The 57671-nt window shown below is 29.9% G+C and carries 51 protein-coding genes, 1 pseudogene and 2 riboswitches (2 of these 54 cut by a window edge); of the genes and pseudogenes, 23 read left to right on the forward strand and 29 right to left on the reverse strand.

Annotated features, from left to right (window positions below; translation table 11 throughout):
* The 6 genes from C4N20_RS00360 to C4N20_RS00385 form a co-directional block, all read left to right on the forward strand.
* A protein-coding gene (locus C4N20_RS00360) for a hypothetical protein (RefSeq protein WP_051006478.1) crosses the window boundary here: on the forward strand, nucleotides 1-124 show its 3' portion. 59 nt of this gene lie to the left of the window's left edge; 124 of the gene's 183 nt are visible here — the last part of the coding sequence; its start codon lies beyond the left edge, outside the window; it ends in the stop codon at nucleotides 122-124.
* Between the two features lie 141 nt (nucleotides 125-265).
* Nucleotides 266-1291, forward strand: coding sequence for a tyrosine-type recombinase/integrase (locus tag C4N20_RS00365; protein WP_005982066.1), 1026 nt, complete (start codon nucleotides 266-268; stop codon nucleotides 1289-1291).
* Between the two features lie 210 nt (nucleotides 1292-1501).
* Nucleotides 1502-2788: a hypothetical protein gene (locus C4N20_RS00370; protein WP_005982065.1), complete on the forward strand. Its 1287-nt coding sequence runs from the start codon at nucleotides 1502-1504 to the stop codon at nucleotides 2786-2788.
* Between the two features lie 220 nt (nucleotides 2789-3008).
* Entirely contained in the window at nucleotides 3009-3821 is an 813-nt protein-coding gene (locus C4N20_RS00375) for a DUF3100 domain-containing protein (protein ID WP_005982063.1), read from the forward strand.
* A 2-nt stretch (nucleotides 3822-3823) separates the two neighbouring features.
* Nucleotides 3824-4288, forward strand: coding sequence for a hypothetical protein (locus C4N20_RS00380; protein WP_005982061.1), 465 nt, complete (start codon nucleotides 3824-3826; stop codon nucleotides 4286-4288).
* An 83-nt stretch (nucleotides 4289-4371) separates the two neighbouring features.
* Complete coding sequence (locus C4N20_RS00385; RefSeq protein WP_005982059.1) at nucleotides 4372-5691, forward strand: M20 family metallopeptidase; 1320 nt, start codon at nucleotides 4372-4374, stop codon at nucleotides 5689-5691.
* A gap of 46 nt (nucleotides 5692-5737) precedes the next feature.
* On the opposite strand, the gene C4N20_RS00390 is transcribed toward C4N20_RS00385, so the two are convergent.
* Nucleotides 5738-6616 carry a LysR family transcriptional regulator gene (locus C4N20_RS00390; protein WP_005982057.1) on the reverse strand — a complete coding sequence of 293 codons (879 nt, stop codon included), beginning with the start codon at nucleotides 6614-6616 and terminating at the stop codon, nucleotides 5738-5740.
* Nucleotides 6617-6799: 183 nt separating this feature from the next.
* Between C4N20_RS00390 and C4N20_RS00395 the strand changes: the two genes are divergently transcribed.
* Both C4N20_RS00395 and C4N20_RS00400 read left to right on the forward strand, forming a co-directional pair.
* Nucleotides 6800-7324, forward strand: a complete 525-nt coding sequence (locus tag C4N20_RS00395) for a chromate transporter (protein WP_231940473.1) — start codon at nucleotides 6800-6802, stop codon at nucleotides 7322-7324.
* Between the two features lie 16 nt (nucleotides 7325-7340).
* A complete protein-coding gene (locus tag C4N20_RS00400; protein ID WP_005982053.1) occupies nucleotides 7341-7904 on the forward strand; it encodes a chromate transporter in 564 nt (187 codons plus the stop codon).
* Nucleotides 7905-7928: 24 nt separating this feature from the next.
* On the opposite strand, the gene C4N20_RS00405 is transcribed toward C4N20_RS00400, so the two are convergent.
* The 23 genes from C4N20_RS00405 to C4N20_RS00510 form a co-directional block, all read right to left on the reverse strand.
* A complete protein-coding gene (locus C4N20_RS00405) occupies nucleotides 7929-8810 on the reverse strand; it encodes a LysR family transcriptional regulator (protein WP_005982052.1) in 882 nt (293 codons plus the stop codon).
* Nucleotides 8811-8864: 54 nt separating this feature from the next.
* Nucleotides 8865-9326 carry a hypothetical protein gene (locus tag C4N20_RS00410; protein WP_005982051.1) on the reverse strand — a complete coding sequence of 154 codons (462 nt, stop codon included), beginning with the start codon at nucleotides 9324-9326 and terminating at the stop codon, nucleotides 8865-8867.
* Nucleotides 9327-9363: 37 nt separating this feature from the next.
* Nucleotides 9364-10938, reverse strand: coding sequence for a ClC family H(+)/Cl(-) exchange transporter (locus C4N20_RS00415; protein ID WP_005982050.1), 1575 nt, complete (start codon nucleotides 10936-10938; stop codon nucleotides 9364-9366).
* Nucleotides 10939-11123: 185 nt separating this feature from the next.
* Nucleotides 11124-12527 (reverse strand): tyrosine phenol-lyase, encoded by a 1404-nt coding sequence (locus tag C4N20_RS00420; protein WP_005982049.1) that lies wholly within the window; start codon nucleotides 12525-12527, stop codon nucleotides 11124-11126.
* Nucleotides 12528-12577: 50 nt separating this feature from the next.
* Entirely contained in the window at nucleotides 12578-14116 is a 1539-nt protein-coding gene (locus tag C4N20_RS00425) for an alanine/glycine:cation symporter family protein (protein WP_106878532.1), read from the reverse strand.
* Nucleotides 14117-14514: 398 nt separating this feature from the next.
* Complete coding sequence (locus C4N20_RS00430; protein WP_005982042.1) at nucleotides 14515-15756, reverse strand: dicarboxylate/amino acid:cation symporter; 1242 nt, start codon at nucleotides 15754-15756, stop codon at nucleotides 14515-14517.
* Between the two features lie 22 nt (nucleotides 15757-15778).
* Complete coding sequence (locus tag C4N20_RS00435; protein WP_005982040.1) at nucleotides 15779-16765, reverse strand: D-cysteine desulfhydrase family protein; 987 nt, start codon at nucleotides 16763-16765, stop codon at nucleotides 15779-15781.
* A 22-nt stretch (nucleotides 16766-16787) separates the two neighbouring features.
* A complete protein-coding gene (gene dapF / locus C4N20_RS00440; RefSeq protein ID WP_005982038.1) occupies nucleotides 16788-17624 on the reverse strand; it encodes a diaminopimelate epimerase in 837 nt (278 codons plus the stop codon).
* Nucleotides 17625-17755: 131 nt separating this feature from the next.
* Entirely contained in the window at nucleotides 17756-19186 is a 1431-nt protein-coding gene (locus C4N20_RS00445; RefSeq protein WP_005982031.1) for a YfcC family protein, read from the reverse strand.
* Nucleotides 19187-19205: 19 nt separating this feature from the next.
* Complete coding sequence (locus C4N20_RS00450; protein WP_005982030.1) at nucleotides 19206-20387, reverse strand: M20 metallopeptidase family protein; 1182 nt, start codon at nucleotides 20385-20387, stop codon at nucleotides 19206-19208.
* 191 nt (nucleotides 20388-20578) lie between these two features.
* Entirely contained in the window at nucleotides 20579-21883 is a 1305-nt protein-coding gene (gene lysA, locus C4N20_RS00455; RefSeq protein WP_005982029.1) for a diaminopimelate decarboxylase, read from the reverse strand.
* A 46-nt stretch (nucleotides 21884-21929) separates the two neighbouring features.
* The gene (locus tag C4N20_RS00460) at nucleotides 21930-22364 is read right to left on the reverse strand and encodes a threonine/serine exporter family protein (RefSeq protein WP_005982028.1); all 435 of its coding nucleotides are present in this window, start codon (nucleotides 22362-22364) and stop codon (nucleotides 21930-21932) included.
* Nucleotides 22365-22379: 15 nt separating this feature from the next.
* On the reverse strand, nucleotides 22380-23153 hold the full coding sequence (locus tag C4N20_RS00465) for a threonine/serine exporter family protein (RefSeq protein ID WP_005982026.1): 774 nt from the start codon (nucleotides 23151-23153) through the stop codon (nucleotides 22380-22382).
* A 3-nt stretch (nucleotides 23154-23156) separates the two neighbouring features.
* The gene (locus tag C4N20_RS00470) at nucleotides 23157-24077 is read right to left on the reverse strand and encodes a S66 peptidase family protein (protein ID WP_005982024.1); all 921 of its coding nucleotides are present in this window, start codon (nucleotides 24075-24077) and stop codon (nucleotides 23157-23159) included.
* Between the two features lie 17 nt (nucleotides 24078-24094).
* Complete coding sequence (locus C4N20_RS16590) at nucleotides 24095-24634, reverse strand: spore maturation protein (protein ID WP_008695720.1); 540 nt, start codon at nucleotides 24632-24634, stop codon at nucleotides 24095-24097.
* Between the two features lie 30 nt (nucleotides 24635-24664).
* Nucleotides 24665-25261, reverse strand: coding sequence for a nucleoside recognition domain-containing protein (locus C4N20_RS16595; protein ID WP_008695721.1), 597 nt, complete (start codon nucleotides 25259-25261; stop codon nucleotides 24665-24667).
* A 338-nt stretch (nucleotides 25262-25599) separates the two neighbouring features.
* Nucleotides 25600-25772: riboswitch (Lysine riboswitch) on the reverse strand.
* Nucleotides 25773-25904: 132 nt separating this feature from the next.
* Nucleotides 25905-26696 carry a glutamate racemase gene (gene murI, locus C4N20_RS00480; RefSeq protein ID WP_005982023.1) on the reverse strand — a complete coding sequence of 264 codons (792 nt, stop codon included), beginning with the start codon at nucleotides 26694-26696 and terminating at the stop codon, nucleotides 25905-25907.
* A gap of 370 nt (nucleotides 26697-27066) precedes the next feature.
* The gene (locus tag C4N20_RS00485) at nucleotides 27067-27477 is read right to left on the reverse strand and encodes a hypothetical protein (protein WP_106878533.1); all 411 of its coding nucleotides are present in this window, start codon (nucleotides 27475-27477) and stop codon (nucleotides 27067-27069) included.
* 453 nt (nucleotides 27478-27930) lie between these two features.
* A complete protein-coding gene (locus C4N20_RS16770) occupies nucleotides 27931-28059 on the reverse strand; it encodes a hypothetical protein (RefSeq protein ID WP_261797876.1) in 129 nt (42 codons plus the stop codon).
* A 343-nt stretch (nucleotides 28060-28402) separates the two neighbouring features.
* On the reverse strand, nucleotides 28403-28723 hold the full coding sequence (locus C4N20_RS00495; protein WP_005982015.1) for a hypothetical protein: 321 nt from the start codon (nucleotides 28721-28723) through the stop codon (nucleotides 28403-28405).
* Between the two features lie 68 nt (nucleotides 28724-28791).
* Entirely contained in the window at nucleotides 28792-29655 is an 864-nt protein-coding gene (locus C4N20_RS00500) for an ABC transporter substrate-binding protein (protein ID WP_005982012.1), read from the reverse strand.
* A 64-nt stretch (nucleotides 29656-29719) separates the two neighbouring features.
* Nucleotides 29720-31690: a TonB-dependent receptor family protein gene (locus C4N20_RS00505; protein ID WP_005982010.1), complete on the reverse strand. Its 1971-nt coding sequence runs from the start codon at nucleotides 31688-31690 to the stop codon at nucleotides 29720-29722.
* A gap of 15 nt (nucleotides 31691-31705) precedes the next feature.
* Entirely contained in the window at nucleotides 31706-32674 is a 969-nt protein-coding gene (locus C4N20_RS00510) for a TIM barrel protein (RefSeq protein WP_005982008.1), read from the reverse strand.
* A 65-nt stretch (nucleotides 32675-32739) separates the two neighbouring features.
* Nucleotides 32740-32915, reverse strand: a riboswitch (cobalamin riboswitch).
* 169 nt (nucleotides 32916-33084) lie between these two features.
* Between C4N20_RS00510 and C4N20_RS00515 the strand changes: the two genes are divergently transcribed.
* The 3 genes from C4N20_RS00515 (at nucleotide 33085) to argH (ending at nucleotide 37819) form a co-directional block, all read left to right on the forward strand.
* A complete protein-coding gene (locus C4N20_RS00515; RefSeq protein ID WP_005982006.1) occupies nucleotides 33085-34578 on the forward strand; it encodes a cobyric acid synthase in 1494 nt (497 codons plus the stop codon).
* A 312-nt stretch (nucleotides 34579-34890) separates the two neighbouring features.
* Nucleotides 34891-36369 (forward strand): Na+/H+ antiporter NhaC family protein, encoded by a 1479-nt coding sequence (locus C4N20_RS00520; RefSeq protein ID WP_005982004.1) that lies wholly within the window; start codon nucleotides 34891-34893, stop codon nucleotides 36367-36369.
* Between the two features lie 34 nt (nucleotides 36370-36403).
* A complete protein-coding gene (gene argH / locus C4N20_RS00525; RefSeq protein ID WP_005982002.1) occupies nucleotides 36404-37819 on the forward strand; it encodes an argininosuccinate lyase in 1416 nt (471 codons plus the stop codon).
* A gap of 70 nt (nucleotides 37820-37889) precedes the next feature.
* Here argH and C4N20_RS00530 read toward each other — a convergent pair whose 3' ends face one another.
* Nucleotides 37890-38303, reverse strand: coding sequence for an EamA family transporter (locus C4N20_RS00530; RefSeq protein ID WP_005982000.1), 414 nt, complete (start codon nucleotides 38301-38303; stop codon nucleotides 37890-37892).
* A 196-nt stretch (nucleotides 38304-38499) separates the two neighbouring features.
* Here C4N20_RS00530 and C4N20_RS00535 point away from each other — a divergent pair, with 196 nt between their 5' ends.
* From C4N20_RS00535 to phnW, 5 genes are read left to right on the forward strand one after another with little or no spacing between them, the layout of a single operon-like run.
* The gene (locus C4N20_RS00535; protein ID WP_005981998.1) at nucleotides 38500-39531 is read left to right on the forward strand and encodes a putative 2-aminoethylphosphonate ABC transporter substrate-binding protein; all 1032 of its coding nucleotides are present in this window, start codon (nucleotides 38500-38502) and stop codon (nucleotides 39529-39531) included.
* Nucleotides 39532-39555: 24 nt separating this feature from the next.
* A complete protein-coding gene (locus tag C4N20_RS00540) occupies nucleotides 39556-40539 on the forward strand; it encodes an ABC transporter ATP-binding protein (protein ID WP_008695739.1) in 984 nt (327 codons plus the stop codon).
* Nucleotides 40539-42263 carry a putative 2-aminoethylphosphonate ABC transporter permease subunit gene (locus tag C4N20_RS00545; RefSeq protein WP_005981987.1) on the forward strand — a complete coding sequence of 575 codons (1725 nt, stop codon included), beginning with the start codon at nucleotides 40539-40541 and terminating at the stop codon, nucleotides 42261-42263. The genes C4N20_RS00540 and C4N20_RS00545 overlap by 1 nt, the downstream gene beginning before the upstream one ends.
* A 2-nt stretch (nucleotides 42264-42265) precedes the next feature.
* Nucleotides 42266-43069, forward strand: a complete 804-nt coding sequence (phnX, locus tag C4N20_RS00550; protein WP_005981985.1) for a phosphonoacetaldehyde hydrolase — start codon at nucleotides 42266-42268, stop codon at nucleotides 43067-43069.
* A 25-nt stretch (nucleotides 43070-43094) separates the two neighbouring features.
* Nucleotides 43095-44213 carry a 2-aminoethylphosphonate--pyruvate transaminase gene (gene phnW, locus C4N20_RS00555; protein ID WP_005981984.1) on the forward strand — a complete coding sequence of 373 codons (1119 nt, stop codon included), beginning with the start codon at nucleotides 43095-43097 and terminating at the stop codon, nucleotides 44211-44213.
* Nucleotides 44214-44264: 51 nt separating this feature from the next.
* On the opposite strand, the gene rbr is transcribed toward phnW, so the two are convergent.
* From rbr to C4N20_RS00570, 3 genes are all read right to left on the reverse strand, one after another.
* Nucleotides 44265-44804 (reverse strand): rubrerythrin, encoded by a 540-nt coding sequence (rbr, locus tag C4N20_RS00560; RefSeq protein WP_005981983.1) that lies wholly within the window; start codon nucleotides 44802-44804, stop codon nucleotides 44265-44267.
* A gap of 497 nt (nucleotides 44805-45301) precedes the next feature.
* A complete protein-coding gene (locus tag C4N20_RS00565) occupies nucleotides 45302-48043 on the reverse strand; it encodes an autotransporter outer membrane beta-barrel domain-containing protein (RefSeq protein ID WP_005981982.1) in 2742 nt (913 codons plus the stop codon).
* 446 nt (nucleotides 48044-48489) lie between these two features.
* Nucleotides 48490-48924: a hypothetical protein gene (locus C4N20_RS00570; RefSeq protein WP_005981981.1), complete on the reverse strand. Its 435-nt coding sequence runs from the start codon at nucleotides 48922-48924 to the stop codon at nucleotides 48490-48492.
* A gap of 186 nt (nucleotides 48925-49110) precedes the next feature.
* Here C4N20_RS00570 and C4N20_RS00575 point away from each other — a divergent pair, with 186 nt between their 5' ends.
* The 7 genes and pseudogenes from C4N20_RS00575 (at nucleotide 49111) to C4N20_RS00605 (ending at nucleotide 56675) form a co-directional block, all read left to right on the forward strand.
* Nucleotides 49111-49563, forward strand: a complete 453-nt coding sequence (locus tag C4N20_RS00575; RefSeq protein WP_005981980.1) for a GNAT family N-acetyltransferase — start codon at nucleotides 49111-49113, stop codon at nucleotides 49561-49563.
* 426 nt (nucleotides 49564-49989) lie between these two features.
* Nucleotides 49990-50847: a hypothetical protein gene (locus tag C4N20_RS00580; protein WP_106878534.1), complete on the forward strand. Its 858-nt coding sequence runs from the start codon at nucleotides 49990-49992 to the stop codon at nucleotides 50845-50847.
* Complete coding sequence (locus tag C4N20_RS00585; protein WP_106878535.1) at nucleotides 50834-51640, forward strand: ATP-binding protein; 807 nt, start codon at nucleotides 50834-50836, stop codon at nucleotides 51638-51640. Before C4N20_RS00580 ends, C4N20_RS00585 begins: the two co-directional genes overlap by 14 nt.
* Nucleotides 51641-51662: 22 nt before the next feature.
* Nucleotides 51663-51902, forward strand: a complete 240-nt coding sequence (locus C4N20_RS00590) for a helix-turn-helix domain-containing protein (protein WP_005981974.1) — start codon at nucleotides 51663-51665, stop codon at nucleotides 51900-51902.
* 472 nt (nucleotides 51903-52374) lie between these two features.
* Nucleotides 52375-56064 (forward strand): hypothetical protein, encoded by a 3690-nt coding sequence (locus C4N20_RS00595; protein WP_005981972.1) that lies wholly within the window; start codon nucleotides 52375-52377, stop codon nucleotides 56062-56064.
* Nucleotides 56065-56165: 101 nt separating this feature from the next.
* A complete protein-coding gene (locus C4N20_RS00600) occupies nucleotides 56166-56456 on the forward strand; it encodes an HU family DNA-binding protein (protein ID WP_005981970.1) in 291 nt (96 codons plus the stop codon).
* A pseudogene (locus tag C4N20_RS00605) lies at nucleotides 56449-56675 on the forward strand (HU family DNA-binding protein). Before C4N20_RS00600 ends, C4N20_RS00605 begins: the two are co-directional and overlap by 8 nt.
* Before the next feature lie 185 nt (nucleotides 56676-56860).
* Here the strand turns inward: C4N20_RS00605 and C4N20_RS00610 are convergent.
* A protein-coding gene (locus C4N20_RS00610) for a BglG family transcription antiterminator (protein ID WP_005981968.1) crosses the window boundary here: on the reverse strand, nucleotides 56861-57671 show its 3' portion. Its footprint extends 608 nt past the window's final position; only the last 811 of its 1419 coding nucleotides appear in the window; its start codon lies beyond the right edge, outside the window; it ends in the stop codon at nucleotides 56861-56863.

Raw genomic sequence — 57671 nt, forward strand, 5'->3', positions numbered from 1 at the left:
TGCAACTAAATTTTTTACAGCTCTAGGAACTCGTAGTGATTTAAAATATATAGAAACTAATATTGTTATTAGAGAAGAGGTTATGGATGTAATAACTGGGAATGTTTCAAAAATATTCAAATAAAAAAACAGCTCCTACGCCAAATAGGAACTGTTGAACATATGCACAACTAAAGTCATGCGATATATAATAGGTATTTGTATTATATCACGACTTTGGTTATTTTGCTATACCTAGAAATAACAGAAAGGACGTGATTTTTTTATGCGTAATGCTAATGGATATGGCAGTGTATATAAGCTGTCTGGAAAAAGGAGAAGACCTTATGTTGCAGTTAAAACTGTAAGTTTAAAAGGAGGGATACAAAAAAGAGTTATCCTAGGGTATTATGAGGGTAGTAAAGAAGCTAAAATAGCTTTAGCAGAGTATAACAGGGATCCTTATGACCTAACAGCTGCTAAAATAACATTTTATGAAGTATATGAGAAAATGATGAAACAAGATATTGAAAAAGTAACCTCTAAAACTTATAGCTTCAAAAAATCTCTTGTTAAATTTTTTGAACCTGTCTACAACACACCAATAAAAGATATCAAATTAGCTATACTACAGCAATTATTTGATTCAAATAAATCATATTCTTATGGAACTCTAAGCCTAAAAAAATCTTTATGTATACAAATTTTTGATTTTGCATTAAAAAGAGAGTTGGTAGAAAAAAATTATGGTATACTTATAGATATTAATAAGAAAAATGAAAAAGTTATTCAAAGAAAAATATTTACTTCTGATGAAATTGATAAATTGTGGGAATTGTCAGGAATACAAGATGTAGATATAATATTAACAATGATTTATACTGGTTTAAGAATAGGCGAATTATTAGAGTTAAAAATATCAAGCATTAATCTAGAAGACAGATATTGTATAGCAGGATCAAAAACAGAGGCTGGAAAAGACAGATTAATTCCATTCAATTATAGAATTTTACCTGTAATAACAAGATATATTTCAACTGAAAAAATATATTTGTTCCAGAGTATTAGAAATAAAAAAATAAAATATACTAATTGGAGAGCAACAAAATTTATTCCTTTAATGGAAAAAATCAAGATGGAACACACAATACATGATTGTAGGCATACTTTTGCCAGTCTACTGAGTAACGCTGATGCTAATACTACAGCTATAGCTAAAATTATTGGACACAGTAATTATGATATGACTGAAAAGATTTATACTCATAAGGATATTGAAGAGCTTAAAAAAGCAGTTGATAGAATTATATAAAATAACAATATGGGGGTTGTATAATTGTTAGTTGTTTGTTAGCTATAAAAATTTTTATAAAAAAATTTTAAAACAATTAACTTTTTCACTGCCTGAATTAGAGCTATTTAAACGATTTTATAACTATTAATAAAATATCTGAAATATTTTAATTAAAAATATGATATAATTCACTGTATACAATAATTTAATTTTTGAAGAGGTAATTTGATGAAAATAGCTATAATTGGATCTCCTGATTCTGTTGAAAAAATATATTCTATCCTTTCAAAGGAATATACTCATATTAAATTTATAAAATATTCTAAAATAAAAGTTAGAGAACTTTTAGAAATAACTCAAAACATAGAAAATGAAGTTGATGGAATCTATCTTACAGGGATTGCAGTATATTCATTTTTAAGTAAAAATCTAGAATTGACTAAACCGATTGTTTTTACCAAAAGGGGACAGATTGGAATGTTAAAATCTTTTTGGGAATTAAAAAATGATGGTATCCAATTGGAAAATCTTAAAATAGGTATTGATGTAGTTGAAGAAAAAGATATTTTAGAATTTTTTGAAGAATTTGAAATCAGCATAAAAGATTTTTATCTTCAAAAATATGACTTTTCTCTCTCTGAAGAGGAATATCTTCAAAACTTTTTAACTAAATATGAAAATAAAGAAATAAATTGTATTCTTACATCTTTTGGACATATCTATTATCATTTGAAAGAAAAAAACATACCTGTTTATAGAATTCAAGCTACTAAATTTGAAATCAAGGAGGAGTTTAAAAATCTTATCAATACTATAAAATACAAAAAAATAGAAAAAAGTTTAATCTGTGTTCAAATAATTAAATTAATTGAATCTTCTAATCAAAATAGAGTACAGGGAAATCTTTTACAAAATAAAATAGAATTTGAAAAAGACTTATTAGATTATTCAAAAGAAATGGAAGGAAATATTCAAATAACTGCTGACAACGAATACTTAATTCTTTCAAATAAAGGATTAGTATACAATAAGGAAAATCTTAAGACTATCAATTCTATTGTTTCTAAAAAATATAAAAAAGCTTTTCTAATTGGAATTGGAATTGGAGAAGGAGCCACTATTCATCAATCTGAAAAAAATGCTAGAAACGCTTTAAAATTAAGTATCAGTGAAGGAAAAAACAATATTTATTTTTATGATGGTCTTGAAATAAAAGGACCTTTAATGAATGAAAAAGAAATAAATTATGTAAATTCCATAGATAAAAATATTGCTGACTTATCAAAAAAAATTGGCATCAGTTCTTCTTATATAGAAAAAATTAAATCAATAATGAAAAAGCTTGAAAAAGACACTTTTACCAGTGAAGACTTAGCCGATTTTCTTAATATAACTGAAAGAAGTGTCAATCGTATATTAAAAAAAATAATAGAAAATGGCTATGCAGAGGAAAGTAAATTTGAAAATCCTACTGGAGCTGGAAGACCTAGACGTGTAATAAAAATCAATTTTTAATTTAATAACTTTTTAACTCTTCGTATGTAAGTTCAAAAAATTACATACGTTTTTTTTATTTGCATCAAATTATAAGTACTATTAATACTTTTTTCGAAAAAAACCATTTTTTTCCAAACATTTAATTGACAAAATTATTTTTTTGGAATATACTTGCTTTAAATAAAGTCCTATTTAAGACAAAGACTTAAAATGTAAAATTATTTAAGGAGGAACAACTATGAAAAATTCTTTATTAAAAGTAATAATAACTTCTTTAATCATTGTTATTATTTCTGAGATGATTGGAAAAATTGCTATTCCTGTATGGAAAGTAAGTATCATCTTATTTCCTATGCTTTATGCTGTTGTTATCGGATTATTTATTACTCCTGATCTACTTGGGAAAAAAATAAAAGCCTTGAGAAAGCTGGTAGACCAAGAAGAAATAGTTCTTGCTGGAGAACTGGTAGGAATGGGATTATTAATCCTTGGTGTTAAATATGGTACTCTTGCAGGACCTAATATACAAAAAATCTTAACTGCTGGACCAGCATTTTTAGCTCAAGAATGTGGACATCTGCTTTCTCCATTAGTTGCTCTTCCTTTAGCTTTATTACTTGGAATGAAAAGAGAAGCTGTTGGGGCAACATCTAGTATCAGTAGAGAACCATCACTTGGAGTTATCAGTGAAAAATATGGTATAAACTCTCCTGAAGGAAGCGGAGTTTTAGGAACTTATTTAATTGGAACAGTTATTGGTACTATTATATTTGGTATTCTTGGTTCTGTTTCTATTTACTCTGGAATTCATCCTTATGCTTTAGGAATGGCTTGTGGAGTAGGAAGCGGAAGTATGATGACTGCTGCTGCTGCCGCTTTGACAGAAGTTGTTCCACCTGATATGAAAGATACTGTTCTCGCATATGCAGCTACTAGTAATATGCTTTCAGGAATTACTGGAGTAAACTTTTTAATCTTTGTAACATTACCTTTAACTAATAAAATGTATTCTGTTTTAGAACCAATTTTAGGAAGAAGAGGAGGAAAATAAACATGACAATAAATTTACCAAGACTAAAGAAAAACACAGGACTTTTATTTATTGCAGGAATGCTTGTTCTTTTAACACAGAAAATAGGATTGAATATGCCGATTATTGATGCTATTCCTGGAATGATAATTATTATTGCTGTAGCTATGATAGCTTTGATTATAAGAGATTTGTTTCCAAAATCTATATTTCCTGCTTTTGGATGGGTTACTATTTTAGGATTTATTTTCAGTATGCCTTATAATCCTTTATCTTCAACATTTATGCACTATACTGATAAGATTAATTTCATGGCAATTACAACTCCTTTACTTGCTTTCGCTGGACTTTCTGTTGGAAACAAAATAGATGATCTGAAAAAAATGTCATGGAAAATTATCCTTATTTCAATAATTGTTTTCATCACTATATTCTTTGCTTGTGCTCTTATTGCTGAAACTGTTTTAAAACTAAGAGGAGATATTTAAATTTTAAAGCATTGAAATACTGTTAAATAAAAAGTATAATTTAGTTATAAAGCTATGTCTAAAAAGGGTCTAAGGAGGATCAAATGAACAAAAATGAATTAAAAGAAAGAGTACTTGCAGCTATTGAAGAAAATAAAGCCACTATCATAACAGCAGGAAGAAAAATATATTCAAATCCTGAATTTGGATATAAAGAATTTGAAACAACAAAAACTGTTAGTGAATTTTTTAAGAATGAACTGGGATTAGAAGTTGAAGATAAAATAGCTTATACAGGATGCAGAGCTAGAATAAACGAAGATAAAAATGGGCCTAAAGTAGCTATACTTGGAGAATTAGATGGAATATCTTGTTCAGAGCATCCTGATGCCAACAGCATTGGCGCTTCTCATACTTGCGGTCACAATGTGCAGATAGCTGGAATGCTTGGAGCTGCTGTAGGACTTATCAAATCTGGTGTTTTCAAAGACCTTGATGGAAAAATAGATTTCATTGCAACTCCTGCTGAAGAGTTTATCGAACTTGCATACAGAAGCAAACTAAAAGCTGAAGGACATATCAAATATTTTGGTGGAAAACAAGAACTAATCAGAAAAGGTGCTTTCGATGATGTAGACATGAGTATAATGTTCCATGTGCTTGATACTGGAGATAAAAAAGTACTTGTAGGACCTGAAAGCAATGGATTTATAGGTAAAGAAATTAAATTTATAGGAAAAGAGGCTCACGCAGGTTCTGCTCCATATGAAGGAATAAATGCTTTAAATGCAGCTATGCTTGCTATTAATAATGTAAATGCTCAAAGAGAGACTTTCAAAGAAGCTGACAGAGTAAGATTCCATCCTATTATTACAAAAGGGGGAGACATTGTAAATGTGGTTCCTGCTGATGTAAGAATGGAATCATATGTAAGAGCTAGAACTATTGACAGTATGATAGATGCTAACAAAAAAGTCAACAGAGCTCTTATTGCTGGAGCTATGGCTGTTGGAGCTGAAATAGAAATAACTGAACTTCCAGGATATCTTCCTATTTTAAAACATGATGATATGGAAAATGTTCTTAGAGAAAATCTTCATTATATAGGATTGACAGATGAAGATATCATAGATGGAGGAGATTTCACTGGATCATTCGATTTTGGTGATGTATCTCATATCATTCCTACTCTTCACCCTATGTTTGGTGGAGTAAAAGGTGCTCTTCATACTAGAGGATACTCTATTGTAGATGAAGAATATGCTTATCTTGCTCCTGCTAAATCTATGGCTCTTACAGTTGTAGATCTTTTATTTGATGAAGCTAAAACAGGAAAAGAAATTCTTAAAAACTTCAAACCTGTTATGACAAAAGAAGAATATCTTGCTTTCATGGAATCTAATGATAAAACTATAAAAGCATAATTTAAGAAAATGAGGACAAATCAATATATTGATTATCCTCATTTTTTTATTTCTCAAGTTTTTTACACATATCAATAAAAGACATTGCTGATGAACTTAAATATTTATTTTTATGGTGAATAATATTAAATTTTCTCACAAATTTTATATTTTTTATTCTTACTCTTGATACTATTTTTTTCTCAAGCTCCTCTTTTACAAGATAATATGGCAGTACTGCTATTCCTATATTCTGCTGTACAGCAATTACTAAAGCTCTTGTACTAATACTTTCCCACAGAGGTTCTATAGTTATTCCTCTTGAAAAAAGTATACTGTCAAACAATTCTCTTGTACCGCTTCCCCTCTCTCTTAAAAGGAAATTCTGGTTTTTTATCTCTTCCAGAGAAACAGTTTCCTTTTCTGCCAAAGGATTTTTAGGACTGCATATTATTACAAGCTTATCATCTAAGATAGGCTCGCTTATTATATTTTCCGAATGTATTATTCCATCTATTATAGCTAAATCCAGTTCATTTGTCAGAAGTTTATTTTCTATTATTTTCGAATTTTCTATATATACATTTATTTTAACTCCAGGACATATTTCAGCAAATTTCTCTACATATTTTGGCATAAAGTATGTTCCTGTTGCAATAGTTGCTCCTATTTTTAAATTACTGAATGAATCATAACACTTTAATTCCTTTTCCATTTCATCAAAAAGAGAGGTTATATGTGATGCATAACTTAAAAGTTTTTTCCCAGGCTCTGTAATATACAACCTTTTAGATATTCTGTCAAAAAGTTTTATTCCATAATATTCCTCCAGTTCCTTTATAGCAAGACTTGCAGCTGGCTGAGCTATAAACAGCTCTTTTGCAGCCATAGTTACATTACTATACTTGCAGACTGCTAAAAATATCTTAATATGTCTCAATGTCATACATAACCCTCCTATCATATGAAAAAAATTATATACTTTATAATATTATATTATTTTTTTTATAATTAAACAAGTTATATAATAAGTATATAAAATAAAAAGAAAAAATTTATTAAAAGATGGAGGTAAATTATGGAAAACCTAACTTTACAGAAAAAAAGCTACTGGAAACTTTTTACGACCATGCTTTACCTTAGTGCATTTACATTTGGGGGCGGATTTGTTATTGTTTCTCTCATGAGAAAGAAATTTGTGAAAGAATATCATTGGATAGAAGAAAAGGAAATCCTAAATCTTATAGCAATTGCTCAATCATCTCCTGGTTCGCTATCTATTAATATATCTATATTAGTTGGATATAAATTGGCAGGTATTCCAGGTGCATTGATCTCTATAACAGCTACAGCACTTCCACCGCTTATTACATTGTCAATAGTATCATTCTTCTACATCTCTTTTAAAGATAATGTAACTGTAAATGCTCTAATGAAAGGTATGCAGGCTGCCATTGCAGCAATCATCTTTGATGTTACATTCTCTCTGGCTAAAGATGTAGTCAAAAGAAAAGAATTAATTTTTAGTTTAATGACAATCGTTGTATTTATTGCAGTATATTTCTTTGAAATCAATATTATATTTATAGTTCTTGTTTGTGGAGCCATTGGAGCAATCTCTAGCGGATACAAATTCAAGTCTCAAAACATTTAAAAAGAGGTGATAATTTATGATATATTTAAATTTATTTATAAGCTTTTTCAAAATAGGATTATTTAGCATAGGTGGAGGATATGCAGCAATGCCTCTTATTAAATCACAAGTGGTTGATCTTCATCAATGGCTTACACTAAAAGAATTTACAGATATTATAACTATTGCTGAAATGACTCCAGGGTCTGTGTCTTTAAATTGCGCTACATTTGTAGGAATACAAATAGCAGGAATAAAAGGAGCCTTAGTTGCTACTCTTGGTTGTATTACTCCTTCTTTTATTGTAGTTATGATATTCACATTCCTTTATTTTAAATATGGAGATCTTAAAGTCATTAAAGGTATATTGAGAGGTTTACGTCCAGCTGTTGTAGGTCTTATAGCTTCTGCTGGAACTACAATTGCTCTTATTGCTTTCTTTGGTGATAGAATAAATCTAAAAGAAAATCACCTAAATTATATTTCAGTAGCAATTTTTCTTTGTGCTGTTGTAGCTCTTAGAAAATTTAAAGTAAATCCAATTTGTGTTATGCTTGCATCTGGAATCTGTGGAATAGGGATATATGAATTTCTAATATAAAGAAAATGCTGAAAGTAATTACTTTCAGCATTTTTTCATAAATTCAAACCAGTTTTTATATTCTTCTTTGTGAATACTGTCTTTTAAAAATACAAAATTAAATTCTCTTTCTGCATGGAAGTTTTTTAAATTTATAATTGCAAGTTCTTTATTATCAACTTCCTTTTCAACTGCTGTTTTGTATATAAAAGTTATTCCTCTCTCTTCTTTTACCATCTCTTTTATTACTTTTATATTTTCTATTTCATATTTTTTATTGAAATCATTGACAGATAAATTATTATCATAAAGTATCTTTTCAAAAATATCTCTGCTTCCTGACCCTTTTTCTCTGACTATTATTCTTTCTCCCAGAAGTTCCTCAAATGTAAATTCTCCTTGAGCGAATCTACTTTTATTTGAGCATACAGCAACAAATTCTTCTTTAGAAAAAAGGAAAGAATCATATTTAGTTTTTTCAAAAAACCCTTCCACTAAAAGAAAGTCAATATCTCCATTTTCTAATTTTTCAAGAAGCAGCTTTGTATCTTTCACTGAAATAGAAACATTTATCTCAGGATAATCAGAAGAAAGTTTTTTTAATACTCTTGGAATTAAATATTCTCCGATTGTAAGAGTTGCTCCAAAATTCAGAGCATGAATATTTGAAGATAGGTTCAATATTTTTTCTTTTATTTTTTCAGAATCAGAATTCATTGCAACCAAATATCTGTATAATAATTTTCCATATTCTGTTAATGATAAAGTTCTCCCTGAATATAGAAATAATTTATTTTTATAAAATTCCTCTAAAAATTTTATATGCTGAGTCACAGCTGGCTGTGTCATATGAAGATTTTCAGCAGTTTTAGTATAACTCAATGTTTTACATAATTCTAAAAATGTATAAATCCTAAAGTCAAGCATTCTACCCTTCCTTTCTTCTCTCTTTCGAATCACTTTATATCTATAATATGTTAATTAGAATCCTCTGATTAATATTGTAAGTATTATAGCTATTGCAAATAAAAGCAATATTCCTCCAACAGTAGAAAGAAGGCTCAATCCTATTTTTGTTCCCATTGGTTTATCTGTAAGGAAAGTATTTCTTACAAAATAAATATTAGCTACTGCAAATACAGCTCCTAAAGCTCCCCCTTTTATTAAAAATAAAAAAGAAGGAATTATAAAGAAATAAGCTATTTTAGAATAATTTTCCATCACTTTTATTTTTTCAGTTTTATCAATAACTATCATTGGAGAATTAAAAAAATTATCTGATATTTTAACTTCTCTTTCTATTCCATAGTCATCCAGCAGTTTTGTTTTTCCCCATTTTAATTTAACTGGATTTCCCTTATACTTAAGTGTACTTTTTAATCCTGAGATTTCCCAAGTTATTTCATTTTCCACAAAATGTGGATGCTCCACTTTAAATTCCATATTTATTCCCCCTATAAGATATTTTATGTAAAGATTATTAACTGCAAGTTCCTAATTTATATAAACTCTCTTTCATAATATGAACTTTTTTCTCTGGAAGAAGTATTGTTAATCTATCCCCTGCTTCTATCTTTGTATTTCCTTTTGGAATTATTTCGCGTTCATTTCTTATTATAGCTACTACAAGAACATCTTCTGCCCATTTTATCTCACATATTCTCTTTCCATCCAGCTCTGATTCACCAGTAACTGGAACGCCTATAATAGTTTTTTTGCTGTCTTCCAATTTTTCATCTGGAGTATCTTTTGCCATTCTCTCATAAAGAATTTCATAGATTGGTTCCAATCCCATTAAATCTGTTATATAATATGCTACCACAGAAACAGTTACAAGTGCAAGTAAATGATCAAAATTTCCTGTCATTTCTAATATAAGTACTGCCCCAGTAATAGGTGCTCTTACTACTGCCACAAAATATCCAGCCATTCCTAATACCATATAATGTGGGATATACTCTGGTCCAACTCCTAATATATTCATTAGTACCATTCCATATATTTTCCCTAAGATAGCTCCTAATACCAGCATTGGTAAAAATATTCCTCCTGCAAATCCTGTTGCATATGATAAAGCTGTAAATAGTAATTTTACAACAAATATAATTATAAGCAGTTGTATAGTTCTATTTCCTCCTGCCATCTCTTCTACCAATTCATGTCCTCCACCTGTTACTTCTGGTAAAATGAAACACAAAATAAATGAAGTTGTCATAACAAAAGAAACTTTTGCCCATCTTGGTAATTTTGCTCCCTTATATATATCTTGAATTTTTATCAAAGTCATTGTAAATATTTTTCCAAAACATGCAATAATTATACCAAACAAAATGAATAATCCAAATTGAAAATATGGATTTAAATTTTTAGGATAATTTACAACCAAATTAAAAGCAGTCTCCATACCAAACATTCTTCTTCCAACAAAATCAGAAGCAATACTTGCTAGGAAAGTACATATTAAAAGCTTTGAAGATATAAATTTATGCAGCTCTTCCAAGCTGAACATAACCCCTGCCAGAGGTGCTCCAAAAGCTCCTGCCAATCCTGCACTTGCTCCACTTGTTACAAGATATTTTTTTTCAACAGAATCTCTTTTGAAAATTTTAGTAGCTCCATATCCTATATAAGAACCTAGTTGTACAGATGGTCCTTCTCTTCCTAAAGAAAGTCCGCATCCTATTCCAAATAGTCCTCCAATAAATTTGGCAATTAATTCCTGAAACCATTTTACATAATCAAGTTGTCTCAAAATTATACCTTTTACTTGTGGTATACCACTTCCAGATGTTTTTGGATATTTTTTCGCAATGAGATCCACAAGCAATCCCACTATGATAAATCCTATCCATACCATAACAAGAAACATAGGACTTGACATATCTTCATGACTGAAAATACTCTCTCTTATGTGATTAGCATATCCCAGTCCCCATCTATAAATAGAAACAATGAGACCTGTCAATATCCCTACTCCCAAGCAAAGCATATATAGCTTTCCGCTTCCTTTTTGCAGCAATTTTAAATTGTCTTCCGCAGTTTGTTCAGAATTCATGATGAAATCCTCCATAATATATTGATTTTCCTTTTTATTTTATCCCTTTTTCCAACATAATACAATAACTTTTTAAATTTTTTGAAAAAACTCTAACAAAATAAAAAAAAGTCCATCAGAAATACATATTTCAGTTTTTCCTTTGGACTAATCTTTTATTTTACATTACTTATTTGAATATAGTTTTAATATCCTTTTATTAATTCAGAGTTGATAGTTTTAAATGTTCCAGTAAAGAATCTCAATACTTTTGGCTCATAATCCCATTTCAATCCACTGATATCTTTTCTTTTATTATACAGCTCAATTACTGCATCAGCTACGAAATCTAAGTGTGCATATGTATACACTCTTCTAGGTATAGTCAATCTGATTGTTTCTAGTTTAGGATGATGATCTTTTCCAGTTACAACATCTCTTCCTGCTGATATGATTCCTCTTTCCATTGTTCTTACTCCAGAAGTTTCATATAGTGCTGCTGCCAATGATTGAGCAGGGAATTCATCCTGAGTTAAGTGATCTAAGAATGCTCTTGCATCTACGAATATTGCATGTCCTCCAAATGGTTTTACCATTGGTACTCCTGCTGCTTCTAATTTCTCTCCAAGATATCTGATTTGATTTACTCTATAACTGATATATTCATATTGAACTGATTCTGTGATACCGATAGCCATAGCTTCCATATCTCTTCCTGCTAATCCTCCATATGAAGGCATTCCTTCAAATTGAACTACCATTCCAGTCGCCCTTACATACATATCATGATCATTCATACATAGGAATCCACCAATATTAGTGATACAGTCTTTCTTACCAGACATTGTACATCCATCTCCATATGAGAACATTTCATGAACTATTTCTTTTATAGTTTTATCTTGATATCCTTCTTCTCTATCTTTAATGAAATAAGCATTTTCAACACATCTAGTTGCATCAAACATAACCATTATTCCATTTTTATGAGCTAACTCAGATACAGCTTTTATATTTCCCATTGATACCGGCTGTCCTCCAGCTAGGTTAACTGTTACTGCTAAGCAAATGTAAGGTATTTTATCTGCTCCAACTTCATCTATCAATGCTTGGAATTTTTTAAGGTCTATATTTCCTTTAAATGGTAAATCAGCTGCTGGGTCGTGAGCTTCATCTATGATAACGTCTCTAAATGTAGCCCCATTTCTCTCTTGGTGGAATCTAGTTGTTGTAAAATACATGTTTCCTGGTATATAATCTCCCGGTTTTATTGTAAGAGATGAAAGAATATTCTCTGCTCCTCTACCTTGGTGAGTAGGAACTATATACTTAAATCCAAAATATTCTCTTACTACTGCTTGTAAGTGATAAAAGTTTTTACTTCCAGCATATGCCTCGTCTCCAAGCATAAGTCCAGCCCACTGTCTGTCACTCATTGCATTAGTTCCTGAGTCAGTTAAAAGGTCAATATAACAATCTTCCGATCTTAATAAGAAAGTATTATATCCAGCCTCTTTTATTGCAGCTTTTCTTTCTTCTTTACCTAAAGTTCCCATGTGTTCTACCATTTTAATTTTAAAAGGTTCTGGCATAAATTTTCTTTTTTCCATAATATTTTCCTCCTCATTTAATGTAAGATATTTTGCTGTATATAAACTTTCTAAATTACTTCCTGTATTTCCTCAATAATCTCTGATTTTTTAGTTTTTTTATTCATAAAATTAAGTTCATAATCTTTTAATGATTCTATTACCTGTCCTGACAGTGGTATTATTGCCATCATGTTGAAGACTGTCATCAACCCTACTCCCAAGTCTCCCAGTTCCCATACAAATGTATATTGTGCAAGTCCACCTGCAAACAGCATTCCCAGTGCAAATACTTTGTATATATTTTGTGATTTCCAGTTATCTCCAAAGACATAAGCTACATTTCCTCTTGCATAGAACATTATTCCAAGGAAAGTACTGAAGCTGAATAGGAACAGTATTACTGCTATAAATATTACTCCCGTTTGTCCTATGTGGTGATTCATTGCTGCTTGCAAAAGGTCCATTCCCATTAATCCTTTTGTTACACTTTCAGGTGCAAGAAGCATTATAAAAGCTGAACAGCTACAGATTAACAATGTATCTATAAATACTCCTAAAGCTTGAATTAAACCCTGCTTAACCGGATGAGTAACATCTGCTGCCGCTGCTGCACATGGAGCTGATCCTGACCCTGCCTCATTAGAGAACAATCCTCTTTTTACTCCCTGCATCAATATAGCTCCAAATCCTCCTGCTACTGCCTGTCTAAATCCAAAAGCCTGTACAAATATATTTTCAAACATTTGGGGTAAAAGCCCTATATTTTTTATGATTATAAACAATGTCACTGAGAAATATAGTATTGCCATTGCTGGTACTATTTTATTAAGTACATCTACTATTCCTTCGTTTTTAAATAATACTATCCCAGAAATAATAACCAAACCTATTGTTGTGTATAGTGGTGGAAAGTTAAAAGCATTTGCAAATGATTGACTTACTGAGTTAGCAATAACCTGACTTATTCCTGCCCAGCATAGTAATCCAGAAAGTGCGAATAATACTCCTAAAAGTCTGAATCTAGTTCCTCTAGTGTAATATTTTTTTCCATCTGCTGATATATATTTTGAAGTACCTTTTATATTATCAACAAACTCATCTTCCTCTTTTACCCAAGTTATTATTCTCATTCTATCCATGAAATATGCAGGTCCACCTCTGAACCCTCCATACAATGGATCTTTTTCTTTATATATCTGAGCCAGAGTTGATTCTATAAATGCGCTTGAAGCACCTATCAAGGCTGCCAGCCACATCCAGAATATTGCTCCTGGTCCACCGAAGGATATTGCTGCTACTACCCCTGCCAAGTTTCCCATTCCTACTCTTGAAGCTGTAGCTATGAACAAAGCTTGCAGTCCAGATATCGAATCTTTATTTGTAGAACTTTTAGGTTCCAAAACACATTTTATCATCTCTGGAAACATTCTAAATGGAAGAAATCTTGTTCTTAGTGTAAAGTATAATCCCACTGGTATGAGAATAACTACCAAAAGACTAAGCTCCACTATTGTTTCTCCAACATTTACAGTTATAAGTTTACCCCATAACAATCCGTTTAATGAAAGTACCATATTTTTAATCGAGCCAATTAAACCTTCTAACATCAATGCACCTCCTGAATCATATATTTATATTTTTCTTTAAAAAAATTTAAATTTATTTTCAAAGCCATTAAGATTAAGATTATATATATTGTTCTCAACATTCTATTTCTTTTATAAATATTCCTTTCTTGATATAAGTTTAGTACAATATTCAAACTTAATCAACTAAACTAAAACAAAACTGTTATATTACAACTTAAATTATCTTTTGTTTTCTTTGTTTCTAAAAACTTTTCACATCAAGCTTTTAAAGACAGCAAATAATGTATGTATTTTATTTTTTCATGTTATTACATATTCTTTCTTTAATTCACATATATCTATTTTTTTATATTTCAAAAAATAAAAAAGACCTTCAGATAAAGTTTATTATCTAAAGGTCAAAGCAGTCAGTTAAATTATCCTAAATTTTTCTTAATCCAGTCCTTACCTTCTACCATTCTTGTTACAAGCATAGCTGCCACTGTATCTCCAGTTGCATTTATCATTGTAGCTGGTGGATCAACAAGATATCCAATTGTTGCTATAATAGGAAAGGCTTCTGCTGGGAATCCATACATAGTAACTATCAGCATCTCTCCAATAAGTCCTCCACCTGGAACTCCAGACATTACTACTCCCCCTACTATTGACAGAAGAATAGCACTAATATATGTTCCTGCACCAGTAAATGGAACTCCAAATATACCGAAAAGGAATGAAATTTTAAGTATAGAACTAAATACAGTTCCATCCATATGAGCAGTTGCTCCTATAGGAAGAACTATCTCTCTTATATCTTTAGGAACTCCAATTTTTCCAGCTGCTTCCAAGTTAACTGGAAGAGTAGCTATACTGCTTTGAGTAGCTAAAGAAGTTAAAGCTGGTGAAAGAAGATGTTTTAGTGATCTCAATCCCTCTTTTCCTCCTGCTATATAACCATAAACTGGGAACATAAAGATAAAATATGCAAAGCATAGAGGATAATAAATTACCATAGCTCTTGTATATGATCCTATAAGTTCTTTTCCATATTCTCCAACAAGTGAAGCAAAATAGGCTCCTAATCCAATTGGTGCATAGTACATTAATAGGTTTATCATTTTCAAAAATACTTCTGCTAAAGCATCCAGTCCATCAGCAATTTTTCTTCCCTTTTCTCCAACCATATTTACACATAGTCCAAAAACTATTGAGAAAAGAATTAATGGAAGCATATTCTTTCTTGAAATAAGCTCTGGAAAGTCTGTAACAGTTATAGCTTTTACTATCTGATCTCCAGTTTGGAAAGGTTTTAATGCTTCTGCTGCTGAAATATTAAGATTTACTCCTTGAGCTGGAGGAAAAATATTTACTATAATTAATATTATTATTGCAGCTACAAATCCTGTTGAAACAAACACAAGTATCAAGTTCTTAAGAATACTTTTCAATCTTGTCATATCACTCATACTAGAAATTGAACTACTGATAGTCACCATTACCAATGGTACAACTATTGTAAACATTCCATTAATAAATAAATCTCCAAAAGGTTTAAATACTTTTGCTTTTTCTCCCATTACAGTTCCAATGATACTTCCTAAAATTATCGCTCCTATTAAAATAATAGAAAAACGATAGGCTTCCCACACACTTTTTTTCTTGTTCAACTCTGCCATTTTAACACCTCACTGTTTTTATTTAGAATTTAAATTCTTCCTGTTTAGGGAATAATCCAAAAAATCCACCTGTATGTATAAATAAGATATTTTTACAATCTTTTAGATTGCCTTTTTTAACTTCATTATAGAACCCATACATTGTTTTTCCAGTATATACAGGGTCTAATATTATTCCTTCTTCTCTTCCCAATTTTGCTATAAACTCTAATTCTTCTGGTCTGCTGAGAGCATATCCCCTTCCAACATAACCATCTATTATACACATTTCATCTTTAGAAAATTCTAATTTCTCTCCAAGATATTCTAAACTTTCATCTACTATATTTTTTACTTTATTCTTAAAAAACTCTGCATCGTCACAGACATTTACTCCTACAACTTTTTTCTCCAATCCAAATAGTTTATTTCCTAAGAACAGCCCTCCATAAGTTCCTCCTGAACCTACAGCTGAAAGAATTGTGTCAAAAGTTATTCCAAGTTCTTTTTCCTGTTCCTCTATCTCTTTCATACATTTCAAATATCCAAATGTTCCTATTCCATTTGATGCTCCTTCTGGAATTATATATGCTTTATGTTCAGCAGCATCAGATTCAGCTTTTATCTCTTCCATTATTTTTTGTCTTTTTTCACTGTATTCTTCTGAAGTGATTATTCTCACATCTGCTCCCAACAGTTTATCTACAAAATAATTTCCTTCCATAGCTGGTTCCTCATCTGATCTAAGCACCAATATAGCTCTCAGTCCTAATCTTGCAGCAACAGCTGCTGTAGCTCTTGCATGGTTAGACTGTATTCCTCCACATGTTATAAAAGTGTCACACCCTTGATCTATTCCTTCTTTTATAGAAAACTCAAGTTTTCTGACTTTGTTTCCTGAAATTTCACATCCTGTAAAATCATCTCTCTTGATGTAGATATTTTTTCCAAGTTTTTTGGAAAGTCTTTCTAATTTTTCAATTCTTGTAGGAAGATTAGCTAAACTTATTGATGCTGGCATTTTTAACATTTTTATTCCTCCCTGTTCTCTTTTATTTTAAAAACTCCCCATGACATATAGTTTCAGCTTTTCCAGACATAGTTATTTCATAATCTTCTCCTATCTCTATGAAAAGTTCTCCTCCTTCTGCCAGAAGTTTTATTTTATCTTTTTTTATTTTCCCCAATTTATGTGCAAGAGCTGCTGTAGCACAGCATCCTGTTCCACATCCAAGTGTTCTTCCAGCTCCTCGCTCCCATGTTTTTATCATTATTGTATCATCTGCTGTCACTTTAGCAAAATTTACATTTGTTTTTTCAGGAAAAATATCTGCTTTTTCCATAAGGCTTCCTGTTTCATTCACATCATACTCATCAAAATCTTCTACAAAGATAGTTGTATGAGGAACTCCCATAAGAACACTTGAAAATATTACTTTCTTATTTCCTATCATTATTTCTTCTTCTAAAATATTTTCTTTTTCAATAGTACATGGAACATTTTTCCCTTTAAAGTCAACTTTTTCCATATCTACTTTAAGGTATTCTATCGCTCCTAATGCTCCTATGTCAAGTTTTATATATTTTATACCTGCGTCTGTTTCCACTGAAAACTCATTCTTTTTTACAATTTCATTATCATATACAAATTTAGCAAAGCATCTTATTCCGTTGCCGCACATTTCTCCTCTAGAGCCATCTGAATTATAGTAATTCATTTTTATATCTGCTTTTAAACTTTCTTCACAGAACATAAGCCCATCAGCACCTATTCCAAAATGTCTGTCACAAACTTTCTTAGCTGTTTCATTCCAGTTTGAAGATTTTTCTATCATTCCATTCATAAGAATAAAGTCGTTTCCTGCTGCCTGCATTTTAGAAAATTTCATTCTCTCCTCCTCCCTGCTTCCACAGTTTTATAAATACAAAAATTGGTAATATAATTTATGATCTTTATTCTGTTATCCCTCAAAGTTGTCTCATCTTATATTACCAATTTAAATTTATTTATTTTTTATTTTTAATATCCTATTATATGAGCTATTATTACTGCGATAGCACCAATTGATAACCAGATTCCCATTAAAGGCCCCATCCATTTTACCCATTTTTCATATGGTATTTTAGCTATAGCTAAGTAACTCATTAATCCACTTGCTGTTGGATTTATATAGTTTGTAAATCCATCTCCATATTGAAATGCCAGTACTGTTGTTTGTCTTGAAATTCCTAATAAATCTCCTAAAGGAGCCATTATAGGCATTGTTGTTGCTGCTTGTCCAGAACCAGATGGAATAAATACATTTGTAAATATTTGAGTTATATACATCAATACTACTGATATATATCCTGGAAGGTGAGAAATAGCTTGTGATAATGAGTGCAATATCGAATCTATTACCTGACCTTGCTGAAGAACTACTAAAACTGCATTTGCTATTCCAATTGATAAAGCCCCAAACAAAACACCTTTAGCTCCCTCTATGAAATTTTCAGCAGCCTTACTTGGTCCTATACCACATACAAAACTTGAAGACAGTCCCATCAATAAGAATACACTTATCAATTCATCTGTTCCCCATTCATATTTCAATACTCCATAAATAATAGTTCCAAATCCTAGAAAAAATATTCCTAAAACTATTCTTTGAGCTTTTGTAAGTTGTGGAAGAGCGTCAAAGTCAATACTGAAATTATCACTTTTTTCTAAGTCTCTTACTACACTTTTCTCTGGATTAGCTTTTACTTTATGAGCATATCTTATAATATATGCACAAGTCACAACATATAAGATTACATATACTACAACTCTATATCCCATTCCTGAATATATAGGAAGCTGTGATACCTGCTGTGCTACTCCTACAGTAAAAGGATTTACAAATCCTCCAACAAATCCAACTCCTGCTCCAAGAGCTACTATTGACATTCCAACCATAGCATCAAAACCTAATGCTCTTGCCATTACTATTCCCAAAGGAACAAAAGCAATAGCTTCTGTATTCATACCTATTGTAACTCCTCCAATAGAAAATACAAATACTACTATTGGTATAAGAAGCATACTTTTATTTTTTAGAAGAAGAGCTATTCTTGCTATTCCACCTTCTATAGCACCTGTTTTCTGCATCATATTAAATGAACCACACACTAAGAAAGTAAAAAATACTATTCCTGCTGAGTTTTTCAACCCTTTAACAAACGCTGTAAAAAGATTAGGCTGAGTCATTGAAAAAAACATTACTGGAGTGTTTTCTACATATTTAAAAGTTGTTGGGTCTATAATGTTTCTTCCTGATGTTGGATCTAAAACTCTTTGGTACACCCCTGCTGGCACTAGATAAGTAGCTATAAAAGCTAGCAATACTATGCATGAAATTATTACATATGTATGTGGTATTTTCATTCCTTCAAAATATTTTCTTCTTTTTATCCCTGTCATTTCTGGCATTTATTTCCTCCCAAGAATTTTATTTTTTATTGAAAGCTGAATAAATATTTAACAACTGCATTTCTACCCCTACAAGAAGTGCATCTTCATCAATATCAAATAGTCCATTATGTGCAGGAGCATCTATACCTTTTTCTTTATTTTTTACACCTAGAGTAAAAAATGCTCCTGGAGTATTTTCTATAAAATATGCAAAATCCTCTACTCCCATATTTGCAGTTTTCTTTTCAAAAATATTATCTTCTCCTAAAAGTTCCACAGCATTTTCTTTTACTATATCTACTTCTTTATCATGATTTATAAGAGCAGTATATCCTTCTTCTCTTATAAACTCCCCACTTCCTCCAAAAGCTTTTGGTACATTAGTAACTATTTCTTCTATCTTTTCTAACATAGTTTTTCTAACTTCTGGATTTAATGTTCTTAAAGTTCCTACTAATTGAACCTTATCTGCTATTATATTTCCTTGTGTTCCTCCATGAATTGTTCCAATAGTAACAACTCCGCTTTCTCTGGCATCTATATTTCTGCTTACTATAGATTGAAGTGCCACCATTACATGAGAAGCAGCCAATATTGCATCTACTCCTCCACTTGGATAAGCTCCATGACAAGATTTTCCATATATATTTATTTTAAGAGTATCTGATGAAGCATTCATTGCTCCATACTTTATTCCAATGTGTCCTGTTGGAAGATATTCATCTACATGAAGTCCAAACACACAGTTAACATTCTCAAGAGCCCCTTCCTGTATCATTGGTTTCGCTCCTCCTACTGTTTCTTCAGCAGGTTGGAACAGGAATCTTATATTACATGGTGGAACTATTTTATTATCAGAAAAATATTTTGCAACTCCTAATGCAATAGTCGTGTGAGCATCATGCCCGCAAGCATGACATTTTCCTTCATTAATTGAAGCATAAGAAGTATTTTTTTTATCTATTATAGGCAATGCATCAATATCAGCTCTCAAAGCTATTGTATAACCTTGATCTTCTCCTTTTATTTCAGCTATTACCCCAGTTTTAAATACTTTATCTTTATATGATATTCCCATTTCCTGTAAATATTCACATATTTTTTCCATTGTTCTGAACTCTTCCTGCCCTAATTCAGGGTGCTTATGAAGATCTCTTCTAACATTTATAAGCCATTCTTTTTCTTTTTCAACTTTTTCTTTGATTGCATTGATATTCATTATTCCTCCAGATTTCAGGAAATTTTTTATTCCTTAATGATTTTACCAATTTATTCACTTTTGTTCTATCAATCAAAATAAATAATTTTTTGTTCACTATTTTATATTTTATCTTTTTATTTTCATAAATTATCTTTCTAAATAATTCATATTTTTCGAATATGATATTTTATAAAAAAAATAAATTCTTTTTATAAATCTATCAACATATCATTTCTAATAAGATCTTCAAAGCTTTCTCTCTTTATTGATAAAGTACTTTTTCCATCTTTTACAAATACCACTGCTGGTTTTGGAGCTTTATTATAATTATTAGACATTGAATGTCCATAGGCACCTGTAGTAGCTACTAGTACTAAATCACCAGTTTCAGCCTTTGCAAGTTTACCATCTTTTATTATTAAATCTCCTGATTCACAGCATTTTCCAGCTACTGTTACAATCTCTTCTGCTGGAGCATCTACTTTATTTGCTACAATAGATTCATATTCTGCCTGATATAATGCTGGTCTTATATTATCAGTCATTCCTCCATCTATAAATATATATTTTACTCCACCATATGTAGTCTTTGTTCCTCCAACTGTATATAGAGTACTTCCAGCATTGGCTACTATACTTCTTCCAGGTTCGATAGTTACTTTTTTAATTTCTAATTTTTCAGCTTCTATGCTTTTTTCTAAATGTTCTATCATAGATCTCATAAATTGCTCTATATCTATTGCAGTATCTTTTTCTGTATAGTAAACTCCAAATCCACCTCCAAGGTTGATTTCTGGAATATATATACCTAAGGCTTCAGATATTTTTTTAGTTTCTTTTACCATTGATTCAATACCTTCATGAAATGCTTTTGTATCAAATATTTGAGAACCTATATGGCAATGAAAACCTAAAAATTCCATATTTTCATCTTTCACTATTTTTTCTACTATTTCAGTTATTCTTTCATCAAATATTGATTCTCCAAATTTTGATGAATGTTTAGAAGTTTTTATATATTCATGTGTATGAGCATCTATTCCAATATTTATTCTCATCATCACTTTAACTTGTTTATCTTTTTCTTTACAGATTTTTGATAATCTTCCTATCTCTTCTTCATTATCTATTATGATACTTCCTATTTCGTAATCCAGGCACATTTCCAGTTCTTCATTAGTTTTATTATTTCCATGCATATGTACTTTTTTCATTGGAAGCCCACTTGCTTTTATAGCATATAGTTCTCCTCCAGATACAGCATCTATATCTATATCATATTTTCCAACCAGCTGACATATAGCTTTTGACAAAAATGCTTTGGAAGCATAAACTATTGATGTATCAAATTTAGTGCTTTTAAAATTATTTTTATATTTTGTTATATTCTCTTCTATAAGAGCTTGATCCATAATATATAGAGGCGTTCCATATTTTGCTGCTAATTCAGTAACTTTTACTCCCCCTATCGCCAGTATCCCATTTTCTGCTTTCATAGTACCAAACAATTTCATTTTTCCCTCCTGAATTTAAGTTTTTCCTAGTTGTATCATAAATTATTTATTGCGTTCTTTTCTTTTTTGAAAAGTATATCTGACATATTGTTGAACCTAAAAGTATGCCTACAGCTATTGCCCCTGCTACTATAAAGGTTTGTATTCCTTTTTGCACTGTCATCTGCATATCATTTTTTATAAGTCCATACATGGTATAATAAACACCACTTCCTGGAACTAAGGGTATAAAACCACCTATAAGAAATGTTATTGCAGGAGATTTTAATTTTCTAGCCATTACTTCTGAATATATTGTCATTGATAAAGAAGCTGCTAAAAATGCTATTGCTTCTGATAGATTTGCTTTTAATGAGATTAAATAGAAAAACCATCCTATTCCTCCGCTTATTCCTGCAAAGAACAGTTTTCTTCTATTCAATCCAAAAAGTATCCCAAATCCCAAAGTTGCGGTTATTGCGGCAGCTATTTGAATAATCATCCTTCCCCCCATAAATCATAGAAAAATAGAAAGTATCATCCCTGACCCTGAAGCTAGTGCTATTCCTGTAGTTACAGCTTCCACTCCTCTTGATATCCCTGAAACAAAATCTCCAGCTATAATATCTCTTATTGAATTTGTAAAAGATATTCCAGGAACAAGAAGCATCAAGGCAGATATTATAGAAATAGATATATCCTCTATAAAGTTAAACTTAAAAAATGTCAATGAAATTATTGCTGCAATTACTCCTCCAATAAAATTAACAAAGAAGTTATTTAATTTCAAATCTTTTATAAGTTCATCTGTACATGCAAGAACAAAGGTAGAGATAAGAGCCACAATACTATCTCTTATCCCTCCTCTGAAAAGTATGGCAAATGCACTTCCAACAAGAACATTCCCCAATACTTTCTTCTTAAAGTCCATTTTATTTTCAGCTTCTATTTCCATTATTTTTTCTTTTACTTCTGATATCTTATATTCATCAAGATTTCTTGCTATATGATTCAATCTATCTACTTTATCCAAATTTAAAGTTCTCGAATCTATTCTGTCTACCTTTGAATATCTCTTTCCATCAAAAGAATCTATTGAAGTGATTATAGTATTTAAAGTAGCAAAGCTATTAGCTTTTATTCCATAGTGCTCACAAGTTCTTCTTATAGTTTCTTCTGTTCTATAAGTTTCTCCTCCATTTTGCAGTATCAATCTCCCCATATAACATGCTACAAAAAGAACACTATTTTCTTCTATCTTTTCTTTTAAAATACTATTTTTTTTATTCATAGATTATCTTACAACCTTTTCTAAGATTTTTATCTCTTTAACTGCTGTGTCTATTCTTACCTTTGCTCCCATAGGCAATGTAATCATAGGTTCACTGTGGCCAGATTCAAAATCATATACTACTGGCATTTTTAAATCTGAAAGATAATCTTTAAATACATCCATTAAAGACATATCATTCTCAGAATCTGCTGGACAGTTTCTGAAATCTCCCAGAATAATTCCACTTATTTTTTCAAAAACCTTAAATTTTTTCAACTGGTTCAGCATTCTATCAATTTTATATGTTTTTTCACCAATCTCTTCTAAGAAAAGAATTTTTCCATTATAATCTACATCATATTCAGTTCCAAGACTGGCTATCATTGTAGCTAGGTTTCCTCCTACTATTTCTCCTTCTGCTCTTCCTTCAGAAAGCACTCCTAATTCCTTAGTGAAATTTTTTAATACTATTTCATCGTTATCATTCATAAGTACTTCTTCAAAGCTTCTGTAAGTATCTTGATTATATTCTCCTGAGAAATTACTTACAGCCATAGGTCCATGGAATGTTACAAGCCCTGTCTTTTGGAAGATCGCCATATGCAGAGTAGTTATATCGCTATATCCAATAAAAACTTTAGGATTTTTTTCAATAACTGAATAATCTACCATTTCAACAAGTCTGTTGCATCCATATCCTCCTCTCATACAGATTATTCCATCTATATTAGAATCAGCAAAAAAATCATTTATATCTTTTACTCTCACTTCTTCAGGTCCAGCATATGAATACCATCTGCTTTTTGTACTCTCTCCAAGTACAACTTTAAATCCCATTTTTTCAAGATTATTTTTAGCACTTTCTACATTTTCCATAGAAGTAAAACTCGCTGGTGCTATGATACCTAAAGTATCTCCTTTTTTAAGTTTTTTACCTAACACATTACCACCTCAAAATTTTATCTGAACATTATATTACAAATCCATACTGCTGTTAATAATCCAGCCACATCTGCTAAAAGCCCAGCTGCTACTGCATGTCTTGTTTTTCTTATACTCACTGCTCCAAAATATACTGCAAGTACATAGAATGTTGTTTCTGTTGATCCCATCATTGTTGAAGCTATTCTTCCTATTAGTGAATCTGGTCCATATGTCAACAGTAAATCATTCATTATTCCTGTTGCTCCTCCCCCAGATAGTGGTCTCATTATTGCCATTGGCAGTACTTCTCCCGGCATTCCTATCATTGAGAATATTGGATCCAATACTTTCATCATTATATCTATACATCCTGAGCTTCTGAATATTCCTATTGCTACAAGCATTGCCACTAGAAATGGAATTATTCTTATTGCTGTTGTAAATCCTTCCTTCGCTCCTTCACAGAAAACCTCATATACTTTTACCTTCTTCACAAAGAATGCATATCCTACTATTATAAATATTATCATTGGTATTGCAAAAAGTGATATTTGATTCATTATCATTACAAACATTTTCTATTCCTCCCTCATCTGTTTTATTTCTTAGATTTCTTCTCTTTTAAATGATGGTAACTTTTGCAGAACTTTACAAGCTATTATTCCTACAGCTGTTGATACTAGTGTTGCCACTATTGTAGGTGCTATAACTTCTGCTGCATTTGCTGAACCTGCTGCCGTTCTGTATGCTATTACACTTGAAGAAATAAGAGTTACAGATGAAGTATTTATTGCCAAAAACATTACCATTGCATTTGATGCCTCATCTTTATTAGTATTCAAATCCTGTAGTTCCTGCATAGCTTTTATTCCTAATGGTGTTGCTGCATTTCCTAATCCGAAGAAGTTGGCTGCCATATTCGCTACCATACTTCCCATAGCTGGGTGATCTGCTGGTACCTCTGGGAACAATCTTATCATAAGAGGCTTCATCGCTCTTCCCATTGCTCTTACCATTCCTGCTTCTTCAGCTATTTTCATAAGACCTAGCCATAATGCCATTACCCCTACCAGCCCTATTGATATCTCTACTGCTGTTCCTGCTGAAGATATCGCCGAATCAGTAACTGCCTGAATCTTTCCAGTAAACATAGAAACTATTACTCCAATAACAATAAGTCCACACCAAATTCCATTAATCATAATCTTTCTTCCTCCCGTTTTAAAATATTTTTGTATTTTTAATAAAATATTTTATACTTCTTTATATACTCCATATTAAAATAAAAAACAAATATTTGTTTTCTATATCTTCAATATCATTCTTATATATACTCCAAAATAAATTTATAGCATATATACAAATAAGATATTGTTATTCATGTGAAAAATCTATATAAACAAAATAAAATATATTCATTTATTTAACTTATGATTCTTTTTTTTAAATAAAAAAAATCACAGTTATGCCAAACTGTGATAAATGCAATCATAAAAATAATATTATTCATAAATAAAATAATACCATCAAAATTATCTTTCCCACAGATAGCACTCCATTGGTAATCAATGACAGTAATATAGATATTCTCTATACTCCCAACAAAAGAGCTCGGCTTCTCTCTCGTTTCGGCAAAATTCCCTTTCTAACTATCTCAAATCGTCTGCCAGACTAAATAGTTATACTTTTGTTTTCTGCACCTCTATCTAAATCAATATTATAGGTTTGAGTATACTCTATCCTCCAAATTTTGTACAATATATTTTATATATATTTTTCAATAAAAAAATAAAGATAGAAAAATATATTATTCTTTATTTCTCTATCTTTATTCTTTATTTTTTATCAATATAATGAAAACATATTTGTTATCTCTTCTTTTTCAAATAATTTTTCAGCTACATCTTTGAAAATTTCTTTATCTCCATTAATGTAAAATTCTATCCTTCCTTTTTTATATCCCTCTCTTAGCAAATCTTCCTGACCTAAAATTCTAAATAATTCTATTGCACTCTCAACAGATGAATCAACTATCTTTTTATTGAAGAATTTTTTTATATCATTTAAAATAAAAGGATAATGTGTTCCTCCTAAAATCAATGTATCTGCTGTATCTGGTATCTGGCATAAATAACTTTCAAGTACTTCTATTCTATCAGAATAATTTTCCCAGCCCTTTTCCAACATTGTACATAATGCTTTACATGAAATTTGATATACTGTTATCTCTGGATTTATTTCTTTTATGCTCTTTTCATATACATTAGATTTTATTGTAAAAGCTGAACCCATAACAGCTATCTTTTTCTGTTTGCTTTCAAGAATAGCAGACTTCACTCCACCCTCTATCATTCCTATTATTGGGATCTTGTATTGAGCTTTCAAAAAATCTAAAGAAGCTGCTGAAAATATGCTGCACCCAATAACTACAGCCTTGCAGTTATTTCTGATAAGAAAATCCATTATTTTCGCACTAAGATTTTGTATATCTTCTTTGCTCTTCTCGCTATATGGATTATTTTTCCAGTCTCCATAATAAATTATATTTTCTCTTGGAAGTAATTCTCTTATCTTTTTTAAAATAGTCAATCCACCTATTCCTGAATCAAAAATCCCTATAGATGACTCTTTATTCATAATTTATGCACCTCTTTCCCAAAACACTATATTAAATTATACCTTTTTATTTATTTTATGACAACTATAAATTTATTTTTTAATTTGTTTTACAAAATATTTGTTGACAGAATAATTATATGTGTTATAATAATATTGTCATAGGACATTTCCTTAAATTACATTTTAATTTCTACGAACAAAAGCTCTCACTCTCAAGGGAGCTTTTGTTGTATTATAGAGAAAATTGCTAAATTAAAAAAGAGAAGTTTGAGCCAGACTTAAGCCAAACCATAAGACATTTTATAATCACTACAAAAATAAAAAATGCTTCTCAAAATATCATATTTTTAACTAGACATTTTAGAAACATTTCTTTATTAATATTATATTAAGTCAATTCTCCTGAAATCAATTCCATAATCACCATTATACCAAATAATATAATAGGGATTGCTATACTTAATCCCACTCCTAAAAGTAAAGATTTCGCTCTTTTGGGATATTTTTTATAAAAAATAATGAATAGTATAATCCCTATTCCTGAACTTAAAAGCCCAATTATCAACCACCCAATACCACCTTTGTCATTCAGATTTACATCTTCACCTATTTTTTTATCTGGAACAGATTTTATTTTTTTTTCTTCTTTAACTACTTCTTTTCCATTTATTTCTATTCCTCTTTTACTATCTTTTGACAATATATCATAACATTTATTGCAATACTCTTCCCCTCTGTACATATTTACTTCTTTAAACCAATAAAGTTTTTTATTGCATCTCTTACATCTTCCTTCCAAAAATAACACCTCTTCTTTCTTCCTAGTAATTCTCGATTGTATCTATAGTTTAACAGAAATAGAATTATATTGTCTACCTAAAAACATATAAAATACTTTATAAAATTAGAAATAAAATTCGTTCCAAACAATATTTTCATTTTGTTTTTCATTGCTTATATTCTCTATTTCTCTTTAAAGCACATCATTTTTCCTTGTATCCAACTTAAAATTATGATAAAATTTATCATTAATCAGGAGGTCTATTATGGATAAAAAAATTGATAAATTTCTTTTTATTCTTGGCATTATATTTACTTTTCTTACTGCAATACTACAAATTTTTATTAATATACATTTATATAATTTAAAAAAATATATTTACTTTGCTTTTTATTTTATAATTTTTATTTATTGGTTAAAAGATAAAAACTTTAAGTTTAAATATTTTTTGATATATACTCTTATTAGTTTTTATTTCAATTTTTCTCTTACAACACCTTTTTCTGTGGTATTTACAAGAACATTTTTAGAATTTTTTAGTATTTCTGATCTATCCAGAAATATATTATTAACACTTGTCATTGGTACTACAAATACCATTATAACCTCTTTTATATATCAATTTTTAAAAATAAAATCACATTCAAATAATCCATAGGTTTTATAACAATTATTTCATATTCCAATTCTATTAAAGAAAATATTAAAATTTTATTTTAAAGGATATTTTAAACACAACAGAAAAAGCTTCACAAAAAATTATTTTTGATTACCAAAATATTTGTTGACAAAATATTAAAGTAATGATACTATAAAGATGACCCTTTCCTTGAAGTGTTACTGTATTTTAAATTTAACCAAATTTAGAAATAGGATCTGAGACTCCCAATGTCTTAGATCCTATTTCTAATTTACAGATATTTTATATAAAATAATTTTTTAATTATTCTCTTCTTATTGCTTCTGTTACAGTCCAAACTGTTTCTGTTCTTCCAACTAACCTTATTTGAACTAGTCCTTGGCTGCTGTCTACAATTTCAACTTCTAAGCCATCGTCTAATGCTCCACCTTCACCTGTTGTCTGCAATTCTTTAATATATGTAATAAATTCTTTTTTATTGTTATTTTTTACATATTCCACAAGCTTAACCATTTGTTCTTTGGTTCTTGCAAAAAGATATCCATTTAATGTTATTCCTTTAGTAGAAGCATAAATATTTAAAGAAAACATAATTAAAATAAAAATCACTGCAATTTTTTTCATAGAATCTTCCTTCCATAAACATTATTTTTTTATTATATCATAAACCAACAATTTCTTTGCTCCTATTTTTAATCTACAGCTATTTTTTCTATTTCTTTATAATATTCTGGGTAACTGATTTCAGCTATTTTTTTTATTACTTCAATTATTTTAATTGATGGCCTCACTGCTTCTTTACTTATTGGATAAATTTTTCCTTCTCTTACAGCTTTTATTATATTCCAATTTCCTCTGTCTATAATTTCTTTTACTGGATCATCCACTTGATAAGTGCTGGTAAATATTATATCTGGATTCCTTGCTGCTATAACTTCCAGACTTGGTATAAACCATCCGCTTTTATCATTAAATATATTTTCTACCCCTGCAATCTCCAACATCTCATTCATAAATACATTTTTACCAAATGTATACATAGAGGGAAATGGTGAAATTTCAAAATATACTTTTTTCTTATTTTTTATATTTTTGCTTATTTCTCTTACTTCATTTATCTCCTTTTCCATTTTAGAAATTACTTTTTCTGCTTCAAGTTTTCTCTCTGTTTTTTCTCCTATTTCCATGATACATTTGTAGATATCTTCTACAGTTTTTATATCTGAAATATAAATTACATCAGTTCCTTTCTCCTTCATAAACTGAATAAAATCTTCTCTATCTGCTTTATTAAAAGTTGATAAAATTATTAAGTCTGCTTTCAAAGAAAAAATACTTTCAGTATTCATTTGATAAAAACTGATTTTAGGTATTTTCATTTCATCCAATTCTTTAACATCAGAATTTTTATCCATAGCTATTATTTTATCTTTCAGCCCTAACTCATAAAGTATTTCAGTTATTGCTGGACTTCCAGAAGCTATTCTATTATATTCTTTAGAAAAAGATACAACAGAAAAAAGGAAGAAAATTATTATTGAAATTTTTTTTATCATTACTATCACTTATCCTCTTATTTTAAAATAGACAGAGAAATCTCTGTCTATCTATTATATCATTCTAAAAACTATATTTGAATCCTGCATAATAACTTCTTCCATCTGCTGGATAATATACTTTATCCCCAGTCCTACTTGATAAAATTGCATTTGCATATTCTTTATCAAATAAATTTCTTATTCCACCATATATTTCAAATCCGTTATTAAAATTATATCTAATATTTGTATCAACAGTAATATAGTCATCATTCTTTCCTAATTTATTAGAAAAATCATCACTATTATATGCTTTTCCAAAATAGTATCCATCTATATTAAAAATCATATTTGATAAAATATTATATGACATTCCTATATTTCCCTGCCATCTTGGCACTCCTGCAAATTCTTTTCCATCATATTCCCCACTTGTAACTTTAGGCTGAATATATGAAATATTTTCTCTCAAAGTTAATTTATCAAAATAATGCTGTAGAGAAATTTGTCCTCCTATTCTTCTTACTTTTCCATCAAAATTTCTATTAGCCCCATCTCCAAAATTTTCATATTTGTTATAGTAAATTTCATTATCTGTATCAATCAAGAATATAGAAGAGGAAATATATGTATTTTTGTACATATCCTTTATTCCAAATTCATATGATCTTGTTTCTTGCACATCAATGTCTCCATACCATGCTCCTAAATCATCTGTACTTGGAGTTCTAAATCCTTGTGTAAAACTTAAATATATACTTCCTGTATCTGAATACAAATAATTTACTGCTAACTCATATGCATCACTTGAAAATTTCTTTTTAAAGTTATTTATGCTTGGAGTAAATGAAGGTCCTGGTCCATATTTTGTAACAAAATAATCAAATTCACTTCTCTCTTTTCTGTATCCCTGAGTAAATTGGAATTGCCCAACTGTTGTTTTATTTAAAATATATCCTCCATATGATTCTTTTTCTTTATCAGGATTTCCAGAAGTTTTATCTTCTACTTTTCCATTTTTGTAATCTCCACCAAAAATCACATAACTATCTTCTCCATAAGTATATTTTAATTGTGGTTTTATATAATATTGAGTTATTATATTTCTTTTATTTTCATTGTATGCACTTGGATAATATGTTGCTTTATATCTATAATCATTCTCTGTATATCCTCCATAAATCAGAAAAGATAATTTATCAGATAATTTTTTATTATATGTCAAAGTATATTCATTTGATATATTTTTATATTTTCCTCCTGATGCTCCATGTTGTTTTATACTGTCATCAAATTTTTCTTTTGTTAAATAATCACTGTAGCTATCCTCTACTTTGTTATAATTATATCTCATTTCCAAATAACCATCATCAAGCAGATATCTACCTCTTAACCAAAGTGATTTTTTGGTATCTCCATCTTTATAGTCAGGATGTGGAGTTCTATATCCATCCCCTTCAGTATATGTATATGAAGTATCCAATAGAAATTTATTCCCTATTTTAGTTCCATAATTTACAGTTCCTTTTCTTGTATTCCACGACCCTGCTTCCATATTCACACTACCATAATTTTTCTTATCTTGAGGAAGTTTTGTAATAATATTTATCACTCCTCCAGTAGCTCCATCTCCATACATTACAGCTCCCCCTGAAGGAATTATCTCTATTTTGTCTATTTGGTCAACAGGAATCTGACTTGTAAAATATCTTCCTTCTATATTATTCAAAGGAACTCCATCTAAAAGTACAAGAGTATTGCTTCCTGCTGTAGCTCCTGAACCTCTCATATCAAATACTGGATCAGAACCATCCATTAATCTTATATCTAACCCCGGAACTCCTCTAAGAGCTTCTTCCACTGTGCTGGCTCCCTTATTTTGAATATCCTCCTGAGTTACAATAGTTACATTTTTAGCAGTATCCAACACACTTGTTTCAAAATTCTCTGTAGAAATAACTGATTCAGTTAATCTTCGACTGGCGATATTTTCCTCTGCCATTATTGTTGTGCTCACTGTTAGTATTGCTGCTACCATTAAAGCTTTTTTCATTTCTCCTCCCAAAGTTTATTTAAAATTTAATTTCTTTAATATCCTATCCTGACGTTTTACCTTTTTTTCCAAATCATCAGTGCCATAATATATAAATTCATATACCACCCAATCCAATGGTAAGCTTTCTAATATTCCTATTATTCTTTCATCTTCAAAAGGAAGATGTTGATCTATCTGGCTTACATGACTGTATATATTTTTCAAAGTTTTCTCTCTCTCAGCTTCTGAATTTTTATGCTTTTCTACTGCTTCTGTAAGATATTTTCCTGAAAGAGAAAAGTTCAGATGAACTCCCTTTATATACTTTTTCAATTCTCCCATTTCAGCAATATTTTTCTCAATATACTCTATTCCTTCATCAACTGTTCTAAGCTTAGGTTCATTATTCAGCATATGCCCTGTATCAAGCATGAAGCCAATATTTTTATAGTTTATATTTTCAACCAGAAATTCTATCTCTTCTTTTGAAGTCAATCTAAGTCCTGGCCACCATAAATTTTCTAATAGAAGTTTAAACTTATATTTTTTCTCTCCAAAAACTTCATTCACTAACTCAACAACATTTTGAAGAACCTCTTTATCTGAATATTGAAATTCATATATTAAACTTCCTTCATCATCTACATAGCAAGCATGAAATACAACATATTCTGCTTCAAGTTTTTCTGCTGTTTCTAGTTCTTTTTTATAGTATTCAATTAATTCCTCTCTGGTAGTTCCACCACACCAGTAAAATATTTCCTGATTCTCTTTAAATTTTTCTTTGAGCATCTCATATTTTCCCTGATATAGATCCAGCCACATTGGAAAAAATCTCATATGATAACCTCTTATCAATTTTTTCAATGGAGCATTGTCCTTTTCTAGGTCGAATTTTATAAGCTCAAAGCCATTAAAATTATACTTATCACAATAATATTTCATCATTTTTTCATTTTCTTCATTAGTATAAAAATCTGTTATATTAAGAATTTTCCTCATCAAAAACCTCCAAATAAAAAATCCAATAAAATAGTCTGCCTACCTTACTGGATAAATATATTAAAATATACTTTTATCTATTGGTAAGTCTCCTGACTCAGAATCTTTCTACTTTCACACCTTCCCAGTTTCCCAGTGGCATACATGATTTCGTCCTCTATACAGTAGCTTTCGCTGTGTGGGGTTCGCACCCATCTTCCTCTATTAAGCTTAAACAAGCACCTTACTTTCACTTTTCTGTTTGTTTATCAACTTTATGATATAATTTTTAGACATTTTTGTCAATAATTTTAGATATACATTCAAATAATAAAAGTTTTATTTCGAATCTATATATTTTTTAGCTGTTGAAATTATACACAAAACTATGATACCATCTAATTGAAAGAAAATAATAATAGAGGTGTATTATGCATAAAAAAATTATGATACAAGGAACTGGTTCTTCTGTTGGAAAGAGCATTATAACTGCTGGATTATGCAGAATATTTGCCCAAGACGGATACAGAGTTTCTCCTTTTAAATCTCAAAATATGGCTCTCAACTCATTTGTAGATATAGACGGATTAGAAATGGGAAGAGCTCAGGTAGTACAAGCTGAAGCTGCTATGGAACTTCCTAGAGTTTTTATGAATCCAATACTCTTAAAACCAAACTCAGATAATAATTCTCAAATTATTATTGAAGGAATCCCAAATACAAATATGAATGCTATAGACTATTTTTCAAATTCTAAAGAATTGAAAGTTATAGCAAAAAGAAATTATGACATAATAGAAAATAATTTTGATATTGGAGTGTTAGAAGGAGGAGGAAGTCCTGCTGAAATCAATCTTAGAGAATGGGATCTGGTAAATATGGGAATGGCTGAACTTGTAGATGCTCCTGTTGTTCTAGTAGGAAATATTGAGACTGGAGGAGTTTTTGCTTCTCTTTATGGAAACATAGCTCTTCTTGATGAAAATGACAGAAAGAGAATAAAAGGGGTTATAATAAATAAATTTAGAGGTGATCTGGAACTTTTAAAACCTGGTATAGAGATGTTTGAGAAGAAATTAAAAGATGAAGGGTTAGATATAAAAGTATTAGGTGTAGTTCCATATGAAAAGCTGGATATTGAAGAAGAGGATGTTCTGGCTAAAAAATTAACTACTAACACAAATGAAAAAAGAGATATAAACATCAGTGTAATAAGAACTAATAAAATGTCTAACTACACTGACTTTGATGCTTTAAGTCAATATCCTGATGTAGCTCTGAATTATGTATATAGTCCTGAACAGCTGGGAGACGAGGATATAATTATTCTTCCAGGAAGTAAAAATACTCTTTCTGATCTTGAACTGCTGAAAGCTAATGGTATTTTTGATAAAATAAAAAAACTATATTCTGCTGGAACTACTGTAATAGGTATATGCGGTGGATTTCAAATGATGGGAAAAGAGATATTTGATCCTCACCATATTGAAAGCGACATCGAGAAAACTGAAGGTTTTGGAATAATGGATACTGTTACTACAATGGAAAAAATGAAATATACAAAACAGGTAGAAAAAACTCTTTCTGATTCTAAGTGTGACCTACTAGCTGATTGTGAAGGGCTTCATATAAAAGGTTATGAAATTCATCAGGGAATTACACATGGAAGTGAAAAAAATCTTACTTTGGAAAACGACTACACTGTCCTTGCAAAAGATAATGCCTTTGGAACATACATCCATGGAATCTTTGACAACAGCAAATTCACCAGAATATTTTTAAATAACATCAGAAAGAAAAAAGGGTTGAAACCAGTTGAAGAACTTTTTAATTTTTCTGAATTCAAAGAAAATGAATATAATAAATTAGCTGATTTACTTAGAAATAATTTAGATATAGATGCAATATACAACATTCTAAAATAAATTTTTTATTGACATATGAGTTTTTTTTTAGTAGTATAACTTAGATAAAAAATAAAACTGGGGGAAATAAAATGTTATTGAGGCGTGAAAGGCAAGGTATATCTAAATTATAAAACTAATATTCCACTTTCAATGGCTGATTGATTATATTTCTTTTGGAAAAGATTAAAGATGGCATTTATATCTTTATAAGCATAAAAAAGTTTTTGTTTAGCCAATAGTACGTCTATTGGCTTTTTTATTTAAAATCAAGCTGGTCATTTATATGGCTGGCTTTTTATATTAAAAATTAATTTTAAGGGGGAATTTTTTATGGAAAACTATGGGTTTTTGTCTATATTGCCTATCATAATAGCAGTTGCTATGGCAATAAAAACTAAAAATGTAATTTTGTCACTTTTCACAAGTGTATTTCTAGGGGCTCTTATACTGCTGAATTATAATCCTCTTCTTACTACAAAAACATTGATGACAGATTATTTTGTAAAACAGCTTACTGACAGCTATAATGCTGGTGTTATTGTCTTGATGGTATTCATAGGTGGATTTATAGAACTGATGATGAGATCAGGAGGAGCTTATGCCTTTGCTCAAAGTGTTGGTAAATATATCAACTCTAAAACTAAGGCCCAGCTTTCAGCCTACCTTGCAGGAATAGTTATTTTTTTCTCTGACTTAGGTACTCCATTGATTGTTGGACCAATCTTTGCTCCATTTTTCAAAAAATTAAAAATATCTAAAGAAAAGCTTGCTTTTATTCTTGATACTACTTCATCACCAGTAGCAGTATTAGTTCCATTTATTGGATGGGGAGTTTTCATCATTGGACTTCTTCAAAAAGAATTTGAAAATTTAAATCTAAATCTTTCTGACTATGAAAGTTTTGTAAAAGCAATACCATTTAATACGTATCCACTTCTTGCCCTTACTATTGTTCCTACTTTAGCAATTATGAAGCTGGATTTTGGACCTATGAAAAAAGTTGAAGATGATATATTCAACGATACAGAACTTGAAGTTTTAGAGAAAAAAGAGTATATTGTAGAAAATGCCAAGCCTATCTATGTATGGCTTCCAATTTTGGTTCTTTTAATCACATTATTCTCTATGCTTGGATTTGATTTCATGTTCAGAAGATTTTCTGGAAGTGAATTCAGAGCAGCATTGAGCAGTGGATATTTATATGCAGCTATTGTTCTTTCTGTCATGATGTTGATAAATAAGAGCAAAACTTTTAATGAGATATTTTCAATATACCTAAATGGTATAAATAAAATGACTCAAATATCTATAATCCTTATACTTGCATGGTCTTTAGGAACTATTAATAAAAATCTTGGTTCTGCTGACTACATAGTCCACTTTATAAAAAGTATAAATCTTAATTCTGGATTTATCCCAATGATCGCTTTCTTACTTGGATGTATAATATCATTTTCTACTGGAAGTTCTTGGGGAACATACAGTATAATGATTCCAATAGTTATTCCTATGGCAGTAGCTCTTAACGCTCCTTTGTATGTTACTATTGGTTCTATACTTTCTGGAGGATTATTCGGAGATCACGTTTCACCAATATCAGATACTACTATACTGGCTTCTGCTGGTTCTGGATGCAGTCATATTGAACACGTAAAAACTCAATTCTACTATGCATCTATCAATGGAGTAATCTCTATGGGAACTTTCCTTATAGGTGGATTCTTCCAGAGTTATCTTGTTCTTGCAGCTGCTATTGTTTTACAGCTTACAATTTTAACAGTTATAAAAATAAAACAGGGAAATAAATAATTTTGAAATAAATAATTTTTAAGGAGATGTTATAATGCAATTTTTTTCAGGAAGATTTAAAGAAAAGGCAAGTCATCTTATTCTTGACTTTCATTCATCAATAAACTTTGATAAGAGACTTTACAAATATGATATTATGGGAAGCATTGCTCATGTGAGAGGGCTTGGTAAACAAGGAATAATACCTGTTTCAGACTGTGAACTTATAGAAAAAACACTTAGAGAAATATTAAATGACATTGAAGAGGGAAAAATTATTTTCTCAATAGAATATGAAGATATTCATATGAATATTGAAAAAATCCTTATAGATAGAATTGGAGATATAGGAAAAAAGCTTCATACTGGAAGAAGCAGAAACGACCAAGTTGCTTTAGATATGAAATTATTTACAAAAGATGAAATAGTAAAAGTACAGGCACAGCTTCTTGATCTGCTTGAAATAATAAATGAAATTGCTAAAGAAAATATATCTACATATATGCCCGGATTCACTCATCTGCAAAAAGCTCAGCCAGTTTCTTTTTCTCACTATATTTTAGCTTATGCTGAAATGTTCAGAAGAGATTTTATCAGACTTAAAAATGCTGCTGCTTTAGCTGATACATCACCACTTGGATCTGCTGCTCTGGCTGGAACTACTTATCCTTTGGACAGAAATTTCACAAGTTCTATACTTGGGTTCTCTTCTCCTACTTGGAACAGTATGGACAGTGTAAGCGACAGAGATTATCTTATTGAAATAATGAATGCTTTTGCACTTATTATGGTGCATCTTTCTCGTTTCTGTGAAGAAATAATAATCTATAGTTCCAATGACTTTGGATATATAGAATTAAGTGATTCTTTCTCTACTGGAAGCAGTATAATGCCTCAAAAGAAAAATCCTGATGCTGCTGAACTTATAAGAGGAAAAAGCGGAAGAGTTTTTGGAGATTTAATGGCTCTACTTACAACTATGAAAGGAATCCCTCTTGCATATAACAAAGATATGCAGGAAGATAAGGAAAACTTCTTTGACAGCCTTGATACAGTAAAAGGATGTCTGGCTGTATTCAATGGAATGATTCATACTATGACTGTAAAAAAAGAGAGACTTCTGGCAGCTGCTGCTCAAGGATTTATCAATGCAACAGATGTAGCTGATTATCTGACTGAAAAGGGAATGAGCTTCAGAGATGCCTATAAAATAGTTGGAGGTATGGTTGCTTACTGTATTGACAACAATACTACTTTCGAAGAAATTTCAATAGAAACTTACAAAGAATTTTCTCCTTTATTTGACAAAGATATCTATGAAATGATTTCTATCAAAAACTGTGTGGAAAAACGTTGTACTCTTGGAGGGCCTGGAAAAGAAAGCATCAATGCACATATAAAATTCCTAGATGAATTTATTAATGAATCTGAAAGTATAGTTACAGATTATAAATTAAACGATATATTATAAAATAATAAAGAGGTTGACTCATTAAAAAAAGTATAATTTTAACTTTTTACTTAGTCACCCTCTTTTTCTATTACAATATCATAATAAATGTTCCTATTGTTATAAACACTCCACCTAAAACAGTTTTTAATGTAACTGCCTCTTTCAATATCACAAAAGCCATTATCATAGTTATAACCACGCTGAATTTATCCACTGGAACAACTTTTGAAGCTTCCCCTATCTGTAGAGCCTTGTAATAAAACAGCCATGAAAATCCTGTTGCCATTCCTGACAATACCAAAAATATCCAGCTTTTCTGCCCTATATTTCCTATCTGATTTTGAGTCCCAGTAACAAATACCATTCCCCATGCCATAAACAATACCACAACTGTCCTTATAGCTGTTGCCAGATTAGAATTTATTCCCTCTATCCCTATCTTTGCAAAAATAGATGTAAGTGCTGCAAATACTGCTGACAGCAATGCAAATATAAACCACATTTCCTTTCCTCCTGTATAATTTTTTAATATACCTTTTAATTCTATTCTTTATATATAAAAAAATCAATAGTTTTGTGTAAATACAGTGTTAATTCCCTTTTCACTTTTTTTTTACTTCAAATTAAAACTTTATTAACATCTCTGTCTTAAACTAGAAAAAACATAAAAATACAAATTAAACATATGGAGGAAAAAAATGAAAAAATTTTTAACTATTCTCTTTGCAGGACTTTTATTGACAAGCTGTCAGTCTAAAGAAAGCAGTTCTTCTCAAAAACCAAAAGAAATCAATGTCTACACTGCTCTTGAAAATGAACAAATACCTGTATTCCTTGAAAATTTTAAAAAACATCATCCTGATATCAAATTAAATATAACTCGTGATTCAACTGGTGTCCTTATCACAAAAATCTTGGCTGAAAAGGATAATCCACAAGCAGATGTAGTATGGGGAACTGCTGCTACTGGACTTCTAATGCTAGACAAAGAAAATCTTTTAAAACCTTATGCTCCAAAAGGACTTGAAAAAGTTGATCCTAAATTTAAAGACTCTGCTGAAGAACCTGTATGGGTAGGAAATAATGCTTGGATGGCAACTTTTGCAGTAAATAAAACTGAACTTGAAAAACTTGGGCTTCCTATTCCCAGAACTTATGAAGATCTTCTGAATCCAGGATATAAAGGGCTAATTTCTATGCCCCACCCTACTTCATCAGGTACCGGATTTCTTGCCATAGCAGGATTTATGCAGGTAATGGGAGAAAAAGAAGCATGGGAGTATATGGAAAAACTTCATGAAAATATGGGGGTATATACTCATTCTGGTTCAAAGCCTGCTAAACAGGCTGCCAGCGGAGAATATCCAATTGGAATATCTTATGATTATCCTAGCGTAAAACTTATGAATGAAGGAAATCCTATTGAAGTAGTCTTTCCAGCTGAGGGTTCTGGATGGGATTCAGAAGCCAATGCCCTTATCAACAAAAAAGATATAAAAGAGGAATCAAAAGTATTTCTGGACTGGGCTATCTCAGAAGAAATGATGAAGCTCTATGGTACTCAATATGCTATAACAAGCATTGATATCAACAACCCTATTCCAAATGGCTACCCTTCTGACCCTGTAAGCCATCTGGTAAAAAATGATTTTAAATGGCTTGCAGAAAACAAAAATACTATTTTAGATAAATGGAGTGAAAAATTTGGTGCAAAAGCTGAACAAAAATAGAAATATCCTGATTCTGGAGGAAATATGAGTTATTTAGAAGTAAAAAATGTAAATAAATATTATGGAAAATTTCATGCTTTAAAAAATATAAGCTTATCTATTGAGAAAGGGGAGTTTATCTCCTTTCTCGGCCCCAGCGGCTGTGGAAAAACTACTTTGCTGAGAGTTATATCTGGACTGGAAGAACTTAATTCTGGAAATCTTTTTCTAAAGGGAAAGGATATCTCTTCACTTCATCCATCGAAAAGAAACTTCTCTATAGTTTTTCAGTCATATGCCCTTTTCCCAAATATGACAACATGGGAAAATATAGCTTATGGACTAAAAAATAAAAAAATGCCTAAAGATTTAATAGAAAAGAAAGTTAAAAGTGTATTGGAGATGGTAGGACTTTTTTCTATCAGCAATAAATATCCCAATGAAATGAGCGGAGGACAGCAGCAGAGAGTGGCTCTTGCCAGAGCAGTTGCCCTTGAACCAGATATACTTCTGTTAGATGAGCCTCTTTCTGCACTGGATGCAAAGGTAAGAGAAAAATTAAGAAATGATATCAAGTCCCTGCAAAAGAGGCTTGGACTTACTACTATTATGGTAACTCATGATCAAGAGGAAGCGTTATCTATGTCAGATAAAATTATGGTCATGAAAGATGGAGAAATAATGCAGTGGGGAAGTCCAAGAGAGATATATGAGAATCCCAACTCATTTTTCACAGCAGATTTCATAGGTAAAATAAATTTTCTGGAAAATGGAAAGGCTATACGTCCAGAACATGTAAAAATAGTGTCTGATGTATTGAGTAATAAAAATAAATTTATAATGAGAGAAATAGAAAGCTGGGAATACTTAGGCCCGTCTTACAGGCTTTTTTTCAAAAATAGAGATAGAATATTGAAAGTTGAAGTTCCTTGTAATTTTATAAATGAACAAACTTTGAAACAGGGAAATAAATTTTTTCTTGAATTTGATGAAAGCTTCTATCTCGATTTCAGAGATGAGGTATCATAATGGAAAAAACTAAAGATGAAGTAATCAGAGAAATACTCACTTGGTTTATCCTTATTTTTTTGATAGTTGCCATAGTTTTTCCTCTGGGGCTTTTACTGACGAAATCCTTTGAAAACAACTCTGGAGAATTTATTGGACTCAGCAACTTCAAAGAATATTTCTCAAATAAAAATCTTCTTATCTCATTAAAAAATACATTTACTATCTCAATAGCTTCAAGCGTCATATCTCTGGTACTAGCTTTTATCTATGCCTATGGTGTACAGAGAACTACAATCAGATTTAAAAATATATTCAAATATATAGCCCTCATGCCTCTCTTTGCTCCTACAATGATGCATGGAATATCTCTTGTGTATCTCTTTGGGAGAAAAGGGGCTGTAACTACTGGTTTTTTTGATAAACTTCCTCAGCTTGCTTTTGATATCAATCTCTATGGTGCTACTGGAATCATAATAGCTGAGGTTTTATATATTTTTCCACAGATATTTCTGGTATTGAATATTGCTCTTTCTACAACTGACTACAGACTTTATGAAGCTGCTGATATGCTGGGAACAAGTAATTTCAGAAAATTTTTTACTATCACTCTTCCAAATATGAAATATGGAATGATATCCTCTTTTATTATAGCATTCATACTTTCATTTACAGATTTTGGTGCTCCGAAAGTAGTAGGAGGAAATTTCAGTGTTCTGGCTACAGATGTATATATTAAAGTAGTTGGGCAGAACAATATGTCTATGGGAGCTGTTGTCAGTATCATTCTCCTGATTCCTTCTGTAGCAGCATTCTTTATTGATCAGAAGATACAGAAAAAACAGGGGGTAGTCCTCAATGCAAAATCTATTCCCTATACTGCAAAGGAAAATAAGGCAAGAGATATATTTTTCTACATTTATACTATATTGATTTGTTTATTTATCATATCAATTTTTGTCACAATATTTGTTTCAGCTTTTTCTAAGCTATGGCCCTATGATCTTAGTTTCAGTTTTAATAATTTTAAATTTTATGACTATAACGGCGGTATTGAGATATTCTTTAAAAACTCTTTTATTCTTGCAGTTCTTTCTGGAATATTTGGAACTTTTATGACATTTATGAGTGCTTACCTTATTGAGAAAAAAGAAAAGAAAACCATAAAGGATAAAGTGATATATTTTCTTTCTCTTGTTCCTCTAGCACTTCCGGGAATGGTAATAGGTATTTCATATATATTCTTTTTTAATAAAAGCTATTTCACAATACCTTTTTTAAATATAAGTATAATGAACCCTTTTAATTCATTGTATAAGACTATCTGGATAATGGTACTGGCAAATGTGATACATTTTTACTCAATATCTTTTTTAACTGCCAACACAGCTTTGAAAAAACTGGACAAAGAATTTGAAAGAGTTTCTCTCTCAATGGGAATACCTTGGTACAAAACATTTTCCAATGTAACCTTCCCAATGTGTCTCGAATCAATATTAGAGATATTCTTCTATTACTTTGTAAATTCTATGGTAACTATTTCAGCTCTTGTATTCCTTTATACATCAAGTCTGAATCTCCTTTCCATAGCAGTAATCAATCTGGATGATACAGGGGAGATAGCAAAAGCTTCTGCAATGTCCATAGTAATACTTCTTACAAATATAATAATTAAAATAATATATCAGATAATTTTAAAATTTTTACAAAAAAGAAAAAATAAAATGAAAGAGGAGAATGTTTAATTATGAAAAAAATAAATCTTGTAATTTTTGACTGGGCTGGAACTGCTGTTGATTATGGGTGCTTTGCTCCTGTACAGGTCTTTCTTGAAATATTCAAAGAAAAAAATATAGATGTAACACTGGAAGAAGCAAGAGGCCCTATGGGAATGCTGAAAATAGATCATATCAAAGCTATGCTGTCACTTGACAGAGTTACTGCTCTATGGAATGAAAAATATAATAGAATGTGGAATGAAAATGACATAGAAGAGCTTTATAAAAATTTTGAAAACAAGCTTTTTAAAATACTCGCTGACTATACTGAACCTGTTCCACACTGCATAGAAACTGTAAATATTTTGAGGGAAAGAGGATTGAAAATAGGTTCAACAACAGGATACACACAGGAAATGATGGACATTGTCACTGCTGGGGCAAAATCTCAGGGATATTCTCCAGATTACTATACTACTCCTAATGCTGTTCCAGCTGGAAGACCTGCTCCATATATGATATATCAGAATATGCTTACTCTTGGAGAAGAGGACACAGACTGCGTTATAAAAATCGGAGATACAATCTCTGACATTAAAGAGGGAAGAAATACGAAAGTGTGGACAGTTGGAATATTAAAAGGAAGCAGTGAACTAGGATTATCCCTTGAAGAAGTAAACTCTCTTTCTGAAAAAGACTTGAAAGAAAAGATGGAAAAAACAGCTGAAAAAATGCTTTCAGCAGGAGCTCATTTTATAATAGAAGACATTTCAAAAGTTCCATATATTATAGATATTATCAACAACAAATTAAAAAACGGCGAAAGAGCCTAAAACAGTTAAGCTGGAGGAATTAAACATGCATACTTTAGAAGAATATTTAGAAAAACCATATCTGCTTTTAACACCAGGACCATTAACTACAAGCAACGGAGTGAGAATGGCTATGCTTAAAGACTGGTGCACATGGGATAAAGAATATAATAATATAGTTCAGGAAATAAGAGAAAAATTAGTAAGATTAGCTGTTCCATCAGGAAATTATCATAAATATACTTCTGTTCTTATGCAGGGAAGCGGTTCTTTTGGAGTAGAATCTGTTATAGGAACTGCTCTTCCTGAAAATGGGAAGTTATTAATTTTATCAAATGGAGCTTATGGAAACAGAATGGGAGAAATTGCTCAGGTTTTAAAAATAAATAATATCATAGAAAAATTTGGCGATAAAGATATTATAGATATCAACAGAGTGAGAGAAATCCTTGAATCTAATCCAGATATCACTCATGTATCTGTAGTACATAGTGAAACTACAAGCGGAATTTTAAATCCTATTGAAAAGATAGGAGAATTAGTTAAAGAATTTAATAAGATATATATTGTTGATGCTATGTCAAGTTTTGGTGGCATTGAAATAGATATTGAAGAGGTAAAAGCAGATTTTATAATCAGTTCTTCAAATAAATGTATACAAGGTGTTCCGGGTTTTTCTTTCATCATATGCAGAAAAGAAGTTTTAGAAAACTGTTCAGGGCAGGCTCGTTCTCTTTCTCTTGATCTATACAGTCAATGGAAAGTCATGGAGGAAAATAATGGAAAATGGAGATTCACTTCCCCTACTCATACTGTAAGAGCTTTTTATCAGGCTCTTTTGGAATTAGAAAAGGAAGGGGGCGTGATAGAAAGAGAAAAAAGATACAGAAAAAATAATACCATTTTGAGAGAGGGAATGAAAAATCTAGGCTTCAAATCACTTATTCCTGAAGAGTATCAATCCCCAATAATAACTACTTTCTTTGCACCTGAAAATCCAGATTATAATTTTGAGAAATTCTATTATAAGTTAAAGAAAGAGGGATTCGTCATCTATCCCGGAAAAGTTACTGACATGGAAAGTTTTAGAATAGGAAATATTGGTGAAGTATATCCAGATGATATTTATGCACTGCTGAAAGCTATAGAAAAGGCTGCATGGTAATGTAAAAAGACCAGCTTGAAATTAACAGGCTGGTCTGATTTTTTTATTTAATTAGAAATTTTTAGGCTGAATCATGAAGTAAGCTTGTGGATGAGCACATACTGGACAAACTTCTGGAGCTTTCTTTCCATAGTGAATATGTCCACAGTTCATACATTCCCATGCTACTTCTTCTTCTCTTGCGAATACCATTTCTTCTTTGATATTAGCTAATAATTTTCTATATCTTTCTTCATGTTCTTTTTCTACTTTTGCTACACCTTCAAATAATCTAGCAATTTCAGTGAACCCTTCTTCTTTTGCTACTTTTGCAAATTCAGCATACATGTCAGTCCACTCATAGTTTTCTCCCTCAGCAGCATCTAAAAGATTGTCAATAGTTGAAGGAATATTTCCACCTTTTAATAGTTTGAACCAAAGTTTTGCATGTTCTTTCTCATTGTTAGCAGTTGCTTCAAATAATTTTGACACTTGCTCAAATCCATCTTTTTTAGCTTTTGATGCATAATATGTATATTTATTTCTTGCTTCTGATTCCCCAGCAAATGCAGTCATTAAGTTTTTTTCTGTTTTAGATCCTTTTAATTCCATTAAAACCATCTCCTTGTTTTCTTTTTACATTTTTGTAATCTCTACAAATAAGATAACATATCACCCAAATATTGTCAAATAAATTTTTGAAATATTTTGTATTTGGTTCATTAGATAAGAGGCGGTTCTTCCCATACAAGCGATACAATAAATTTCCTATCCGGTTAATTATTTTAAAATAAAAAAAGCTGAATCCATATTTTTCTAGTTTGTATAAAATCTCTTCTAATAAAACTTTCAATATTTACAATTTATTTTTTAAGTTGTTCTGCCTTTAATTCTAAACAATATTAAAGATGTAGAAGATGAAAATTAAAAAAAGTGTATTTATTTTTAATATAAATATTTTAATTAAAAAAGCCCAGTCTATTTATAGCAGTACTAGGCCTTTATAAAATAAGATTATTTATAGATTGTTAATAAAGAGTAGTTGAACAAGTAGTCAATCTTATTTTTTTATTTGAATTCATTTTTTACAATATTATCCTTTATAAATATTAAAAGTTTATTCTAAACCCAATTGTTCCCTCCCAATTAGTTTCATAATCACTTCCTAAGCTTTTTGTTATTTCATAATAAATATTTGTTGTTTCACTTATATTAAAATCTCCTCCTAATCCTACTTCTATCCAACTATCATTTCCATTTACTTTCTTAGTATATGTAGTATCTTTTCCTTTAGCATTAACTCTATAGTCCCCATTTACTTCTCCAAGTATATCAAATTTCATAAAATGGCTGTTTTTTTCAAAAGTTTTTCCTATATTAATTCCCGTCTTTCCTATCAAACTGTGTATACTATTTTGTTCAACTTTAATTCCACCATTTGTTGTATAATCTAAATTACTAACATAAGTATAATTTAATTGAATCTTAGGTATCAAAAAATATGAATTATAATCAATTTTTTTTCCAACTTCAATACTTAATGTTTTAGCCCAAGTCTTATAATCTCCTTTACTTTCTTGAATTTCATTATTAAAAAAATTGTAAGTTTTATATGATGTATCTATATGACTAAATTTCCCTATCAAATCAATATATGTATCTGTATCTCCTACATATGAAGCATATAATGAAAATCCTATATTTTCAGAATCTCCCTTACCATTATCTCTAAAATCAATATTACTATTTCTTTTACTTACAGCAAAACCTGTAAATATTTTACTTCCCTCTAAGTTGTGTTTTCTATCATATCCTACTTGTAGCATATTATAATCATTTTTAAATCTATTTATAGAAGACTTATCATATTCCATTTCACCACTTAATAATCTTACCCATACTCCATTATTTTTTTCATAATTTCTAATTTCACCAAGCCTTTTATGAATAGAATCCACTTCCATTCTAGCCACTGCTGAATTATAAAGAAAAGTTGCACTATCTATAATAGTTTTAGTTGTTTCTCCTATCTCAGTTTTTTCAATTCCTGTAACAAACCAATCCTCTTTATTTCCATTAGTTCCATTTTCAACCTTTACATTATAATTAAAAACATTACTTATATTAGATACGTTTCCTCCTTCAAAAGTTACTTCTCCACTTTTATCATTAGCAAAATGAATAGCACCATTATTAAAATCATAGCTAGTTAGTAAAGGTATTGAATTATCACTTACATCTAAAATATGATTTTGTTTTTTATCAGCGCTATTTAGTTGCAAAAAATCTGTTTCTAAATCATTTCCTGATATATCCATAATTATTCTTCCATTATTCCCTGATATATTCTCAATAGTCAATATCTGTTTTCCTTCCTGAGACATATCAACAATACTATTCTTAAGTGTCAAATTAGTTACTTGGCTATCATATTTATTTTTCCAAAGAGCTCCATCTAAAAATGATAAATTAGATTCTCCTTTTGCACTAGTTGTCTTCTGTCCAATAAAAATAGAATTATTCCCTTTAAAATTAATAGTTGTTTTTCCTTTGGCAGAAGTAACAATATGTCCTGTTATATCTACAGGTACATTTTCTAATTCATTATTAATTTGAATTATTCCCTTTTTATTATAAATAGCAAAATGATAGTCTGTATGTGGTTTATTATCTTTAATAACAACCCCACCTTTTAAATTAACAGAACTATTATTATCTGCATATATTCCTGTAGAAGCTCTATAATGTGGATTGTTACTACTTGTTTCTATATAAATAGTTTGAGCTTTTAAATCAACTGTACTCTCTTTATCTGCTTTAATTCCATATGCAGAATGCTGATCAGCTTTAGATATTATATTTATATTTTTAGTATTTTCTATTGAAATATTTGCTTTCTCTATTGCTTCTATTCCAACTGCTTTTGATATACTTGCAGTTGAATTTTTATCTAAAATATCAATGACTGTATTTTCTCCTTTTAGAATAATATTTGAATTTATTCCTGAGCCTAATATTCCAACAGCATTAAGTTCACTTTCAGCTTTTATAATATTATTTTTACTTCTTATATCTATTTTAGCTCCAGCATCAGCTTGAATTCCTACAGCTCCATTAAGTTGTTGAGTATTATTTTTAGAAGTAATATTAACTAATAAATTCTCTGCCAAATTATTATCATTATTAATTCTTATTTGACCATATTCTCCTGCATATAATCCTTTTCCTTCAGTTTGAGTATTTAAAACTTGTATTTCAATATCTTTCCCATTAAGATTTATAAGATTTTTATCTGCATCATTGTAATTATTCCCTAAAGAATAAACTGCAAAGGCTTTTTCTTTTATATTAGCTGCATTAAAAGTTAAAACTAATGTATTATCAGCATTTATATGAACTTTATTATTTGCTGTTCCTTTCCCTTCATTCCAAATTAAATAAGCTCTCTTTGCAAAAGAGTTCTCTGCAAAAGCTAACTTAAGATTATTTCCATAGAGTTCAAATGATTCTTTTCCTTGTCTTGCACTGGCATCTACTAATACAATTGGATCAGTTACTATTTGATTTTCTGAATTATCTAGTCCCTTAGTACCTATAAATTCTAAATCATATTTTTTATTTTGGTTTCCTATACTAAAACTTCCACTTCTGATTTGAAAATTAGACATTTCTATTTTCATATTATCAGTTATATTTGATAAATCATAATTACTCCCTGTATTTCTATCTTGAACTTGAGTATAATTATTTTTAGAAATTACTCCAGTTTCTATTTCTGTTAAAGAATATGAAGGCTGTTCAATTAAAAGAAATACTATCAAGCTCAAATATAAATATTTTTTTATTTTCATAATATATTATGTATCCTCCTACAAGCAAAAAATATATATGAGTAATATAATAAAAATATTTTATTTTGTAAAATATATTTTTTTAATATTTATTAAGTGATTAATTTTTAAATAAACAGCATTATTTTTTTACAATAAATATTATAATGCATAATTATATAATACATCACTATTTTAATTTATAAATTTATTTTTTTACCATAAAATTTAAGTTTATTAATTTAAAATCAAATTAAAAATAAAAAAAACTGCTCCAATTAAAAAAAATATTATTCAATATATAAAGTTAATCTTCTTAAACCTCATGACAAATTTTATATTTTAATTATATATCTAATTATAAATGTAAAATAATTAATATTTTTTATTTTTTCAACAAATTTATCAAATCATAATTTCCTAAGAAATAAAACTAATTAAAAAAGCAGGGAGTAATCCCTGCTCTCTTAATTTTCATTATCAGCTGCTACAAAATAATATCGTGAGTTTGCACTTTGTTTAACTTCTTCCATAGAACGCTTTAAGGCATTTACTAAATTGTCTGCTAAATTTTTTAAAACTTGACTGCTAAAAGGGTTTGCTAAATATTCAGCTTCTGCTCCCAGTGTGATAAAAGCTTCCCCAATAGTAGTAATTGTCCCTGTTTTACGCTGAACATCTACCTTATACAGATTAGCTCCCGGAAGATTAGAATTATTAGCAATAATTCTCACATCAATGTGTAAAGTATGATTGCGGTCAGGGAAAATATCATTCTTTTCTCCAAAGACATGGCTTATTTTCTGTGCAGTAACCATATCTATCATTTCTTGAATCTCACTGTCTTTTATATTTTGACCAAAACGAGCTGGAAGTAAATTGTTTCTAACAACTGTATGCATAAGATTTCCTCCTATAATATTTATTTTCTCTAGAGATAATTTATCATAACACTCAAAAGATAATATACCAAATAAGTAAATTTATTTTATCTGCTCTAGTCTGCTGTAAAAAAGAATTTGAATTTCTCTAAGTTCACAGGTATAATCTAAGGAGAAATATTAAATAATAACAGGAGGAAACAACCTATGAAATTTTCTATAAAATCATTTGATGAATTAACTGCAAGAGAGCTCTATGAAATTGGAAAAATCAGACAAGAAGTATTTGTAGTGGAGCAAAACTGCCCTTATTTAGATTTTGATGAAAAGGACTTTGATTCTCTCCATGTCTATTCAAAAGATGAGGATACTGATAAGATCATATGTTATGCTAGAGTTTTAGCCCCGGGATTATCTTATGATACTGCATCTATCGGTAGAGTTATGGTTTTAAGCAATTACAGAAAATATGGATATGCCAGAAAATTAGTACTGCAATGTATAGATTGTGTAAAAAATATCATGGGAAAAAATGAAATTACTATTGGTGCCCAATCTTATTTAAAAGATTTTTATTCTTCTGTAGGATTTACAGCTGTATCTGATGTATATGATGAAGATGGAATCCCTCATATTGATATGTATATGAAACTTTCGTAAACCATTCGCCAATTAAAATTGCTTTGTAATTTTTTCATGTGTTAAGAAATTTTAAAAAAATCATCACCCATGAGGTAATTCTACCTTGTGGGTGATTTTTTGTTTTGGTAGTTTATTTCTTGAAATTGTGATGAAAATGATAAACTTTTTGAAATGAAAAAAACAAAAAAAATTTATTAAAAAATTGCCTTGAAAAACACTAAAAGAATAAATTGATTAAGAGCAATGTTAGAAGAATTTCAGAATTTTTTTTATTTGTATCTTTATTTCAGATTTTATTTTTTTGATATACAAAAATAGAATGTTATGCTAGTATATGAATCGTTATATTTATGAAAAATTTAAATAACTTTAAAAAATATTAAAAAAAAGGTATTAGATATAAATAAGTTAGTATATATTACTATGAAATTGAAGGAGTGAACAATGGAGAACAAAAGAAACACAAAGAATCAACCATTCTGCTGGCAGGAAAAAAAGATACTGCGATTATTGAGATGTCAATATGATGGAAAGGAACATGACAAGCTTAGAAACTTGTATTTAACTCTTACTGAAATCTACAGTGATTTTAATGGGAGAGATATCAAATACTACACTCAGACAATAGCCAAATACAGTAGTTTAAGCAAGGATTGGATTCCTAAAGGATTAAAAATATTTGAAAAGTTAAAAGTGATACAGCTGGTGGAGGAAAGAAGCAAGGGAAAGTTTAAAGGGAAAAGATTAATATTCACTCCTGAAAATATCATTCCTGATAAAACCATTACTGAATTTTTAGAGCCATCAGAAGATAGTTCTTATTTAGAAGATATTAAAAGAGTAAAAGATATAAATAATACACACACAGGGGAAGAGGAAAAAGTGAGTGATAATCTAAAACAGGAAAAAGAAAAACTCAGTGATGCACCTATGGAGATACAGGACATATTAAAAAAATATAAGGAGCTGAATCTGCCAGAATATAACTATCGCCCAGACAACTATGTACTCTTGGGAGTGTGGAGAGAACTTGGCGCTGTAAAACTTTTTGAAGCACTGACATTGATGTCAAAGTCAGAGTTTGTTAAAAACAATATGAGCATCAACAGCATATTCAAGATAGAGAACTTAAAGAAAGCCTTGAATGGAAACTTCAAAGACAAAGAAAAAAAGAGCAAAGAGAAAAAGGAACCTAAGAAAAAATTCGTGAGACCAGTATATGAGGATTCTACAGGGAACTTTATCAAGGAGCTTTTAAATAAAATAGCAAAAGAGGATGGAATTGAAGATGAAGAAGTGTGAATACTGCGGAAAAGAATATGTGAAAAATGAGAGTGATTATCTTAAAAACCTTTCTGAAACTTTTAGAAAAAATTTAGAGTATCTTCCAACATGCGACTGTCTGGAAAAGAAAAAAGAAAGAGAACTGGAAGAGTTGGAAAGAAAAAGAACCAGAGAAAATATAGAGAAAAAAATGCAGAAATGCAAGGATATCTCTGTAATAGACAAGAAATTTCAAAACAGCAGATTTGAAAATGCTGATATAAAGTGCGAACAAATGCAGCTGGCACAGCAGTATGTAAAAAGCTTTATGAAAAAAGAGAAGCAGGAAGGGCTGTTGTTCTATGGAGGGGTGGGAACAGGAAAGACTTTCACTACTGCCTGTATAGCAAACTACCTCATGGAGAGAGGAAAGACAGTACTGGTAATGAATCTGGGGCTGTATCTCAATAAGCTCACAATAGAGTGGGGAGCAGCTGAAAGAGATATTCTGAAGCAGGTGGAAAAATGCGATCTTCTGGTGATAGATGATTTTGGTGGAGAAAAGGGATTGGATAAAAATCAAACTGGATGGAGAGGAGAAAAAATATATAATCTCATAGACGCAAGATACAGAAGTGAAAAACCTTTGATAATATCTACAAATTTGAATTTCAGCAAAGATGAGGAAAAGTGCGAGATAAGCGAGAAGTTTTCAAGTCATGGACAGAACAGAATAAGAGACAGGATAATTGACATGTGCTTTCCTGTACAGGTAACAGGGAAGAGCAAAAGAGGGATGACAAAGCAGAAGTTTTTTGAATTTATGTATTAAAACTAAAAAGGGAGACTGATGTATGGAGAGAGAGGAATATATTTTTAAAAAACTTGGAAATCTATCCCCAATGAATAAAACTTTAGCAGATGAAATAGTAAAAGAACTGGGAGAGTGGGCAACAATAAACGAGGTGGCAAAGTATTTTAAAAAGCATAGAAATACTATTTACAACAAAGTGGAAGAAGGAGACATTCTCCACAGAAAAATGGGAACAAGTATTTTAATCTACACAAGGAGCCTGATTTTTTTACTGGAATAAATAACTGGTATAATGGCATACTGAATTATTTTTTCCAAAAAGAGTATCATATCCTATGGAAAAAATAAAAAAATTTTTCGTAAAAAAGGAATAAATTAAAAAAGTCCTCAGTATAAATTTGCTGGGGATTTTTATTTTGAAAACTGATTTAGAAAAATCTTTTTTTAAATCAACTGGTAAAAGACAGCAAAGGAATATAGTTTAAAGCGAACTGGAAAATTTCTATAAAACTAAACAACTCATCATTGTTCGCATTTATGTATAAAAGCGAACTTTTTTCTTATACGATTATAATCTTTAAATTTAAAAAAGTCAAGAAAAAATTTGATTAAAAAAATAAAGATTAAAAAAATGAGATTAGGAAAATTGCCTAAAGTAAGGCTGTTACTATTCGCTTTTATACATAAATAAGAACACTTATTTTTTTCTGAACTAAAAAATATAATAAAAATAAAATTAAGGGGAGAGAAATATGATTAAAGAGCTAATGAAGGAAATAAAAAATAGAAATAAGAAAAAAAGTATCAATATAACATTAGGGGTTATCATAGGGTATATCTTAACTGGTGGAATAGTATATTCAGAAGAAATTCCACTGAAAAAGAAAGCAATCTATGATGAAGAAATAAAATGGTTGTGGCCATTTGAAAAGGGGAGTGGAAAGAAAAAATTAGGTGAAAACATTAATGGAGAAGAATTACCTCCAGAGCCAGAAGTGATACCACCTAAAAAAGATGAAATACCATGGGAACATGACCCAGATGGAATAGTAGAAGATGGGTTAGAGCAAGATTCAATAGATATGTATACTGGAATATTAAAAAGAGAATGGAATAAAGAAGAAAAAAAATGGAAAGTAGTAGGTCTACAAGATGAAAATGGAGATGGAATAGCAGATATATATAATCCAGATGGAGATTTTGATGGAGATGGGATAGAAAATAAGTATGATAAAAATTGGGCATTGAATGATGGAAAGCAAAATGACCATTTTATATCAAGTAATGGATTAGGATATGTAGATTCTGGGAATATAATTAAAATATTAAATAAAAATGATTGGAATTCAGATGAAATAAAAAGCCATTTATATAGTGAAGGACAACAGAATTTATATAAAAATGGAATGAAAAATTTAGAAGATATAGATATAAAAACTGTTACAAAACTTAACAAGTATAATGAAGAATATAACAAAGAAAATAAAATAGTTAATTCAAGTGATAATGTTGGAAATTTTGAAAATAAATTAAAAGAAATAGGGCAGAATAAGCTGGATGAATATAATAATTTTACTGGAGGAGAAGATAATTTATTATTTAATAACGTTTTAAATGAAACTACAGAGCAAAACCTAAGAGAAAAGGACAATATACAAACTGTAAATAAAGGAAAGATTAATTTTACAAGAGTTAATCCAGGTCAATTAGGAGCTAAGTCAAATAACTTTAAAGCTTATAATTATGGAGAAATAATAGGAAGAATAGATATGGATAGTAGCGGAATACCTGTAAGTAATGATTCAATAGGACAGAAAGGAATGGCAGAAAGCAATTATTTATATAATTATGGCTTAATAGATGTAGAAATAAAAAAAGAGGGTGGATATATAGGAAGTGTAGGTCAAATAATAGATAACAATATGTCATATTCTAAAAGTATAGATAATGAAATTATAAATTATGGATATATTAAAAGTGTTAATACAGGGGGAGGAGTAGCAACAGGACAAGATGCATTAGCAATGGATGGATTAAAAATAGCACTGATAAATTCTGGGAAAATATATGCAGAAGTTAACGGAGATAAATCAGGAAGCAATGGACAGACAATAACAGGACAAGGAGTTCATGGGTCTGCTACAAAATTAAATGGTATTTTAGATATAAATGCAGATATTTATAACTATAATGACATTAAACTAGTATTAAAACAAGGAGATGATGGAATCAATCGAACTCATTATTTATATGGACAGAAAGCAACCATAGCATTGGTCCCACCACAAAATGAAACTGCTTATATGAATACTCAGTTATATAATTATGGCAATATAAAAATAGAAGATTTAGATGGAAAATTAGGGGAAAGTGGAATTTTATGTGGACAATATGCAGAAACTTTAAATCAAGGGGTAGATGCTGAAAATAGAACTGCCCAAAACAATATTTATAATTATGGAAATATAGATATTATTTCTAAAGGAGTGACAATTTCATATGGGCAAAGAACTTCAATAAAATATAATTCAATAAATATTAAAGAAAATCAATTATATAATTATGGAAAAATTAATATTTTTTCTAATAATAAAAATTATGGACAAATTTTAACAACTTGGTCAAGTAAGGAATATTTTAAATCTGATATATATAATTATGGAGTAATAGTTAGTGAAGGAAAAGAAACAATTGGGCAATCAATAAAAGGATATAAAGGAACTACCAATAACTATGGGCAGATAAGAGTAAAAGGCGAAACACAAGATACAGCAGGAATGAAAATAACAGATGGAGCAAAAGGGTTTAATTATGGAATAATAGAAGTTGATAATAAAGATCTTACAATTGAAAATATGGGAACAGGAATGTGGGCAGATGGAAAAGATTCAGAGGCATTTAACTATGGAAGCATTGTAGTTACTGGGTTAACAGGAACTGTTGAAAATGGAATGGATACAGCATATATGAGAGCCACTAATGGAGGGAAAGTATATAATTATGGGTGGCTTGAATTAAAAGACTCACTAGAGGCATTAACTATTGGTGAGGGAGTGAATTCATCTACTAAAGCAGGCTATAGATCAGCAGGAGATTTTGACCTTAAAGGTGAAATGAAGATAATGGCAGAAACAGGAAAGGGAGATATCTATTCTAAAGAAAATTTCATTACAGCAGGAGGAAATGGCAAAGAAGGAAATATATCAGGACTTGAAAATCTTACATCTTCAGGTGTATATGAAATTTCTACAATAGAAAGAAAAGGAGATAATGGAGAAAATGTAATTGACCTTGTAATGAATAAAACTAAAAATATAGAAAATTTAGAAAAAGACAGTAATACAAGAAGAATGATAAAAGAGTTAAAACTTGATAATGCTGTATATGGAAAAGATTCAGAATTTGCAAAGAGCAATAAGGAGTTTTCAGAAATGATATCAAGGAAAGTATCAGAGGGAGAATCACTTGAAAATTTACTTGGGTTTGAATATGCAAATCTTAATGGACAAATAGTTGAATCAGGAAAAGTACTGTTGGAAAATCAAGAAAAAGTTATGAATGCAGATAGAACATATCTAAGCGGACAGTTTAATAAGGAAAATAATTTTGACGCAGTGATAATCAACCCACAAAATGAAAGTAAAATAGGTATATTTCATTTAAATTCAGATAAAGACCTTGACTCGCATGCTTCAGGAACATACAGATATGATTTGGAAAGCACTACTCTTATACTTCAAAATAATAAAAACTATATGATCGGGATGAATTATTCAAAATTAGACTATAAAAATAGAAATAGTAATATGAAGAAAACAAGTGTATTTGCAGGTCACAATTATACAAAATCATTGGGTGATATATCAGAATATAGAAATTATCTAAATGGTACGCTTACATTTAACTCTATGGATAGAAATGGAAAAAGAGATAATTTTAAATCATATACTTTAAATATGAGAAATGAATATGTAAGAGAATTAGATATAAAAGGATTGACATATTCAGAGTTTACAGCTGGTTTGAAGACAACAGTATTTGGTCATGAAAAGATAAAGGAACATGGAGCAGATTTAACTTCAGATAGAAATATAGAAGTAAAAGAAAAAATAGGAATATCAAATGAAGTAAATTTAGGAGTCCTTATGAATAAGAGTTATGAACTAGGAAAAAATAAAGGGAAAAATAATTTTGGTATAAGTACATACTTAGAATATAAAAAAGAACTGATGCCTATTGAAGATTGGAGAGATGAATTCACAATAGGAACAGGAAGTTATACAAAATATAATAAACCAGTAAAAGAACATGATTTAGGAGTAGGATTGGTAGTAATCTCAGCAAGATATGAAATTAAAGATGAATTATCAGGAACACTAAGTTTTTCAGCAGACACATTAGGAGATACAATGACTACATTTAAGATAGAATATAAGTTCTAGAAGCAAATAATATAAAAATAGTAATTGAAATATTATTATAATATCTAAAGCAAAGTTAGATTTAGGATAAAATTTTAAATATAAATAACAAGGAGAAAATTATGACAGAAGGCGAATTTATAAGATTTTACAAGAAGAGAAATAATTCTAAAAGTCATAAAGAAGTAAGAGAAAAGATAGACTTATTTTGGAACGTACTACTGAAAGCTTTAGATGAAGATAAAAAAGTAATATTGAAAAACTGGGGAGTTTTTGAGAAAAGAGAGAGGAAAGTTAGAAAAGTATTAGTTCCAACATGGGAAAAGGCACAATATATTAAACCTAAGGAAATAGTAAAATTCAGAACAGGAAAAAGCCTTATAAAAATAGCCAATGGTGATACAGATGAATAAAAAAGAACTGACAAAACTATATAGAGAAAAGAGTTCATATCCTATTTCACAAAATAAGGCAAAAGAAGAAATAATGGTAAGGTGAAATTTCCAAAAATAGGAACATTTGAAATACTTTCAAAACAGCCAAGAGTGATATCTAATCCAGTAACAAGAGAGCTGATGACAATTTATCCTAAGAAAATAATAAAATTCAGAGCATCTAAAAAAATAAAATAGTTAGCTGAAAGGCAGAGAGAAATTTCTGTCTTTTTTTCTTTAATAAAAAATTAAAAAAATCCTCAGTATAAGTTTGCAGAGGATTTTCAAATTTAAGAGAAGTCTGTAAGAGAGTGTTTTAAAAAAGTTATCTATACAGCTAATGCCATAGAAAAAAATTTTTCACACTCCCTTGATTTCCTATTTTAATATTTTTTAGGTATATTAAATTCATCTAAAACATTTATCCCATTCCAGAAATCACTGAGATAAATTTTTAAAACTGGTATTCCATGAGGTTCATCATCTAAATTTGCAAGAGATATGATGAGGTCTATATCTTCATTTTCTGAAAGAAAATATTCTATTCTATAGTCTGGAATCACTTCTACAATCTCTATCTTATATGTACACTGCAATTTTTTTATAACTGCTTCTGTTGCTCTCTGTTCAAAAGTATTATCCACCACAAGTATTCTTTTGGGTTTACTTTCAGCATATTTTTCTTTTTCTATATTTTCTTGAATAATTATTGCCAACAGTATATAATCTTCCATAACAAATTCCATAAAATATTTTGGCACAAGTTCATGTATTGTATTAAATATTTTTGAGCAATATTTAGGTATATCTGTAAAATCGAGATTTTTCTGTACTATATTAAATTTAGATTTATATATTGATATTTTGATAACAGAAGAAATTTTATTAATAAATTCTTCTGTTAAATTCAATTCCTTATTAGATCTTTCATTTAATTCCTTCAAAAAATCCTCTATATACCTATGTAAATTTTCATCTAAATCTGATGAATAAACTCCTGTGAGTATAAGTGTTAAAACATGAACAGAAAAATTGCTCAGCTCTATGTTTCCTTTTATAAACTCCCTCACAATATTAAAATACTCATAATATCCCTGAGAAGAGTGCTGGTATATATAATTATCTTCAAATTCTTTTCTTTTCAAATGAGAATCTACAAATACAGCTACCATTGTATAAAAACTGTAAGTTTGA

It is taken from the genome of Fusobacterium ulcerans (assembly GCF_003019675.1).
Classification (GTDB): Bacteria; Fusobacteriota; Fusobacteriia; order Fusobacteriales; family Fusobacteriaceae; genus Fusobacterium_A; species Fusobacterium_A ulcerans.

What these genes read in the sequence shown, in the direction of transcription:
- C4N20_RS00435 (WP_005982040.1), bottom strand. Translation starts at nt 16,765, where the DNA reads ATGTTAAAAATGCCAGCATCAATAAGTTTAGCTAATCTTCCTACAAGA.
- C4N20_RS00545 (WP_005981987.1), top strand. Translation starts at nt 40,539, where the DNA reads ATGGAAAAAACTAAAGATGAAGTAATCAGAGAAATACTCACTTGGTTT.
- C4N20_RS00565 (WP_005981982.1), bottom strand. Translation starts at nt 48,043, where the DNA reads ATGAAAATAAAAAAATATTTATATTTGAGCTTGATAGTATTTCTTTTA.
- C4N20_RS00375 (WP_005982063.1), top strand. Translation starts at nt 3,009, where the DNA reads ATGAAAAATTCTTTATTAAAAGTAATAATAACTTCTTTAATCATTGTT.
- C4N20_RS00505 (WP_005982010.1), bottom strand. Translation starts at nt 31,690, where the DNA reads ATGAAAAAAGCTTTAATGGTAGCAGCAATACTAACAGTGAGCACAACA.
- lysA (WP_005982029.1), bottom strand. Translation starts at nt 21,883, where the DNA reads ATGAAATTGTTTGGTACTATGAAAGCAGAAAATGGGATACTGGCGATA.
- C4N20_RS00415 (WP_005982050.1), bottom strand. Translation starts at nt 10,938, where the DNA reads ATGAATTCTGAACAAACTGCGGAAGACAATTTAAAATTGCTGCAAAAA.
- C4N20_RS00575 (WP_005981980.1), top strand. Translation starts at nt 49,111, where the DNA reads ATGAAATTTTCTATAAAATCATTTGATGAATTAACTGCAAGAGAGCTC.
- C4N20_RS00380 (WP_005982061.1), top strand. Translation starts at nt 3,824, where the DNA reads ATGACAATAAATTTACCAAGACTAAAGAAAAACACAGGACTTTTATTT.
- phnX (WP_005981985.1), top strand. Translation starts at nt 42,266, where the DNA reads ATGAAAAAAATAAATCTTGTAATTTTTGACTGGGCTGGAACTGCTGTT.
- C4N20_RS00535 (WP_005981998.1), top strand. Translation starts at nt 38,500, where the DNA reads ATGAAAAAATTTTTAACTATTCTCTTTGCAGGACTTTTATTGACAAGC.
- C4N20_RS00500 (WP_005982012.1), bottom strand. Translation starts at nt 29,655, where the DNA reads ATGATAAAAAAAATTTCAATAATAATTTTCTTCCTTTTTTCTGTTGTA.
- C4N20_RS00410 (WP_005982051.1), bottom strand. Translation starts at nt 9,326, where the DNA reads ATGGAATTTAAAGTGGAGCATCCACATTTTGTGGAAAATGAAATAACT.
- argH (WP_005982002.1), top strand. Translation starts at nt 36,404, where the DNA reads ATGCAATTTTTTTCAGGAAGATTTAAAGAAAAGGCAAGTCATCTTATT.
- rbr (WP_005981983.1), bottom strand. Translation starts at nt 44,804, where the DNA reads ATGGAATTAAAAGGATCTAAAACAGAAAAAAACTTAATGACTGCATTT.
- C4N20_RS00445 (WP_005982031.1), bottom strand. Translation starts at nt 19,186, where the DNA reads ATGCCAGAAATGACAGGGATAAAAAGAAGAAAATATTTTGAAGGAATG.
- C4N20_RS00405 (WP_005982052.1), bottom strand. Translation starts at nt 8,810, where the DNA reads ATGCTTGACTTTAGGATTTATACATTTTTAGAATTATGTAAAACATTG.
- C4N20_RS00420 (WP_005982049.1), bottom strand. Translation starts at nt 12,527, where the DNA reads ATGGAAAAAAGAAAATTTATGCCAGAACCTTTTAAAATTAAAATGGTA.
- C4N20_RS16590 (WP_008695720.1), bottom strand. Translation starts at nt 24,634, where the DNA reads ATGTTTGTAATGATAATGAATCAAATATCACTTTTTGCAATACCAATG.
- C4N20_RS00540 (WP_008695739.1), top strand. Translation starts at nt 39,556, where the DNA reads ATGAGTTATTTAGAAGTAAAAAATGTAAATAAATATTATGGAAAATTT.
- murI (WP_005982023.1), bottom strand. Translation starts at nt 26,696, where the DNA reads ATGAATAAAGAGTCATCTATAGGGATTTTTGATTCAGGAATAGGTGGA.
- C4N20_RS16595 (WP_008695721.1), bottom strand. Translation starts at nt 25,261, where the DNA reads ATGATTAATGGAATTTGGTGTGGACTTATTGTTATTGGAGTAATAGTT.
- C4N20_RS00390 (WP_005982057.1), bottom strand. Translation starts at nt 6,616, where the DNA reads ATGACATTGAGACATATTAAGATATTTTTAGCAGTCTGCAAGTATAGT.
- C4N20_RS00425 (WP_106878532.1), bottom strand. Translation starts at nt 14,116, where the DNA reads ATGTTAGAAGGTTTAATTGGCTCGATTAAAAATATGGTACTTTCATTA.
- C4N20_RS00385 (WP_005982059.1), top strand. Translation starts at nt 4,372, where the DNA reads ATGAACAAAAATGAATTAAAAGAAAGAGTACTTGCAGCTATTGAAGAA.
- C4N20_RS00495 (WP_005982015.1), bottom strand. Translation starts at nt 28,723, where the DNA reads ATGAAAAAAATTGCAGTGATTTTTATTTTAATTATGTTTTCTTTAAAT.
- C4N20_RS00365 (WP_005982066.1), top strand. Translation starts at nt 266, where the DNA reads ATGCGTAATGCTAATGGATATGGCAGTGTATATAAGCTGTCTGGAAAA.
- C4N20_RS00430 (WP_005982042.1), bottom strand. Translation starts at nt 15,756, where the DNA reads ATGGCAGAGTTGAACAAGAAAAAAAGTGTGTGGGAAGCCTATCGTTTT.
- C4N20_RS00510 (WP_005982008.1), bottom strand. Translation starts at nt 32,674, where the DNA reads ATGAGGAAAATTCTTAATATAACAGATTTTTATACTAATGAAGAAAAT.
- C4N20_RS00585 (WP_106878535.1), top strand. Translation starts at nt 50,834, where the DNA reads ATGAAGAAGTGTGAATACTGCGGAAAAGAATATGTGAAAAATGAGAGT.
- C4N20_RS00570 (WP_005981981.1), bottom strand. Translation starts at nt 48,924, where the DNA reads ATGCATACAGTTGTTAGAAACAATTTACTTCCAGCTCGTTTTGGTCAA.
- C4N20_RS00590 (WP_005981974.1), top strand. Translation starts at nt 51,663, where the DNA reads ATGGAGAGAGAGGAATATATTTTTAAAAAACTTGGAAATCTATCCCCA.
- C4N20_RS00595 (WP_005981972.1), top strand. Translation starts at nt 52,375, where the DNA reads ATGATTAAAGAGCTAATGAAGGAAATAAAAAATAGAAATAAGAAAAAA.
- phnW (WP_005981984.1), top strand. Translation starts at nt 43,095, where the DNA reads ATGCATACTTTAGAAGAATATTTAGAAAAACCATATCTGCTTTTAACA.
- dapF (WP_005982038.1), bottom strand. Translation starts at nt 17,624, where the DNA reads ATGAAATTTTCTAAAATGCAGGCAGCAGGAAACGACTTTATTCTTATG.
- C4N20_RS00520 (WP_005982004.1), top strand. Translation starts at nt 34,891, where the DNA reads ATGGAAAACTATGGGTTTTTGTCTATATTGCCTATCATAATAGCAGTT.
- C4N20_RS16770 (WP_261797876.1), bottom strand. Translation starts at nt 28,059, where the DNA reads ATGGTATTTGTAGTACCAATGACAAGTGTTAATAATATATTTCTGGAT.
- C4N20_RS00450 (WP_005982030.1), bottom strand. Translation starts at nt 20,387, where the DNA reads ATGAATATCAATGCAATCAAAGAAAAAGTTGAAAAAGAAAAAGAATGG.
- C4N20_RS00530 (WP_005982000.1), bottom strand. Translation starts at nt 38,303, where the DNA reads ATGTGGTTTATATTTGCATTGCTGTCAGCAGTATTTGCAGCACTTACA.
- C4N20_RS00580 (WP_106878534.1), top strand. Translation starts at nt 49,990, where the DNA reads ATGGAGAACAAAAGAAACACAAAGAATCAACCATTCTGCTGGCAGGAA.
- C4N20_RS00465 (WP_005982026.1), bottom strand. Translation starts at nt 23,153, where the DNA reads ATGAATAAAAAAAATAGTATTTTAAAAGAAAAGATAGAAGAAAATAGT.
- C4N20_RS00395 (WP_231940473.1), top strand. Translation starts at nt 6,800, where the DNA reads ATGCTTTACCTTAGTGCATTTACATTTGGGGGCGGATTTGTTATTGTT.
- C4N20_RS00600 (WP_005981970.1), top strand. Translation starts at nt 56,166, where the DNA reads ATGACAGAAGGCGAATTTATAAGATTTTACAAGAAGAGAAATAATTCT.
- C4N20_RS00400 (WP_005982053.1), top strand. Translation starts at nt 7,341, where the DNA reads ATGATATATTTAAATTTATTTATAAGCTTTTTCAAAATAGGATTATTT.
- C4N20_RS00515 (WP_005982006.1), top strand. Translation starts at nt 33,085, where the DNA reads ATGCATAAAAAAATTATGATACAAGGAACTGGTTCTTCTGTTGGAAAG.
- C4N20_RS00460 (WP_005982028.1), bottom strand. Translation starts at nt 22,364, where the DNA reads ATGATTATTCAAATAGCTGCCGCAATAACCGCAACTTTGGGATTTGGG.
- C4N20_RS00370 (WP_005982065.1), top strand. Translation starts at nt 1,502, where the DNA reads ATGAAAATAGCTATAATTGGATCTCCTGATTCTGTTGAAAAAATATAT.